76 protein-coding genes and 1 pseudogene (1 of these 77 only partly in view) are annotated in these 51,552 nt (G+C 58.1%); 8 read left to right on the forward strand and 69 right to left on the reverse strand.

Features of this window, described 5'->3' with window-relative positions:
* Positions 1–136: 136 nt before the first annotated feature.
* Positions 137–1,297 carry a tyrosine-type recombinase/integrase gene (locus H8Z83_RS14435; RefSeq protein ID WP_187015689.1) on the reverse strand — a complete coding sequence of 387 codons (1,161 nt, stop codon included), beginning with the start codon at positions 1,295–1,297 and terminating at the stop codon, positions 137–139.
* Positions 1,298–2,032: 735 nt separating this feature from the next.
* Here H8Z83_RS14435 and H8Z83_RS14440 point away from each other — a divergent pair.
* Positions 2,033–2,380, forward strand: coding sequence for an ECF transporter S component (locus tag H8Z83_RS14440; RefSeq protein ID WP_187015690.1), 348 nt, complete (start codon positions 2,033–2,035; stop codon positions 2,378–2,380).
* On the opposite strand, the gene H8Z83_RS14445 is transcribed toward H8Z83_RS14440, so the two are convergent.
* The 3 genes from H8Z83_RS14445 to H8Z83_RS14455 all read right to left on the reverse strand — a co-directional run bounded on the left by H8Z83_RS14445 (position 2,377) and on the right by H8Z83_RS14455 (position 4,092).
* Positions 2,377–3,426 (reverse strand): IS30 family transposase, encoded by a 1,050-nt coding sequence (locus tag H8Z83_RS14445; protein ID WP_187015691.1) that lies wholly within the window; start codon positions 3,424–3,426, stop codon positions 2,377–2,379. The genes H8Z83_RS14440 and H8Z83_RS14445 overlap by 4 nt on opposite strands.
* A 62-nt stretch (positions 3,427–3,488) precedes the next feature.
* Positions 3,489–3,731: a helix-turn-helix domain-containing protein gene (locus H8Z83_RS14450; RefSeq protein ID WP_187015692.1), complete on the reverse strand. Its 243-nt coding sequence runs from the start codon at positions 3,729–3,731 to the stop codon at positions 3,489–3,491.
* A gap of 163 nt (positions 3,732–3,894) precedes the next feature.
* A complete protein-coding gene (locus H8Z83_RS14455) occupies positions 3,895–4,092 on the reverse strand; it encodes an antitoxin (RefSeq protein ID WP_187015693.1) in 198 nt (65 codons plus the stop codon).
* Positions 4,093–4,246: 154 nt separating this feature from the next.
* Between H8Z83_RS14455 and H8Z83_RS19930 the strand changes: the two genes are divergently transcribed.
* Positions 4,247–4,381: a hypothetical protein gene (locus tag H8Z83_RS19930; RefSeq protein ID WP_256435348.1), complete on the forward strand. Its 135-nt coding sequence runs from the start codon at positions 4,247–4,249 to the stop codon at positions 4,379–4,381.
* A 179-nt stretch (positions 4,382–4,560) separates the two neighbouring features.
* Complete coding sequence (locus H8Z83_RS14460) at positions 4,561–4,707, forward strand: hypothetical protein (RefSeq protein ID WP_187015694.1); 147 nt, start codon at positions 4,561–4,563, stop codon at positions 4,705–4,707.
* Between the two features lie 45 nt (positions 4,708–4,752).
* Here H8Z83_RS14460 and H8Z83_RS14465 read toward each other — a convergent pair whose 3' ends face one another.
* From H8Z83_RS14465 to H8Z83_RS14585, 26 genes are all read right to left on the reverse strand, one after another.
* On the reverse strand, positions 4,753–5,163 hold the full coding sequence (locus H8Z83_RS14465; protein WP_187015695.1) for a hypothetical protein: 411 nt from the start codon (positions 5,161–5,163) through the stop codon (positions 4,753–4,755).
* Between the two features lie 9 nt (positions 5,164–5,172).
* A complete protein-coding gene (locus H8Z83_RS14470; protein WP_187015696.1) occupies positions 5,173–5,343 on the reverse strand; it encodes a hypothetical protein in 171 nt (56 codons plus the stop codon).
* A gap of 19 nt (positions 5,344–5,362) precedes the next feature.
* A complete protein-coding gene (locus H8Z83_RS14475) occupies positions 5,363–6,235 on the reverse strand; it encodes a LysM peptidoglycan-binding domain-containing protein (protein WP_187015697.1) in 873 nt (290 codons plus the stop codon).
* A 15-nt stretch (positions 6,236–6,250) separates the two neighbouring features.
* Positions 6,251–6,664, reverse strand: coding sequence for a hypothetical protein (locus H8Z83_RS14480; RefSeq protein ID WP_187015698.1), 414 nt, complete (start codon positions 6,662–6,664; stop codon positions 6,251–6,253).
* A gap of 12 nt (positions 6,665–6,676) precedes the next feature.
* Complete coding sequence (locus tag H8Z83_RS14485; RefSeq protein WP_187015699.1) at positions 6,677–7,129, reverse strand: hypothetical protein; 453 nt, start codon at positions 7,127–7,129, stop codon at positions 6,677–6,679.
* The gene (locus H8Z83_RS14490) at positions 7,117–7,296 is read right to left on the reverse strand and encodes a hypothetical protein (protein WP_187015700.1); all 180 of its coding nucleotides are present in this window, start codon (positions 7,294–7,296) and stop codon (positions 7,117–7,119) included. The genes H8Z83_RS14485 and H8Z83_RS14490 overlap by 13 nt, the downstream gene beginning before the upstream one ends.
* A 7-nt stretch (positions 7,297–7,303) precedes the next feature.
* Positions 7,304–7,666, reverse strand: coding sequence for an isoaspartyl peptidase (locus H8Z83_RS14495; RefSeq protein WP_207732068.1), 363 nt, complete (start codon positions 7,664–7,666; stop codon positions 7,304–7,306).
* 42 nt (positions 7,667–7,708) lie between these two features.
* Positions 7,709–8,320 carry a carbohydrate-binding protein gene (locus tag H8Z83_RS14500; RefSeq protein ID WP_187015702.1) on the reverse strand — a complete coding sequence of 204 codons (612 nt, stop codon included), beginning with the start codon at positions 8,318–8,320 and terminating at the stop codon, positions 7,709–7,711.
* A gap of 3 nt (positions 8,321–8,323) precedes the next feature.
* Positions 8,324–9,448: a reverse transcriptase domain-containing protein gene (locus H8Z83_RS14505; protein ID WP_187015703.1), complete on the reverse strand. Its 1,125-nt coding sequence runs from the start codon at positions 9,446–9,448 to the stop codon at positions 8,324–8,326.
* Between the two features lie 218 nt (positions 9,449–9,666).
* The gene (locus tag H8Z83_RS14510) at positions 9,667–9,840 is read right to left on the reverse strand and encodes a hypothetical protein (RefSeq protein WP_187015704.1); all 174 of its coding nucleotides are present in this window, start codon (positions 9,838–9,840) and stop codon (positions 9,667–9,669) included.
* Between the two features lie 9 nt (positions 9,841–9,849).
* On the reverse strand, positions 9,850–10,308 hold the full coding sequence (locus H8Z83_RS14515; RefSeq protein WP_187015705.1) for a hypothetical protein: 459 nt from the start codon (positions 10,306–10,308) through the stop codon (positions 9,850–9,852).
* 84 nt (positions 10,309–10,392) lie between these two features.
* Positions 10,393–13,101, reverse strand: coding sequence for a bacterial Ig-like domain-containing protein (locus tag H8Z83_RS14520; protein WP_187015706.1), 2,709 nt, complete (start codon positions 13,099–13,101; stop codon positions 10,393–10,395).
* Positions 13,102–13,117: 16 nt separating this feature from the next.
* Positions 13,118–13,687, reverse strand: a complete 570-nt coding sequence (locus H8Z83_RS14525) for a phage tail protein I (protein ID WP_187015707.1) — start codon at positions 13,685–13,687, stop codon at positions 13,118–13,120.
* Positions 13,680–14,834: a baseplate J/gp47 family protein gene (locus H8Z83_RS14530; protein ID WP_303193654.1), complete on the reverse strand. Its 1,155-nt coding sequence runs from the start codon at positions 14,832–14,834 to the stop codon at positions 13,680–13,682. Before H8Z83_RS14530 ends, H8Z83_RS14525 begins: the two co-directional genes overlap by 8 nt.
* Entirely contained in the window at positions 14,827–15,132 is a 306-nt protein-coding gene (locus tag H8Z83_RS14535; RefSeq protein WP_187015708.1) for a hypothetical protein, read from the reverse strand. Before H8Z83_RS14535 ends, H8Z83_RS14530 begins: the two co-directional genes overlap by 8 nt.
* A complete protein-coding gene (locus tag H8Z83_RS14540) occupies positions 15,129–15,521 on the reverse strand; it encodes a phage tail protein (RefSeq protein WP_187015709.1) in 393 nt (130 codons plus the stop codon). The genes H8Z83_RS14535 and H8Z83_RS14540 overlap by 4 nt, the downstream gene beginning before the upstream one ends.
* A gap of 15 nt (positions 15,522–15,536) precedes the next feature.
* Complete coding sequence (locus H8Z83_RS14545) at positions 15,537–15,980, reverse strand: hypothetical protein (RefSeq protein ID WP_187015710.1); 444 nt, start codon at positions 15,978–15,980, stop codon at positions 15,537–15,539.
* A gap of 15 nt (positions 15,981–15,995) precedes the next feature.
* A complete protein-coding gene (locus tag H8Z83_RS14550) occupies positions 15,996–16,994 on the reverse strand; it encodes a phage late control D family protein (RefSeq protein ID WP_187015711.1) in 999 nt (332 codons plus the stop codon).
* Positions 16,991–17,203: a tail protein X gene (locus tag H8Z83_RS14555; protein WP_187015712.1), complete on the reverse strand. Its 213-nt coding sequence runs from the start codon at positions 17,201–17,203 to the stop codon at positions 16,991–16,993. The genes H8Z83_RS14550 and H8Z83_RS14555 overlap by 4 nt, the downstream gene beginning before the upstream one ends.
* Positions 17,204–17,218: 15 nt before the next feature.
* Entirely contained in the window at positions 17,219–19,426 is a 2,208-nt protein-coding gene (locus H8Z83_RS14560) for a phage tail tape measure protein (RefSeq protein ID WP_187015713.1), read from the reverse strand.
* On the reverse strand, positions 19,410–19,535 hold the full coding sequence (locus tag H8Z83_RS19935) for a hypothetical protein (protein WP_256435349.1): 126 nt from the start codon (positions 19,533–19,535) through the stop codon (positions 19,410–19,412). Before H8Z83_RS19935 ends, H8Z83_RS14560 begins: the two co-directional genes overlap by 17 nt.
* Positions 19,536–19,567: 32 nt before the next feature.
* A complete protein-coding gene (locus H8Z83_RS14565) occupies positions 19,568–19,942 on the reverse strand; it encodes a phage tail assembly protein (protein ID WP_187015714.1) in 375 nt (124 codons plus the stop codon).
* A gap of 1 nt (position 19,943) precedes the next feature.
* On the reverse strand, positions 19,944–20,459 hold the full coding sequence (locus H8Z83_RS14570) for a phage major tail tube protein (protein ID WP_187015715.1): 516 nt from the start codon (positions 20,457–20,459) through the stop codon (positions 19,944–19,946).
* Between the two features lie 2 nt (positions 20,460–20,461).
* Positions 20,462–21,922 carry a phage tail sheath family protein gene (locus tag H8Z83_RS14575; RefSeq protein WP_187015716.1) on the reverse strand — a complete coding sequence of 487 codons (1,461 nt, stop codon included), beginning with the start codon at positions 21,920–21,922 and terminating at the stop codon, positions 20,462–20,464.
* Positions 21,923–21,939: 17 nt separating this feature from the next.
* Positions 21,940–22,191 (reverse strand): hypothetical protein, encoded by a 252-nt coding sequence (locus H8Z83_RS14580; protein WP_187015717.1) that lies wholly within the window; start codon positions 22,189–22,191, stop codon positions 21,940–21,942.
* Positions 22,191–22,670, reverse strand: a complete 480-nt coding sequence (locus tag H8Z83_RS14585; protein ID WP_187015718.1) for a hypothetical protein — start codon at positions 22,668–22,670, stop codon at positions 22,191–22,193. Before H8Z83_RS14585 ends, H8Z83_RS14580 begins: the two co-directional genes overlap by 1 nt.
* A gap of 100 nt (positions 22,671–22,770) precedes the next feature.
* On the opposite strand from H8Z83_RS14585, the gene H8Z83_RS14590 reads away from it, so the two are divergent.
* Complete coding sequence (locus tag H8Z83_RS14590; RefSeq protein WP_187015719.1) at positions 22,771–23,289, forward strand: SWIM zinc finger family protein; 519 nt, start codon at positions 22,771–22,773, stop codon at positions 23,287–23,289.
* Between the two features lie 31 nt (positions 23,290–23,320).
* Here H8Z83_RS14590 and H8Z83_RS14595 read toward each other — a convergent pair whose 3' ends face one another.
* The 35 genes from H8Z83_RS14595 to H8Z83_RS14765 form a co-directional block, all read right to left on the reverse strand.
* Positions 23,321–23,908, reverse strand: a complete 588-nt coding sequence (locus H8Z83_RS14595; protein WP_187015720.1) for a hypothetical protein — start codon at positions 23,906–23,908, stop codon at positions 23,321–23,323.
* Positions 23,905–24,243 (reverse strand): hypothetical protein, encoded by a 339-nt coding sequence (locus tag H8Z83_RS14600; protein WP_187015721.1) that lies wholly within the window; start codon positions 24,241–24,243, stop codon positions 23,905–23,907. Before H8Z83_RS14600 ends, H8Z83_RS14595 begins: the two co-directional genes overlap by 4 nt.
* Complete coding sequence (locus tag H8Z83_RS14605) at positions 24,243–24,746, reverse strand: hypothetical protein (RefSeq protein ID WP_187015722.1); 504 nt, start codon at positions 24,744–24,746, stop codon at positions 24,243–24,245. The genes H8Z83_RS14600 and H8Z83_RS14605 overlap by 1 nt, the downstream gene beginning before the upstream one ends.
* Positions 24,747–24,765: 19 nt before the next feature.
* A complete protein-coding gene (locus H8Z83_RS14610) occupies positions 24,766–25,113 on the reverse strand; it encodes a DUF2190 family protein (protein WP_187015723.1) in 348 nt (115 codons plus the stop codon).
* 16 nt (positions 25,114–25,129) lie between these two features.
* Entirely contained in the window at positions 25,130–26,683 is a 1,554-nt protein-coding gene (locus H8Z83_RS14615; protein WP_187015724.1) for a phage major capsid protein, read from the reverse strand.
* Between the two features lie 15 nt (positions 26,684–26,698).
* Positions 26,699–27,334: an HK97 family phage prohead protease gene (locus H8Z83_RS14620; RefSeq protein WP_228300556.1), complete on the reverse strand. Its 636-nt coding sequence runs from the start codon at positions 27,332–27,334 to the stop codon at positions 26,699–26,701.
* Positions 27,294–28,775 (reverse strand): phage portal protein, encoded by a 1,482-nt coding sequence (locus H8Z83_RS14625; protein ID WP_187015725.1) that lies wholly within the window; start codon positions 28,773–28,775, stop codon positions 27,294–27,296. The genes H8Z83_RS14620 and H8Z83_RS14625 overlap by 41 nt, the downstream gene beginning before the upstream one ends.
* A gap of 2 nt (positions 28,776–28,777) precedes the next feature.
* Positions 28,778–29,002: a DUF6148 family protein gene (locus H8Z83_RS14630; protein WP_187015726.1), complete on the reverse strand. Its 225-nt coding sequence runs from the start codon at positions 29,000–29,002 to the stop codon at positions 28,778–28,780.
* A 14-nt stretch (positions 29,003–29,016) separates the two neighbouring features.
* Positions 29,017–30,861, reverse strand: a complete 1,845-nt coding sequence (locus tag H8Z83_RS14635) for a terminase gpA endonuclease subunit (RefSeq protein ID WP_187015727.1) — start codon at positions 30,859–30,861, stop codon at positions 29,017–29,019.
* The gene (locus tag H8Z83_RS14640) at positions 30,858–31,460 is read right to left on the reverse strand and encodes a hypothetical protein (RefSeq protein WP_187015728.1); all 603 of its coding nucleotides are present in this window, start codon (positions 31,458–31,460) and stop codon (positions 30,858–30,860) included. Before H8Z83_RS14640 ends, H8Z83_RS14635 begins: the two co-directional genes overlap by 4 nt.
* Before the next feature lie 516 nt (positions 31,461–31,976).
* Complete coding sequence (locus H8Z83_RS14645) at positions 31,977–32,507, reverse strand: DUF1492 domain-containing protein (RefSeq protein ID WP_187015729.1); 531 nt, start codon at positions 32,505–32,507, stop codon at positions 31,977–31,979.
* 2 nt (positions 32,508–32,509) lie between these two features.
* Positions 32,510–33,040 (reverse strand): DUF1064 domain-containing protein, encoded by a 531-nt coding sequence (locus H8Z83_RS14650; RefSeq protein ID WP_187015730.1) that lies wholly within the window; start codon positions 33,038–33,040, stop codon positions 32,510–32,512.
* A 1-nt stretch (position 33,041) separates the two neighbouring features.
* Positions 33,042–33,227: a hypothetical protein gene (locus H8Z83_RS14655; RefSeq protein WP_187015731.1), complete on the reverse strand. Its 186-nt coding sequence runs from the start codon at positions 33,225–33,227 to the stop codon at positions 33,042–33,044.
* Positions 33,224–33,613: a hypothetical protein gene (locus H8Z83_RS14660; protein WP_187015732.1), complete on the reverse strand. Its 390-nt coding sequence runs from the start codon at positions 33,611–33,613 to the stop codon at positions 33,224–33,226. The genes H8Z83_RS14655 and H8Z83_RS14660 overlap by 4 nt, the downstream gene beginning before the upstream one ends.
* Positions 33,614–33,615: 2 nt before the next feature.
* Positions 33,616–34,005 carry an ASCH domain-containing protein gene (locus H8Z83_RS14665; protein ID WP_187015733.1) on the reverse strand — a complete coding sequence of 130 codons (390 nt, stop codon included), beginning with the start codon at positions 34,003–34,005 and terminating at the stop codon, positions 33,616–33,618.
* Position 34,006: 1 nt separating this feature from the next.
* The gene (locus H8Z83_RS14670; protein WP_187015734.1) at positions 34,007–34,264 is read right to left on the reverse strand and encodes a hypothetical protein; all 258 of its coding nucleotides are present in this window, start codon (positions 34,262–34,264) and stop codon (positions 34,007–34,009) included.
* A 3-nt stretch (positions 34,265–34,267) separates the two neighbouring features.
* The gene (locus tag H8Z83_RS14675; protein WP_187015735.1) at positions 34,268–35,011 is read right to left on the reverse strand and encodes a DUF5131 family protein; all 744 of its coding nucleotides are present in this window, start codon (positions 35,009–35,011) and stop codon (positions 34,268–34,270) included.
* A complete protein-coding gene (locus tag H8Z83_RS14680; protein ID WP_187015736.1) occupies positions 35,008–35,388 on the reverse strand; it encodes a hypothetical protein in 381 nt (126 codons plus the stop codon). The genes H8Z83_RS14675 and H8Z83_RS14680 overlap by 4 nt, the downstream gene beginning before the upstream one ends.
* A gap of 18 nt (positions 35,389–35,406) precedes the next feature.
* A complete protein-coding gene (locus tag H8Z83_RS14685) occupies positions 35,407–37,224 on the reverse strand; it encodes a DNA cytosine methyltransferase (protein WP_187015737.1) in 1,818 nt (605 codons plus the stop codon).
* Positions 37,221–37,523, reverse strand: a complete 303-nt coding sequence (locus tag H8Z83_RS14690; protein ID WP_187015738.1) for a DUF4406 domain-containing protein — start codon at positions 37,521–37,523, stop codon at positions 37,221–37,223. Before H8Z83_RS14690 ends, H8Z83_RS14685 begins: the two co-directional genes overlap by 4 nt.
* Before the next feature lie 11 nt (positions 37,524–37,534).
* Positions 37,535–38,284: a rolling circle replication-associated protein gene (locus H8Z83_RS14695; protein ID WP_187015739.1), complete on the reverse strand. Its 750-nt coding sequence runs from the start codon at positions 38,282–38,284 to the stop codon at positions 37,535–37,537.
* A 197-nt stretch (positions 38,285–38,481) separates the two neighbouring features.
* Complete coding sequence (locus H8Z83_RS14700; protein ID WP_187015740.1) at positions 38,482–38,724, reverse strand: hypothetical protein; 243 nt, start codon at positions 38,722–38,724, stop codon at positions 38,482–38,484.
* Positions 38,725–38,758: 34 nt separating this feature from the next.
* Positions 38,759–39,490, reverse strand: coding sequence for a DNA-methyltransferase (locus H8Z83_RS14705; protein ID WP_187015741.1), 732 nt, complete (start codon positions 39,488–39,490; stop codon positions 38,759–38,761).
* On the reverse strand, positions 39,483–39,851 hold the full coding sequence (locus H8Z83_RS14710; protein WP_187015742.1) for a hypothetical protein: 369 nt from the start codon (positions 39,849–39,851) through the stop codon (positions 39,483–39,485). The genes H8Z83_RS14705 and H8Z83_RS14710 overlap by 8 nt, the downstream gene beginning before the upstream one ends.
* Positions 39,838–40,230 carry a hypothetical protein gene (locus tag H8Z83_RS14715; RefSeq protein WP_187015743.1) on the reverse strand — a complete coding sequence of 131 codons (393 nt, stop codon included), beginning with the start codon at positions 40,228–40,230 and terminating at the stop codon, positions 39,838–39,840. The genes H8Z83_RS14710 and H8Z83_RS14715 overlap by 14 nt, the downstream gene beginning before the upstream one ends.
* The gene (locus tag H8Z83_RS14720) at positions 40,227–40,814 is read right to left on the reverse strand and encodes a hypothetical protein (protein WP_187015744.1); all 588 of its coding nucleotides are present in this window, start codon (positions 40,812–40,814) and stop codon (positions 40,227–40,229) included. Before H8Z83_RS14720 ends, H8Z83_RS14715 begins: the two co-directional genes overlap by 4 nt.
* Before the next feature lie 14 nt (positions 40,815–40,828).
* Positions 40,829–41,116, reverse strand: coding sequence for a hypothetical protein (locus H8Z83_RS14725; protein WP_187015745.1), 288 nt, complete (start codon positions 41,114–41,116; stop codon positions 40,829–40,831).
* Positions 41,080–42,006, reverse strand: a complete 927-nt coding sequence (locus H8Z83_RS14730) for a transglycosylase SLT domain-containing protein (RefSeq protein WP_187015746.1) — start codon at positions 42,004–42,006, stop codon at positions 41,080–41,082. The genes H8Z83_RS14725 and H8Z83_RS14730 overlap by 37 nt, the downstream gene beginning before the upstream one ends.
* Positions 42,003–42,182 (reverse strand): hypothetical protein, encoded by a 180-nt coding sequence (locus tag H8Z83_RS14735; protein ID WP_187015747.1) that lies wholly within the window; start codon positions 42,180–42,182, stop codon positions 42,003–42,005. Before H8Z83_RS14735 ends, H8Z83_RS14730 begins: the two co-directional genes overlap by 4 nt.
* Entirely contained in the window at positions 42,179–42,823 is a 645-nt protein-coding gene (locus H8Z83_RS14740) for an HD domain-containing protein (protein WP_187015748.1), read from the reverse strand. The genes H8Z83_RS14735 and H8Z83_RS14740 overlap by 4 nt, the downstream gene beginning before the upstream one ends.
* A 12-nt stretch (positions 42,824–42,835) precedes the next feature.
* Positions 42,836–43,780 carry a DNA cytosine methyltransferase gene (locus tag H8Z83_RS14745; protein WP_187015749.1) on the reverse strand — a complete coding sequence of 315 codons (945 nt, stop codon included), beginning with the start codon at positions 43,778–43,780 and terminating at the stop codon, positions 42,836–42,838.
* A complete protein-coding gene (locus H8Z83_RS14750; protein WP_187015750.1) occupies positions 43,758–44,096 on the reverse strand; it encodes a hypothetical protein in 339 nt (112 codons plus the stop codon). Before H8Z83_RS14750 ends, H8Z83_RS14745 begins: the two co-directional genes overlap by 23 nt.
* Complete coding sequence (locus H8Z83_RS14755) at positions 44,090–44,440, reverse strand: hypothetical protein (RefSeq protein WP_187015751.1); 351 nt, start codon at positions 44,438–44,440, stop codon at positions 44,090–44,092. The genes H8Z83_RS14750 and H8Z83_RS14755 overlap by 7 nt, the downstream gene beginning before the upstream one ends.
* Complete coding sequence (locus H8Z83_RS14760) at positions 44,433–44,657, reverse strand: hypothetical protein (RefSeq protein WP_187015752.1); 225 nt, start codon at positions 44,655–44,657, stop codon at positions 44,433–44,435. Before H8Z83_RS14760 ends, H8Z83_RS14755 begins: the two co-directional genes overlap by 8 nt.
* 23 nt (positions 44,658–44,680) lie before the next feature.
* The gene (locus H8Z83_RS14765; RefSeq protein WP_187015753.1) at positions 44,681–44,932 is read right to left on the reverse strand and encodes a helix-turn-helix domain-containing protein; all 252 of its coding nucleotides are present in this window, start codon (positions 44,930–44,932) and stop codon (positions 44,681–44,683) included.
* 214 nt (positions 44,933–45,146) lie between these two features.
* On the opposite strand from H8Z83_RS14765, the gene scfA reads away from it, so the two are divergent.
* The 4 genes and pseudogenes from scfA to H8Z83_RS19685 form a co-directional block, all read left to right on the forward strand.
* Positions 45,147–45,293 (forward strand): six-cysteine ranthipeptide SCIFF, encoded by a 147-nt coding sequence (gene scfA, locus H8Z83_RS14770; RefSeq protein ID WP_033120249.1) that lies wholly within the window; start codon positions 45,147–45,149, stop codon positions 45,291–45,293.
* Positions 45,294–45,362: 69 nt separating this feature from the next.
* Positions 45,363–46,751 (forward strand): thioether cross-link-forming SCIFF peptide maturase, encoded by a 1,389-nt coding sequence (gene scfB, locus H8Z83_RS14775; protein WP_187015754.1) that lies wholly within the window; start codon positions 45,363–45,365, stop codon positions 46,749–46,751.
* Complete coding sequence (locus H8Z83_RS14780) at positions 46,751–48,076, forward strand: aminotransferase class I/II-fold pyridoxal phosphate-dependent enzyme (protein WP_187015755.1); 1,326 nt, start codon at positions 46,751–46,753, stop codon at positions 48,074–48,076. The genes scfB and H8Z83_RS14780 overlap by 1 nt, the downstream gene beginning before the upstream one ends.
* Before the next feature lie 354 nt (positions 48,077–48,430).
* Positions 48,431–48,538, forward strand: a pseudogene (locus H8Z83_RS19685) (AbrB/MazE/SpoVT family DNA-binding domain-containing protein); the annotation flags it as partial.
* Between the two features lie 123 nt (positions 48,539–48,661).
* Here the strand turns inward: H8Z83_RS19685 and H8Z83_RS14790 are convergent.
* The 4 genes from H8Z83_RS14790 to H8Z83_RS14805 form a co-directional block, all read right to left on the reverse strand.
* Complete coding sequence (locus tag H8Z83_RS14790; protein WP_187015771.1) at positions 48,662–50,293, reverse strand: hypothetical protein; 1,632 nt, start codon at positions 50,291–50,293, stop codon at positions 48,662–48,664.
* Between the two features lie 173 nt (positions 50,294–50,466).
* Positions 50,467–50,793, reverse strand: a complete 327-nt coding sequence (locus H8Z83_RS14795) for a hypothetical protein (RefSeq protein ID WP_187015757.1) — start codon at positions 50,791–50,793, stop codon at positions 50,467–50,469.
* A gap of 270 nt (positions 50,794–51,063) precedes the next feature.
* Entirely contained in the window at positions 51,064–51,423 is a 360-nt protein-coding gene (locus tag H8Z83_RS14800; protein WP_187015758.1) for a hypothetical protein, read from the reverse strand.
* Between the two features lie 3 nt (positions 51,424–51,426).
* Positions 51,427–51,552, reverse strand: the 3' portion of a protein-coding gene (locus tag H8Z83_RS14805) for a hypothetical protein (protein WP_187015759.1). It continues 54 nt past the right edge of the window; only the last 126 of its 180 coding nucleotides appear in the window; the start codon falls outside the window, past its right edge; the stop codon is at positions 51,427–51,429.

Raw genomic sequence — 51,552 nt, forward strand, 5'->3', positions numbered from 1 at the left:
AACAAGAAATACATGAACATGAAGCACTTGGAGGCGGCTTTGGACGACGCCTCTATTGCCGGCTGACTTCACTCAGCCGGAGCCTGCAAACAATTTTGCGCATAAATCTTGACGGAACCGTATTTTTTTGCCGCACTTACCGCATCTGCTGGCTGATGACCCCACCGATGGTATCGGCGGCATCCTGCTTCATCTGCGCCGTGGCATGGGTGTAGGTGTTCAGGGTGAACCCTGCCGAGTAGTGGCCCAAGGCACCGGACAGTGTTTTCACGTCCACGCCGCTTTTCAGGGACAGCGTGGCGAAGGTGTGCCTGAGATCATGAAACCGAATGTGCTCCGCGCCGATGGCTTTCAAAATTTTGTCATGGGTTCTCCGGAAAGCGTCCGGGTCATACATGGTTCCGGTCTTGGGCGACGGGAACAGATATGGGTTGCGAGGGTGCTTTTTGTGCTCGGCAATTAACAGGTCAACTGCCTGCTGCGGGAGGGCCAGCGTTCGCACGGAGTTGCGAGTTTTCGGCGGACTGACCACCAACTCCCCGTTGATTCGGTTTACCTGCTTTGTGATAGAAAGCGTTTTGCTCTCCGTATCCAAATCCGTCCACTGGAGAGCCAGCAGCTCCCCTCTCCGCAGGCCGGTGGTCAGCTCCAGATAGAAAGCGGCCAGCAATCCTCGTTTTTCCGCTTCGGCGAGGTACAGGCCGATTTTCTCTTGCGGCAAGATCTTCATTTCTTTCTTTTCAAGCTGCGGCAGCTTGCAGCCTTGGGCGGGGTTGGTGAGGATCAGCCGTTCGGCCACCGCCTGCTCCAGGCAGTTGTGCAGCAGCGTGTGAACGCCTCGCACCACTCTGGGGCTGAGGCTTTTGTCCCTGAGTTCAGGAAAATTTTTGCGCTGGACTCGTCCAGTTTTCTGGAGGTTGTTGTAAAACCGCTGGATCTGAATGGTGGTCAGCTTGTCCAGTGGAACGTCCCCAATTCCGGGAACGATGTGATTTTCGATGTAGTTGGTGTAGTACAGTTTGGTATTCGGGCGGATTCTCGGCTCGGCGTAGACCTCGTACCACGTCCGCACCCACGATGCCACTGTGTAAGTCCCGGCTTTGGATACATCCAGCCGCTGACTTTCGCTGATCGCGGCTTTGAGTTTCTCCTTGACCTCGGCCTGCGTCTTGCCCAGCACGTTCTTGATGATGCGCTTTCCAGTCTCTGGGTCATAGCCCGCGGTGTAGCGACCCTCCCATCGGCCGTCCTTTCTTTTTCGGATATTTCCCTCGCCGTTTGCTCGTCTTTTTGGCATGGTATCAGCCCCTTTCGACAACGAACAATACCGTAACTAAGGGAACAAAGCTACCGAAAAACGGAATCGTTATCAGAACGTTATCATTTGAAGGGGATGCCCTATCTTTGTCTATGGCGGCGCAATTTTTGCGCTGCCGGAGGCATTCTTCTTTTGTTACAGCGGTGCGATTTTTGAACGGTCAAGAAGCCCTTTCATTGACTACAGCGGCGCAAAATATACACGTTTTCCTCCGAAAATCGCCGCTATGCAGAAATCACTTTTTTGAGCGGTAAAAAACGGCGATTTCCTCAAACGCCTGCGGAACGGTCACCTTGAAAAGTCCGCCGTCACGGGGGTCTGATGCCCCTCACGTTCACCCAAGACTGCGAAAACGCCCGCCAAGGTGCACCTTAGACTGCGGTTTCAAAACCTCGGAAAGCCCCGCACTGCGGGGCTTTGTGGCTGAGAGGTGCCCAACTACGGGCACCTCTCTTTATCTTGTACTAAAATCGAACGGCCTTCACCGCTCGAAAAACCTTCCTGGAAAGTTCGACTTTTCGCCAATAGACACTCCCGCAAATATCGCCAAAAAGTTACCGCCACAACGCTGCCCCAAACCGCTTCTGATCGCGTTTTTCAACTTCTCGCACAAACGGCCCACGTTCGCTTTCGCGAGTGAAAGTGGGCACACACTCGGCTCTCGGAGAAAGATCGCACACAGCGGATCACACGGCGAAACACGGGGCGTTTCAGATGGGGGCGCTATCTCTATCCGCAATGCTCTCCGGCGTGGCCTTCCTGCTGATGTTCATTGAATTCCCCATCCCGGCTCTGATCCCCTCCTTCGTAAAGCTGGACGTGTCCGATCTGCCGGAGCTGTTGGCCGCCTTCTCTCTCGGCCCTGTCTACGGCATCGTGGTCACCTTCCTGAAGAACCTGCTGTTCTCCGTGCTCCACGGCACCTCCTCCGCCTATGTAGGTGAGCTGTTTAACTTCGTGATGGGCAGTGTCTTTTCCTTCTCCGCCGGTTACATCTATTCCCGGAATAAGTCCCGGCAAATGTCAATAGGAAAGTGTAACAAAACGAAAAAATATTTTTAGACGGTCTGCAAATAGCCCTCAAACAGCTGCCCGGCAGAGGCCCAGCCCAGCAGTTGGCGGGGGTATCTGTTCAGCCAGCTTTCCACCGCCTCCACGTCTTTTTGGGTGACCTTATCAAAGTTTGTTCCCTTGGGGAACTTCCGCCGGATCATCTGGTTTTGTTTTTCGTTGCTTCCTCGCTCACTACTGCAGTATGGGTGACAGTAATATGTCCGGGTGCGCTTGCTCTCACAGCGTTTATATACGGACCGTTCGATCCCGATATAGTCCGCAAACTCGCTTCCGTTGTCCATGGTAATAGATTGGAATACCTGCGGGAAGCGGGTGCCCCATTTCCGTTCCATGGTGTCCAGCGCACGGACGACGCTGGCCGCGGATTTATCGCGGATCAGGCGGATCACCTCCATGCGGGTGACGCGCTCGGTCAGCACCAGGAGGCACTTATGCCCGCCCCTGCAGGAAACCACCAGATCCATTTCCCAGTGGCCGAACTCCTGGCGCCCGTCGATCTCCGGCGGGCGCTTTTCTATGCTCTCACCCTTTGGCTGCTGTTTCGCCCGCTGGACGTGCTTGGTTTTCTTCTTCCGCCGGGAACCCTTGAACGGCAGCGCCTTATTGGTCAGGCGGAGAAAAACGCCCTTGTCAATATAGGCATAAAGGGTTTGGCGGCAGATCCGCGTTTCAAAGCTGCCGTACTTTTCCGGGTTGTTCTCAATCTCATGCAGGGCTGCCTCCGGGCTGTAATTGTCGTCAGCAATCAGCGCCTCCAGGGTTTCGGCGTACCGGCGATCACTTCCAATTTTCAGGGGGCCGCCCTTGGCCGCCATGTTGGCCCGGTAGCGGGCTTGTGACCGCTCCGGTATGTACTCGGTCACTTCGATATAATCCGCGTTCATGTAGGTGTATGTCCCGCGTTTGATCTCGCGGCAGACGGTGGCGGCGCTGACGTGCAGGGCCGCGCCGATCTCGCGCATGGTGGCGCCCTCTTTTCTCATTCTGGCGATCTTGTTCCGGTCAAACTCCGTCAGGTGCTTATATCCTTTCATGCCCGTGCCCTCACTTTCAAAAAAATATGGACGGCGCGGTGCATACAGCACTCCACGCCGTCCTATTCTTTGCCCAGCAGCCAGTCCACGGAAACCTCCAGAACGTCCGCGATCACCACCACCTCAAAGTCAGCCACAAACCTGCCGCCGTTTTCGATCCTGCTTATCACGTCCCGCTCCACAATGACACCAGCCAGTTGCAGACGCCGGCAGAGATCAGACTGTGACAGCCGCGCCCGCAGGCGGGCCTCCCGGATCCGGTCACCGCATATATTTCTTTTCCCGTGGAAATCATACGCTTTCATGGGCAGCCCTCCAGGCGCGTGGTAATGTTCAGCAGTTTTCTTGATATTAACACATAGGTTTCCACGAACCCGTGTTAATAATCAGCACCGAAAAATATTGAACACTCTGGAGGGCAAACGCCGAAACGCCCCCGGCGCTGTGTGCGTCGGGGGCTTATGCTTTTTATTCTCCCAGGATCTCCGCCGCCAGGCTGTCCATAGCCTTTTCCATGAACTCGTTAAGGCTGAACCCAGCAGCTTCCGCCGCTTTCTGGTATCTCTCTTTTTTCCCTTTCTTCACAAACGGGTAAAGACGCTCATAATTCGCGGCGTTATACTTGTTCTTTGCCTTGGTCGCCGCCGTCCCTGTTTTCTTTTCCATGGGATCGCCTCCTTTTTCTGTATTGTATCAGATTATTTTAACTTACGCAAGTATATAATATATACAAACTCACGCAAGTATATTTGTGCAGTATTCCGTCTTGCTTTTTGTCTTACGCAAGTATATAATAATAATCAGAAAGGGGGTGGTTGATATGGCAAAGAAAAAACGCCGACGGCATAAGCCGACGGCGCAGCCCAACAGGTTGCAGGTCTTGGCGGACACAATCCTGGCGGGCACAATCTCCGGTCTGATTACAGCGGCAATCCTCAAATTGCTGAACTGGTAACAGACAGAGGGGCGGGGGGTAACCCCCGCACCCTCAATATAAACGAAACCCACTAAAATGTCAATAGGAGGGCAGCGCATGAAATACCTGCTTTTTGTGGCCATATTCGTGGCGGTTTATATTCCGGTTCGCTACGGGATCCGGCTGCTTCGTAAACTTTTCAATGGGAGGAAATGAGAATGGGGAAAATGGAAAAAGCGGCCCCGGCTGTTACGCTGGAGGTGGTCACGGTCCCGCTGGCTGACGGGCGGCGCGGTGTGGTGTTAGTCCTCACCGATGAATACAGCAGAAAAACAGTCATGCGGGCCATGCCTGCCAGTATGTGACCCGCAGAAGAACCCCGACGCCAGGGCGGCGCCGGGGTTCCTTTTTTATTCTGCTGCGGTGGCCTCCGCCGCGTCCGCCGGTTCCTCCAATGCGGGCGGCGTGGTTCCGCCGGTCTGCTCCGGCGTCCCGCTCGTTTTGCTCAAAACCAGCTTGGACAGCTTGGAAAAAACGTCTTTCGCATACAGCACATAGGCCGTCACCATGGCCAGGTTGGCGGCTGTTGCCACGTTGACCGTTTCGCCGTCAATGTCGATTGCCACAATATCGGGGTTCAGGCGTCCCGCTACATAGAAAGCGACGAAACAGGCGGCAATAATGATCCCCTTAATGACGCCGTTCCGGCATTTGATACGGTCGAAAGTACCGTCAAAAAGGGCGTTCAGGCTGCCCAGCACGACGTTGACAGCCACCAGAAGAACCAGGCCAATGGCCAGGCGGATAATAGTCTGTTCCATTTTTACCTCTCATTCCTGCCCAGTGCTGTCCTGGCCATTTTCGTGGCACCGCGGAAATGGGCAGCTTTCGCATTGGCTCCGATCACAGGGGATCGAACCGTCCCAGCGTACCAGGGCCACCAGCCAGGTGACCACAGCGGCCAGGGAAAGCACCCAGGCCAGCACCTTGAAAATAACCATTTCAGCACCTCCGGCAAAATTATTTGTTGATGGTGATAACCTGGCCCACATGGATCAGGTTCGGATTTTTGATCCCGTTGTCTGTTGCCAGCTTGGCCACGGTGGTGCCGTACTTCGCGGCGATACGGGAAAGGGTGTCCCCGGCCACAACGGTGTACTTGACGGCTCCGCCGGGCAGGCGGAGGACCTGGCCCACACGGATCAGGTTCGGGTTTTTAATGCCGTTGATCTCCACCAGTTTGGCCACGGTTGTGCCGTACTTCGCGGCGATACGGGAAAGGGTGTCGCCGCTCTTTACGGTGTATGTACCCGCCGCCTGGGTCGTCGGTTTCGTTGGCTTGTCCACCGTCCCGCCGGACGTACCGCCCAGTTTCCGGGCGATCATGTCAAAGTCCGGGGTAATGAAACCGCGGATATACCGCCCGTTCACTTTCATGGTGCGCTTGCCCACCTTGCCGCCGTTCATGTTTCCCTCTGTGACCACAAAGGTGCCGCCGCCCACCTTGGTGACAATGCCAATGTGATCCGGTGCGCCGGTGTTGTCGGTGGTGGCGTAGTTGGCCCCGTCCTGCCAGTCGTACACGCAGGCGTCGCCCACCTTGGGGGTGTATGCGTCGTTCTCCGTCCAGATCCCTTTTTTCTTGGCGATCTCGACGTACTTTCCCACGCCGCACTCCGTCCCGGTGTACTCCGCGATCCCTGCCTTGATGTACGCCGCGGAGGTCGTGGTGGCACAATGGGCGTCACCCACCTGTACGCGGTAACCTCTTGCCAGCGGCTTGTGGTTGTTGTAGATGTTCAGGATCTCCAGGTGCTTGGCGCTGCCTCTGGTTGCTCCATTCCATGCGTTGATAATGTCCGCAACCTTTTGGCGCAGTTCGTTTCCGGTCATAATGTTTATACCTCCTCACAGGCCCGCGTCCGGTGGTTCTCCGGTGCCCGCGGGCGGTTCCTCCGGGGCAGGCTGCGGCCCGCTCCCGCTCGTTCTGGCGGCCTCCGCCGCCGTGTCCTTGTTCGTCTTAATCCAGCCCATGACGCCGTTTTCCAGGCCGCACACGCCGAACACGCAGCCGGTCAGTGTGGCAGGCTCTGATCCGGTGTGCCAGAAAACCACCAGATCGGCCACCGTGTACGCCACCAGGAAAACCGCTTCCAGAACCAGGATCCTGTCCATGGTGCCCATTTTCTTTTTAGGCGGCTTCCGTTCCTGCCGCAGCGTCCGCAGACGCTTCCGCAGGTGCTTATACGCCAGCCGGGCCACGAAATAACCCAGGAGGGCACCGGCAGCCCACGCCGCCGCGGCCACAATAAAGATTTTCACGGCTTCCTCCCATTACAAAAAATCGTCCGTTTCCACGCACTCGCGGTAAACGTCCAGGATCCGCTCCGTGGTCACTCTGGTTTTGTTGTTCTTGAAATCCTTGTGATCCTTGCAATAGATTTCGTAGGCGTCAATATCGGCCAGGATCTGCTCAAAATGTTCCTGACTGTGCCGGGTGCCGTGTTTTACTTCGTCCCCGAACCGTAGGATCCGGTAACGGCAGTTTATGGCCTCCTGCTCTCCGTCCGCTTTCCTCATGGCCTGCACCTCGGTTTCCAGCCTGTCCACCTTGGCGATCACTTCGCTGTTGATCTTCCGCCCCAGCCAGGCCAGGAACTTGGAAACGGGGTTGATCTTCACCGGGGTAATTTCGATAAACACGGACACCAGCGCCACCACGGTGACGCCGCCAGCCAGCGCCTGGCCTATGCTCACGGTGGACAGCGTTTCAATTAGTTTTTGCACGGATCCACCTCCCCCATGGCGGTATCGTAGTCCCGCCGAACCGCCGCCATTTCCTCCTCATACCGGAGGGCGTCGCGCTGGCCCAGCTGCTCCGCCATGGCCTTGGTGATTTCGTTCTGGCGGTCAATGATCCCGCAGAGGTCCGCCACCAGCTTCATATAATCCATGGCAGCGTCACCTCCTCGCACCGATCAGCCCGGCGACGTGTTCCAGGTCTGCCATGTCCGCCTCAAAAAAGGCATGGCCCCACAGCCAGAAATCCGCATGATCCGGGTGGCGTAATTTCTGCGCCTCCGGGTCGCTCCACAGGAGATCCCAGCGCATTTGATGGCCGGCGTCTTTCCGCTCCAGCTTGGCCGTGATGGCGCCGATCAGGGCGCCGCGGGCTTTCCCGTTTCCGTCGTCATTTCGTGCAAAATAGCGGTGTGCGCTCTCGCTGGTGACCGCGCACAATGGGCGGCCATTATGTACCAGAAACCCGTCCACAGCGTCCACAGGCGTACCATACCGGAGGTTTACGGGGCCGTTGATACTCACAAACCGCGCTCTTTTTCTTACGATGTAGGCAGCGCCCACGGCTTACACCTCCGTCCACCCGTACACACCAGGCTCCCACACGTTGCTGTCCACAGTGCTGGTCCAATGCTTGCCATTGTGCGACACCTTGGCGTCCTTGCTGTATGCGTCATGTGCGCCAACCGGCTGGGACCATTCCGGCCATTCCTCCGCCGGATCGGAAACCGTCGTCCAAAGGCTTGCGGTTTTGTCCGGCGTCCAGTCCGCTTGTGACGTATGGGCCTGAACGCATTTATACAGCTTCCCGTCCGTATATCTGCGGATCTGGCCCACGGTATAGGCCACCGGCACCGCCCACGGCGCGAAAAGGTCCGCGTGTTCCGCCGCCGTTGTGGCGTCCACGCTTCCGGCCTCCGCCATTGTGACGAACACGATCCCCGTAGCGTCTGCCGCCTTGGCGATCTCCACTCCCGCGTCCGTTTCTTCCAGCATGACCGTGATTTCTGCCCCCGCCATGTCAGGGCGTCCCAGGAGGTGGTAAACGGTGCCGTTGTGCGCGATCCCCGTGGCCTCCGCCTCCGGGCACAGCACGAAACAGCCGTTTTCCGCCTGCTTGATGTAGTTGGGGGCCTCGGTCATGGCCACGGTCGCCCCGTCTTTTGTGATCTTGAACATGGTTTACACCTCCGTTTTGAAAATCGCATAAAATAGCCGCCGCAGTTTCAGCACCCTGCCGTGATCGTTGAAGTTCTCATAGTAGGAAATCGGTGTTTGCAGCCATTGGGCCACCTGCTCCACCGTCATTTCACCGCTGGCCACACGCGCCTGGAAAAGCCGCAGTTTCCGCCGCGCCCGCTTCATGCCGTCCCGGCAGCCGTGGATCTTCACGGCGCCGGTGTTCGTCACCTGAAACTTTGCTTTGCAGAACCGGAACGGTCTGGAGAACGGAACCACCTTTGACTTTCCGGCGTTGACCTGCAGGCCCATGGCCTCCGCGTGGCCGATCACGTCCGCCGCGGTCACCTCCGCCGCCTGTTTCGTCGGCAGAATGGTGTAATAGTCGTCCATGTAATGGGCAGCACCATGGATCGAAAGCTGGGCTTTGATCCGGTTGTCCAGGGAGGACGGCAGCGCCACCATTTCCTGCTGGCTTGGCTCCACGCCCAGCGGCATACCCACGCCGCCCGGCACAGCTGCCACCACCAGATCGGCCAACTGCCGCAGGTCCGGGTTTAGGATCATGCCCCGGTGCCGCTCATACAGCAGCGCGTGGGGCGCGTCCGGGAAAAAGTGGTGAAAATCCATCAGGAACAGGGCGCCCTCCAGGCCATGCTTGCGGTAATGGTCCCGCAGGTGCTTGGCCAGGCGTCTGTAATGGAAATGCAGGCCGCCGCCTTTCTGGCTGGCTTTGTTGTCGTAGATCATACTGGGCACATACAGCGGCACCAGCACCTTTTTGGTCAGAACCTTATAAACCTGCCGATCCTCAATGTGCGGCGCGTCTATTGGCCGAACCTTGCCCCGTTCTTTCAGGGTGAAATGGGCGGTTTTGCCCGGCTTCCATGTTCCATTTAGGATCTTGCGCCGGCGCTTGGCGGTGCCGGAAAACAGGTGCATTTCAAACCGCTGTGTGCTGGCTTTCCACCTCACGCCGTTGCAGCATTTCCGGCCATAGAAAAACATGGCCCGGTAACTGAAAACTTCCTCAATCGGCCCCAGGGCGTCGCTGCGGGCCTTTCGCTTTGCCTGCCGCCTTGTCTGGCGGCGTCTGTAACGCGCCTCGCGGCGCTGTTCGCTTGTCATAGAAAAGTATTCGCCCTCCGTACAGTTGTGGTGTTGGTGTGCGTCTAAACTGCTTCGATCCAGCGCATGAAACGGGGTTAGCACAATACCCCCGCCATGCAAGCAGCGTCCGCGCGGGATCATCAGCGGGCAGTTTCAGGCTTTCGCCAGGGAAGTATCTTTCCTTTTACATGGGTCCGGTTCACGTTCGTTACTGCATTTGACCCAGCTATGCAAAATCAGGGGGCCAGCGCCCAGGAATTGTTGGCGTTGTTATTGTTGGCGCTGCCGTCGGTGTTGACAAGGCAGAAATTGTTGCTGTTGCTCGAATTGACGGAACGGCACCACGCATTGGCCGCCGTCAGAGGGGAAAGCCGCCCTGCCTCCCGGCGCGTTTTCAAAGATACACCCATAAAAATGACTTATTTCCGCTTCCTGTCGCTCTCCAGGATATTCCGCAGCAGGGTGTCCTCCCGGTCTATCAGTTCGCCCAGGCTCTGCGCCATGCGGTCCAGCTTGTCCATGGCCTCCTTGGGTGGGACCGTCTTTCCGCTGGGCGCCGTAAAGCACCCTTGCGGGTTCTGGTACATAACCAGATAGGCGTGGGTCAGGCGCACGTCCAGCGCAGAGAGGGAGGCCAGCGCCTCCAGCAAATGCGCCTTGCGCTGGGCTTTGCGCTGTTCGTCCGACGGGTATATTTTGTTGGCCTTTTCGGTGTGGTCCATGACCTCACCGGCCAGCTGCGCGGTGCCCTCTGCAATCAGCCGGGAATAACGGGCGGAAAGCCGCGTCAAAAAGCCCACCGTTTCCACATAAATCTGGTTTGCGGTGTTCACATACTCCGCTTTGCTCACGGTCCGCTTTTCTTTCAGAACTGACATTCTTTCACCTCACGGGTTTTCTTCCTCTGTCCGGGTTTCCCGCCCACTTCCGTGGGCGGGATTTTGCCGGATATGCTGCGGCGATTAGACAAAAAAGCAGGGGGCCAGCGCCCAGGAACCGTAGGCGTAGTGATTGATGGCGCTGCCGTCGGTGCCGACAAGGCAGAAATCGCTGCTGTTGCTCGAATAGACGGAACGGCACCACGCATAGGCCGCCGTGCCGGTGGCGTTGTGCTTATAATGCACCTTGCTGTTTCCAGCCTTGTAATAGTCATACTGGGCCTGGTAATTCTTCTCCGCGCTGTTGGCGTAGGACCTGGCCCCGTGGTATTCAAACTCCGAAAGCAGCGGTAACAGATCCGTGGTGCTGGTGACATAGCTGGCGGTGTCACTTCCGCCGCCGGTGTTGTCGCTGTACTTGGTGGCCGGCTTCATAACCGCCCGGAGATCCGCCGGCAGGGCTGCCAGCAGGGTATTGGCCGCGGGGCTGGTGGCGCTGGCGCTGTTGCTGCCCAGCACGGTCTTTCTCATGTGGCTGTTATTCCACCCGCCGCTGTTCGTGTATGACGTGTTCATGGTAAAGGCGCCGGTGGTGCTGGTACTGTTTCCGTAATTGCCGTCTACCAGGCCCACCAGGGTGCCGTTGATCTTGCCAATCTGGAAATGGATCCGGTTGCTGCCCTCGCGGCTGGCGTTGTGGTTGAAACCCAGGATAAACACGGAAATGGCCAGATTGGAGAACGTCGTGGCGCCCACCTTGCCGTTGATCGTGATCCCCTTGGCGTCGCCCACGCTCCAGTAATTGGACCCCTTTCCGGCGTCGGACACGGCGCGGATCGTTGCCCAGCTGTTGGAGGCCAGCGTGTTGGAAATGCTGGTGACCGTCACCGGGGTGGTGGTCGTCTTGGTCACGCCGCCCTCGGAATAGCTGACAGTGACCGCCGTGGTGTTGGCTGCCATGGTGGTGGGGCTGCAGGTGTAGCCGGTGACGGTCTTTTTACTGCCGTCTGCCATGGTAGCGGTGACCACCATTCCCGCGCTGTTGAACGTTTCGCCGGTGAAATAGGAGGTTTTCGTGGGTGCGTGGGTCACCGCGATACTGGAAAGGTAGTTGCTCACGGTAATGGCCTGGGTGCAGGTCTTACTCACGCCGCCCTCTGCGTAGGTAATCGTGATCGTGGTATTAGACAGTCCCAGGGCGCCGGTGGGTGAATAGGTCCAGCCGGTCACCACGCGGGTGGCGTTGTCCGAATATTTAGCGGTAATCACCATTCCGGCGCTGCTGAACTTCTCCCCGTACTTGTAGGCGGTTTTCGCGGGTGCCGTCGTCACGGAAATGCTGGACAGGGTGCGGATCGTGATCGCCTGGGTGCAGGTCTTTGTGACGCCGTTTTCCGTGTAGGAGATCGTCACCGCCGTGTCCGTCTTGGAAAGGGCGCCGCTGGGGGTGTACGTCCAGCCCGTCACGGTCTTTTTGGTGCCGTTGGACATGGTGGCCTCAATCACCATTCCGGTGGCGTCGAAACTCTCACCGATGTAATACGCGGTTTTGTTGGGTGCGGTTTTCACGGAAATGCTGGACATTTCCAGGACCGTGACCGCCTGGGTGGTCGTGACTGTCACGCCTGCCCGCTGGTATTTGATCGTCACCGCCGTGGTGCTGGCTGCCATAACGGTGGGGCTGAACGTGCAGCCGTCGGTTACGTCCTCCGTGGTGCCGTCGGCATAGGTGGCTGTGACCACCAGGCCGGTGGGGTCGAATGTTTCCCCCACGTTGTAGGTGGTTTTCGTGGGTGCGTGGGTGACTGCCACGCTGGAGGTAATCACCAGATCCACGTTGTACTGCATGGCGCCGGTGACCTCCACCACGGCGCTGGCCGTGTGGCCGTTCAGGGTGGCGGTTACCTCCCAGGTGCCGGTGTTCTCCGGCAGGGAGAACTTGGTGGAACCCACGCCGTTCAGGGTGGTTTCTCCGTCCGTGCAAACCACCGCCGCGCCGGCGCAGGTCGTCACGTTGATACTGGCAGACTGGACGCCCAGGGCCTCCTTTAGCTTTTTCAGCGTGACCTTACGATTTTGCCCGTCAGCACCGGAGAAAAACGGAACCGTGTCCGTCAGGGCCATGGCGTTGCTTTCCGTCAGCACCTGGGTGGGCTGCTGGTAGTCCACGCCCGGCGTGGCCTTGGTCACGGTGTGGTTTCCCTTTGCGTCCTGGCCGCCTTTCAAAATGCCCTTGGCGGTGATCGTGTCCTGTTTCTTTTCCAGTTCTTTGTTGATCTTCTCAAACAGGGCATTATGGGCGTTCGCGTCCTTGTCGTGCTCCTCCAGGTCCGCCTCCGACACCAGCACCTGCGAACTGGACAGGGTGCAGGACACTGTGGAGGCGTCGCCCACGATAATGGGCACGGTAATGTTTTTTTCCACCGTTTCCACCGACGCCACGGGGATAAAGTCCGCCGTGTCATAGGCGTTTTGGTAGCAGTAAAGAATGTCGTGGCTGCGGTCATTGGGGTAATCGGGATCCGCCGCAAACACGCCGATCTCGCGCCAGTAAAAACCCTCCTCCAGTTCTGCGTTGGAGAAATGGCCGGACACGTCGGCGTACTGCTCCGCGTTGTTTTTCACCGCGGCGTCAATGGTCACCACGGCGCTGACAAGAGCCGTCATAGCGGAGATCGGACCGCTGATTGTGCCGTTGCCCAGTTGAATGGTTGTGAATTTGATCCCCTCACCGGCCATATTCCTGTAATACAGGTTTTTGCCGGCGTCTGTCAGTTTCGGGGCCTGAAACATGGCTGATAACCTCCTGTTACATAGTCGCCCTTTGCAGGGTGATAAAATCGCCCGTGTGGATCCAATGGCCCACGAATACCTCCGCCGGAGGTGTGGACAGATCCAACACGATTTCGTCCAGCCAGGCGGAAAGGCGCTTGACGGTGCCCAGCACCCGCTTGAACTCCTCCACGTCGTCCGACGTAATGGCCGGGTTCGTGGTGTATGCCTTAAAGTGATAGGGTTTCCCGCCGTATTCCCACCACTCGCTGATATGACCGGCCTGGAAAATGGTTTCAATGATCCGGTTCACCGCTGCCGGGGTGCCCATCTGTGCGTAAAACAGCAGGCTTTCCGCGATCAGGGTTCGCTTGACCTTAATGGAAAAGTTTTCGTCATAGGACGGGGTACGCAGTTCCACGGCCAGCAGATCCAGCACCTTTTCCGGCACAGCATAGATCGCCGCATAGGTGCGGGCGCCGTCGGCATAGGCCAGCAGCTTCTCCACCTGCCTGCCCACGGCGTAGGCAAGCGCCTGGATCTCCGGCTGCTCTGCCAGGTTCTCCGGCATAATGTCCGTGAAGCGGCTGCCGGAAAGTTTAATCATCTTCCAGCCCTCCATACGTCACGGTGGCCGATCCGGTCAATGCTGCCACCTTGGTGGCGGCCACCGCCGCGAACGTCGGCGCGGTCACGGTGACACGCTTGGCGCCTGCCTCCATGACCATGGCGGCCAGTTGCGACGGGTTCACGTCGCGGCCTATGGTGCGCTGCCAGGTTTTATATTCCTCCACGGCCTGGGCCACCGCCGCCTGGATTGCCACCGCTCTGGCGCTGTCGCTGCGGTTGATGTAATACGTCAGGTTAATGCTGTATGTGACCTCCTCCGGGGCTTTCACGGTCAGCTTGTCCGTCATGGGGCGGATCGTCTTGCCGGAGAGGTACGCCTGCAGGCCGGAGATCATGGCCGCGCCCGGCTTGGAACCGTCGGCCATGATGAAAACAATATCCACCTGGCCCGCTTCGTGGTCGCTGGTGGCCACCACGTCACCAATGGCGGCGTTGTACTTCTTGGCGTGGTACAGGTATCCGTCCTCCGGGCCTGCCGTAGAATAGGCGCCAGGGGCCAGGTAAACCCGCTCCGCCAGGCTTTCGTCGTTCTCCACGTCTGCGCCGCCCTCCGTGGTGTTCTGGTTCACGGCGCTGGTAATGTAGGGAACGGGATCCACGATGGTGGACACCTCGCCAGGCGCCAGTCCGTTGCCCGCGTTGCCTGTTGCGGTACACTCCGCCAGCACGTCCACCGTCAGGCTGCCCGCCGGGATCTCTGCGTACTCCATCGTGCTGAAATAAATGGAACCGCTGGAGGAAACCCTGGTGCCCGCCGGGATCGGTGTGGCCAGCGTCCTGGTGGCCGACGCGGTAAAGCGGATCGTGGTCGTGGCCGCCTTGGCCGGTTCTCTGGTAACGCCTTTCAGCAGCGCCAGATTGTCCAGGAACTCCGAATAGGAGTATTTCAAAAGGCTTTGCTTGCCCGCTCGGTCAACGTACTGCATGGCTTGGTAAATCTGCGCCGCCGCCGAATACAGGATCATGCGGTGGACAGAGGCGCGGCCCAGGGACACCTTGCTGCCCGTCGCTTGGAGCATGAACGCCTCAAAGTCTGCCACCATATCCCCGCGCACGTCGTCAATGGTCTTGTTGTCGATGAAAGACACGTCCGGGGTGTTCTGAATTGCGGAAATATCAGGCACTTGTTATCACCACCTTGGGAAAAAGTTTTCCGGTGTTGCCGCCGGTCCAGGTCACTTCCTGCACCCGCACCTCCGGTATGAATTTGGACACCTTTTCGGTGACCTCCGCCGTGTAAAGGCTCTTTGCGGCCTCTGGCGGCATATCCACAAAATCCATGTTCAGGCCGAAAGCCCGATCCAACGGCATGGTGCCCTCCCGTGTGGACAGCAGGAGGGCCAGCTGCCGATCCAGTTCTGCCAGCCAGTCCGCCGTGAACGTATATTCCAGTTGGAAATTGAAAAGGTCGTTTTCGTTCATGCGTATTCCTCCAGTGAAATGGTCAGGGTAGCCTTGGCCAATTCTCCGCGGCTGTAAACCTTGTCCCAGGCTTCACTCGATCCTGTAACGCGGAACGGACGGCGGCCCACCAGTCTGCCGCCGATCACCAGGTACTCCGCCGAACCTCTTTCCACCATGCGCTCCACCATGTCCAGGATCCGCCGCGGCTTCACGCCCAGGGCAGCGGACAGGTGAATGGTCAGGCTTATGGTCTGGAGGCCAGGCCCTAAAAACTCCGCTTTCGGCTTCACGCCTAAAACTTCGTGTTCGGTCCAGCGCCCGGAAACCTCGCGGCTCATGCTCTCAAAGGTCAAAACCCTGTTGTCGCTCACCTCAAAAATGATTTTGCGCCCCAGCGTTCCGATCATGTGTAAATCGCCTCCTTACGATGGCCCGGAGGTTCCGCCGCCCATGCTGTCCGTGTGGGTGTGGTTGTCCAGGGAAACCCCGCCGGCGGTCACGTCGCCGCTGACGGTCACGGTTCCGTCAATCACCAGCTTGGCGGCCTTGATGGTCATGGTGCCGTCCTTATAGCGGATCATGGCCTCACCCGGCGAACGGGCCAGGTCTTTGCGGTAAAGCCCTTTGGAACCCTCCGGGGGCTTGTTCTTTTCGCTCCACGGTCGTCCCAGGACCACGCCCGCCTCCGTGCCGTTGGAGAGGTGAAGCACCATAACCATGTCGTCCACCTCCGGCATGAAATACTCCGATGAAATCAGGGGAATGGGGGCGGTCACGGCGTCGTCCTTTTCGTGGTACACCACGCGGACCGTGCCCGCGGCGTAATCAACGGCTGAAATCTTTCCCAGCCGGATATTGTTTTCCATGCGTTCCTCCTCGCGTCATTCCTCCACCAGCGACATTTCCAGGTCCATGGTGTAGCCGCCGGATCCGCTGACGCTGTGGGTAATGGTGTCAATGTAATACTTGCCGGACAGCTTCCCCAGGCCCACCACCTGGACGCATTGGGAGGCCACCAGGGAGGCGTTTCCCACAATGGTGGCGGAAAGTTTGGTCTTTCCGTGGTTGGCCTTGGCCACCGCCGCCTTGATCTTCCGCTCCGCGTCGGCCTTGCTGTCGGCCTTGCCGCTCTGCTTTAGGATCCGGCTGCCCTTGCCCACGGTCACCTTGATTTCCTTTTCCGTGGCCGGGCTGGTGTATGTGAACTCTCCGCCGGTGTAGGTTCCGGCCTGATCCTGCTGCCATGACCAGGATTTCATACTGGACGGGGACAGCACCGCCGCCGCGCCCTTTTTCTTGTATGCCTCCCGGTCATACACCACGATCTTTTGGGCGTAGACTTTCATGGCCAGCCCGTAGGTGTTGCACAGGTTCATGTAAAATTCACAGTCGGTTTGTTCCGATTGCTCCACGCTCTTGATCGTGAACGGGTCGCCCTCCACGTCCCAGGCCAGCGCGATCCCGGCGCGGCCTGCGATCTCGGTTCCGATCTCCTTTATGGTCACGTTTTCCCAGGTCTTTGTCCGCTGGGTGGTGGTGAAACTGCTGTCCAGCGGCGTGGAGATTGCGGAAATGCTCCCGGAAACCGGCCAGCCGGAAAAACTGAAACTGTCCACGATAAAGAAACCGCACGGCAGGATCCGGTTGTCCCCGGAATACTGGCAGTTCAGCGCCCGGATCGTCGCGGCCAGGGTGTCACCGGCGACGGGGATCCATGCCCCCGTCCACCGGCGATCCCGGTCTTGCAGCGTAATGTCCAGGCTGTCCGCCTCTCCGCTTGCCGGATCCGTGTATGAAATATCCGTCACGAAACCGGAAATTTCCGCCGTGGCTGCGGTTCCGTTGTAAATCAGGTCTACATACGCCCGCCGTGTATTCATACCTTGCTCCTCCAGATCGGCAGGTCATTGGCCGCGGTCTGTTCCGGCGGGGCCGGGGTCTGGAGGACCACCCCGGCGTCAAACACGAACGTGTCCAGCAGCGGGAAATTGTTTTCCATCAGCCAGCCGGTGTATTCTTCGTCGCCGTACACCTCATAGGCGATTTTGTCCCATACGTCCCCCTGCTTGGTGGTGTAGGTGCTTTCCATGGTGTGGTCCTCCTCTTATGCCGGGCTGAATTGCTTGCGCTTCTCCTCGGCTTTCATCTGCCTATACAGTTTCTTGAACTCCGCGAAACTGATCCGCCCGGCCTCCTCGGCCTCCTCGCGGCTCGGCGTCCCGCCGTAGAAATTGAATACCGGGGAGAAAACGACGGTTTCACCGCCGCCGCCCGTTCCGCCGCCCGGTGTCGGCTTCGGCTTCGTCCATTCGTCCAGGAGGGCCGCCAGCTTGGACAGCGGCAGCACCGCCTCCGGCTCTCCGCCCTCACCGATCTGCGCCAGCGTGGGCGCCGTGGCAATACCACCGGCAGCCAGGGCGGGGATCGTCGGAATGTTAAAGCCCAGGGTTTTCCCGCCGACGCCCGGAACCCAGTCCGGGATTGTCACGGAAATGCTGTTGATCTTCTCCAGCACCCAGTTGATTGCGGAAATAACCCCGTTTATTGGGGCTTTCGCCAGGTTCACGATCATGCCAAACACGTTTCCGAAAATGGCCACGATATTGTCCCAGGCGGCGCTCCAGTTGCCTGCAAATACGTTCTGCACAAAGTCAATGATATTGGCAAAAATGGCCTTGACGTTTTCCCAGGCCGCCGAAACACTTTCCCACCACCCGCTCAAATAAGCGGACAGCAGGGGGAAATTAGACTGGAACGCAGAAACCAGGTTCGCCACGGCCTCGGAAACGCCGGTCTTGATGTTTCCCCATACCTCGGAGATCTTCGCGCCCAGTTCCGCAGCCTTGGCCTTGATCTTGTCCCAGTTCTTATAAATCAGGATCCCCGCCGCCACAGCCAGGCCGATGGCGGCCACAACTGCCAGCACGGGAAGATTTAGCGCCGTCATGGCGCCCGCCAGGGTAAAGGTGCCCGTGGCGCTTGCTGCGGTGACCACTTTATACACGGCCATAACTGCGTTGTAGGCGGTGATCGCCACTTTATACGCCTTGTAGGCCGCCACAGCGGTGGCAATACCCGCCGCCAGCGCCAGGATCAGGGTGCGGTGTTCCGAAATCCATTTCACCGCGGTTTCCGCCGCCGGAATGATGGTTCCGGTCATGTAGCTGCCGATCTTCTCCAGCGCCTCCGAAACCACCGGCAGGGCCGCCTCCGCGAACTCCCGCACATACGGCAGAATGTTGGTGCCCAGCTGCGTCAAGAAATTGGCGCCCAGGTTTTTAATCATCTGAATGTCATATTTCAGGCTGTTGGTCTGCCGCTCAAAGGCGGTGTTTGCCGCGCCGGTGGCCTCGTACATTTCCGCCGTCTTGCTGGTCAGGTTTTCGGCCTGGTTGCCTGCCATAGCCAGCACCGCGGTTTGTGCCTCCACAGAGGAGAACAGGCCAGCAAACGCCAGTTCGTTGCCTCCCACAGCGTCCTTTAGGGCGTCCAGAGATCCCTGCAGGCCCTTGCTTTCAAGCAGCGCTTGGCCGCTTTCATAGCCCATGTTTTTAAGGGCAGCCTGCATATTCTTGGACGGGGAGAGGAACGCCTGCATTGTGGCTTTCATTTGCGTAACCACTTCCGCCGTGGAACCTGTAACGCCGGTCAGCGTGGCCATGGCGCCCCATAGCTGTTCTTGCTCCAGCCCCAGGGTACTGGCCAGGGGAATGACCTTTCCCATGCCTGCGGCCAGTTCCGGGAAAGAGGTTTGGCCCAGTCTTACGGTGGCAAATGCCAGATCCGCCGCCTGCTGCACCGCCTCCGCGGAGGTATCGCCGTAACCCTTGGTTACGGCAGAAAGTAGGTTGATACTGTCCGTCGTGGTCGCGTTTCCCGCCGCCGCGGATTTTGCCGCGGTTTCCAGAATGGCCGCGGCGTCTGCGCTGTCACCGAAAGCGGAAACCACCTGATACATTCCGTCCGTCAGGTCAGCCGTGGCCACGCCCGTGCGGTTGGAGATTTCCAGAACCTGATCCCCGATTTCCGCCGTTCGTGCGGCCACCTCTGCCTCCGTGCCGGTCAGCAGCGTGGAAACGTTGGCCAGCTGGGCCTCATACTCCGCCGCGGATTTCACCGCAGCGGTTCCCAGGGTCGCCACAGCGGTGGCGGCTGCTACCATGGCACCGGCAGCGATCTTTCCCGCGGTCTTTGCCGTTTTCCCCAGCGCAGCCAGGTTCTTGTCTGCGGTGCTGCAGGCGGTTTTCAGGGAACCGTCCACCTTGCCGCCGATTTTCAGCATTAACTCATACGTTTTATTTTTGCCTGCCATGTTTTGCCACCTCCTCCGCGTACTGCGTCACCGTGTCCGCCAGTTCGTTCAAGTCCGAAACGGACAGGGCCAGAAGATAATCCAGCCCTGTCCGCAGTTGTATGGACAACCCGACGCAGGCCCTGTTTATGACGGCGGGCGTTAGTTGTCCCCAGCCCCGCCGTAAAGAAAACCCACGACAATGCCTTTCAGCTTGATTGCCTCCTTTGCGGGGAGGCGCTCGAAAAACTCCAGCGGCAGGTGGGCGACGCGGGCCGCCATGAACTGGGCGTATTCCAGCGTCATTTCCACGGTTGCGGGGTTCGCCGCCGGGTTCTTCTTCGTCACGAAACGGCCCACGGCCTGCAGGTCTGCCGCCGTGGTGTCCTCCAGGCCGGACAGGTCCACCTCTGTGTACGTCTGCCCCTCAAAGGTGAAAGGCTTGTCCAGCTTCATAACCAGGGCGTTTTCCTCCGCCGCGGTGTTTTCGTCATTCTCCGCCAGCAGGGCGGTGTCCATTCTCTTTTCGTCGCTCATGTCAGCACATCTCCTTGATCTTGGCCAGAACGTCCACGCCGTTGACCTTGTAAACCTCGTTCAACTTGTCCAGTTCCACCACGGTCTTGCCGTCCACCTCAATGAGAATGTAAAGAGTGGTCAGCGTGATCTTAGTGTCCATGGAACTGCCTGCCTTGACCTTGCCGGTGGTCAGCTTTCCGCCGCGGCCACGAACCACCACGCGCATGGGTCTGAACTCAATATCGCCCTCGGTATTGGTGGTCTGCTGGGCGCCGCGGATCTCCAGCTGCACGGCCTTGGTCATGTCCATCATATCGGCGGTTTCCTTGTCCAGCAGGCGGAACGGGATTTCCAGTTCCTGATTGCCGAAATAGCCCACGGTGGGGTCGTCGATCTCACCCAGGATCCCGGCGCCGGTCACGGTTTCGCTGGACGGCTCAAAGTCCGGCAGCGTCATTTCCTCACCGACACCCAGCAGGCGGTTTCCCTTGTTGTAGACGTTGTAACGGTTGATCTTAGTGGGGATCGTGTTCATCTTTATTCACCTCCGATTGCGCTTTCCAGGGCGTCCACGTCATACTCACGGATATTTTCGATATATTCCGCGGGAATGTACGGGGCCAGGTAGGTGTGTACGGTCAGGTGGCCGGCCAGCAGGTTGGTAACGGGGTTTTCGTCGCTGCGGAACTCCACGCGATAACCGGCGCAGTAGTCGCGGGCAACGTAGCCGTTGCCGATAATGTTCTGGCTGTCCACGATAGACTGGATCAGGCGCTTATTGCCCGGCTTGTCAACTTTCTGGAAATAAGTCTGAATGAAATTATTTCCGTCCCAGTCAAAGAAACGGCGCACGGCCCACCAGCGATCTTTCGGATCCGTGGTGGAGGGATAGGCCGCGGTGTTGTTGCCCCAGGACTTGAACCCGTTGGCGTTGATCGCGGTAATGACGCCGTTGGCGTTCAGCACGTCGTTGGCCTGCTGCTGATCCAGCGCCACCGTGGTGCCGTCTTTCAGAACCGTGGCGGTGATCCGCAGGTCCTTATTGGACGGGCTTTCATAGGGCACATCTGCGTTGTTGGCGTCCGTGTAGGCCGTCAGGGCGGCAAACATGGCGGAGAAATAATATTTCTTCTCGCCCACGGCCACCATGGGCCACAGGGCCGCCGCATGGGCGGAACTGGCGCCCAGGGCTTCCTTGGCGCCCTTTACGCTGGTGTAAACCACCGCGCCGTCGCTGTCCGCGGAAATGTCCAAAAGGCAACTGCAATTAAAATTGCCGTTGATGTTCTCGGTCTTGGCCTGGAGGGCTGCCGCTACGGTGGGGGTGTGGCTCCAGCCGGGTGCCAGGATCAGGCCGGGCACCATGCCCAGGGTGGGGTAAATCTGGCGGATCAGTTCCAGTCCGGTTTCCTTTCCCGTGGCAGCGTCCACGCCGCCCACAATGTCGGCAGCGGTCACGCCGGAGGGTTTCAGGCTGGTGCTGCTCACGGTCAGGCTGCTGGCCTCCTTGGCCGCCGTGGAAAGCAGCGTAATGGCCACGCTGCCGTCGTCCTCATGTGCCGCCTCGTAGTCGCTGCCGGCCACCAGGGTGGCGCTGCCGTTCTTCACGGCCAGGGTGTTCAGCAGCACATATTTCTTGTCATACAGCACCACGCCGTCCACAACGTCGCAGCTTTCCGCCTGGTTCTGCGTGACGTGGGCCGCCTTATTGGGATCCAGCACGTTCACCAGGATAATGGGCGCAACGTTGAAAACCTGGAAACAGGCGCTAATGCTCTGGCAAAGGGTGAAGTTCTCGAAATCGTCCGAATAGCCGACAGCCTCCACAGCCTCCTTGTAGCTGTAAACCAGCTTGGGGGTGTTGACCGCCGCCGCGGGGTCTTTCGCCAGGTGAATGGGCGCCGTGCCGAAAATGACCTGCAGGCCAGCGCTGCCCTGAATGGGTACGGTCAGGCTGGTGGCCTGCTCGGTGTTATATACACCGTGTTTGTATGCCATGTTGTTCTACCTCCTGTTTAGTGTTTGACCTGTACCAGACGATACAGGCGGGAAATATGCCCCGTGCCGCTCCGCAGGTTCTTCATGGCCTCCGGTAACTGCTCCAGGGGCACCACCAGGCCCTCCATGGCCGGCTGCTTCACGATAGCCTCCGCCAGCGCGGTGGGGATCCCGTTGGTGTATGCGGTGTACTGCTTCGCCACGCCCGGAATGGACGGGCCGCAGTAAACCACAGTGGTGGCCTGTTCGGCCTTTTTGGGTTTCGCCATTATGTTTCTGGCACCTCCTTGAAAATCGCCGGCGCGTAGAACGGCAGCCCCACGGCGGCGAAATAATACGGGTGTGTGTCCTCCTCCTGGGTCGCCCACCGGATCGGGTGCTGTGCTTCATAGCGGTTTGCCACGATCCCGTCACGTTCGTAATGCCTCACGATCTCGTTGACAATGTGGAGGGCGTCGCGGTAGCCCTGGCGGTTCGGGTCCGGGTCGCACACGCAAATGACCATGACCACGTTTACGGTCTGCCGTGCGTCCTGCGCCGTCACCTCTCCGTCCGAAAGTTTCACGGCCACATAAGGCTCCGGCGGCGCTTCCGCGTCGGTTTCTTCGTCGTCACCCTCACGAATGGGGAGGCCCTGCGGGACGATTTTCACCGCCCGCTCGACGCCCAGGGAATTGGTCAGGGTATAGTGGGAAAAAAGCTGTTTCAGGTCCTCCACAATGGCGTCCTGCAAAAACTCTTGTGTCACGCGGTTGCGCCTCCTTGACTTGTTTCCGTTTGTCACTTATAATTGCGGTGTGGTAATAATCAGCATAATGTGGTAATAATCAGCATTGGAGGAAATAGAAATGGGAAAGCCTAAAACTGTCATAACTGAAAACGGGGCCGTTTATCAGCTATCAGATCCCAGCGCCCTGCGGTTGGTGTATAGAATTGTTGGCGTGGCTTTGATCTTAATGGGGGCTGTGCTGACGTTGATTTCCCCCGCCGGTGTAGCTTTCGCGGCGCTCGGTTTGGCGCTTGTCTTTTGGTTGCCCAAAAAGATCCAGCCGGCAAAGAAATTTCTTCGCTTCACCGGTACGCCATGCGCCGGAAATTGCACGTTTGGGCATTGGGATCCCAAAGTACACACCGGGCAGGCGCAACTTGAACGCTTTGAAAAAGCTGTTCATCAGCCTATGGCCATACTGTCCTATAACGCCCAAAATGGTTTTGCGGAAATAAAGGGATCTGGTTCCGACACCTATATGACAAGCCTTGATGAATGTACTTGCCCCGATTTCGACAAACGGAGTAAACCGTGCAAGCACATATATTTCCTTGCCCTGCAAATGGGATATACAAGCGACGATTTTTATTCCTGCTGATCTCCAGCGGCTCCTATATGGGGCCGCTTTTTCATGCCCTTGCACCTGTCAGCTGCTCGATCCGCTTTCCGATTTCACGCTGCAGGGTTTCGTATGCCAGGGCCTCCGCCTCCGCTCTCACTTCCTCGTTTCCCATCATGTGGGGAACGGCAGGCGAAAGCAGCTTTTTGACGGGGAGGCGTTCCGCGCCGCGCCGCTGCACAATGGCGGTGTGCCCGGATCGGAACGTGGTAATAAACGCTTTCAGGCCGCCCGCCTCCAGCGGTTTCATGGCCCCGCTGTTCAGGACCTTTGCCGCCGCCGCGGCTGTGTCCGTGTTCGGCTGCGTCATAAAGTCCATAATGTCCCGCATGGGGCCTTTGGCCAGCACGGCGGCCTCCAGGGTGGAGGCGCTGGCGGAAAGGATTTTGCTTTCTGATTGCAGCGCCTTTTTCTCTTTCAGCGCATACCGGCCTTTGCTGTCCTTTATGATTTGCCGGCGTACCTTTCTGGCGGTGCTGTTCAGGGCATTTTTCAGCACGTTGGGCGCCCCCAGCTGCTGGGGCAGCGTTTTCAGCTGCCGCATGACCCTGGCCAGTTCTTCGTCGGTGTCGATCCGCAAAATGCTTTGATCGCTCACGATCTCACCGCCTCCAGTTCAATGGCCAGCACTCCGGCCTCCTCGGTGCAGGTTTTCACCTTGTACGCCTTGCCGTCCAGCGTCAACACGACGCCCTGGGCGGGGCGTGGGCCAAAATCAGCCTTTGCCACATAAACCAGGCGCCGGGCCTTGTATGTGCCCTCCGTCTGTGCGGCCATGATCTTGGCCTTGTCCCGCTCCAGCAGTTCGTTGTCGTCCACCACCGCGGCCATTTCCTTACCGTTGACCGTGTGGGTGTCCGCGAACTCCAGGCAGTTCAGGAATGTGGTGGAAATGTCCGCCGCGATCTGTTCCTTGAACGTAGGGGCGCCCATTACTGGGCACCCCCGCCGTTATCCGCAGCAGGCGGCACAATGGCCGCCGCAGGGGTCTGGACGATAGCCGCCGCCAGGCGTTCCACGATCAGCGCCTTTGCAGCGCCGCGTGGGAGATCCACGCCCATGTCCTTGGCCAGCTTTTTCAGGTCGTCCTTGTTCATTTCTTCCAGCTGTGCAGGATCCAGGTGGCCCTCCACCATGTCGGTGCTTTCACCGCTATGGTTGCCGTCGTGGTTCTCCTGGCTCTCCTGGGTGCCCTCTGCGGCGTCTGTTACCTCCTGGGTGTCCTGGGTGGTGTCGGCGTTCTCGGTGCCGTCCTGGCCGCCGTCAGCGTCCTGCGGGGGCATTGTGGCCTCCTCCACCGCGTCGTCGGTCATTTTGGCGCTTTCAGCGGAAAGCCACGCCTGCACCATGCGCTTGTCATAGGCGGGGAGGGTGTCGCCCGCCTGATACATACGCCCGCCGTACAGGATCGGGCGCTGTGCTGTCAGTCGCTTCATGTTCCTTTCCTCCTGGCTCTTAGCCCAGCAGTTTCACCAGCACGTTTTCGTCTGCGCTGGCCGCAGGGGCGGCAGCGTAACCCGCCGGAATGTTGTTCACCTTGCCGGAACTCTCGCCAGTGGAGGCCACGGTGGTGATCTTCTTGGCGGCTTCGTCGTAGTACACCGCCGCGCCCATGGTCATGGCACCGGCGGCCTTTTCCATCTCAAAGACACCCACCACATGGAGGTGGCCGGTTTCGCCGGCGGCAATATCTTCACCGGCCACGCCGATCCTGGTTCCCAGGCTCACCACTTCGCCGTTTTTGACTGCGGCGCTGGCCTTGTAGTCCAGCACCTCGCCTTTCTGCCAGTATTTTGCGGTCATGTTCTCTTACCTCCTGTTAAATAGTCGTGCCGGGGTTCTTGGCGATACCGCGGAAGTCAACCGCAGTAATGCCCCAGTCCAGCCAAATGTCCCACACAAAGCCCAGGCGGCCCGGAACCTCGCTGCGGCGAATGGTGGGGGTTTCCTGGCCGTTCAGGTAATCAACCTGCAGGCTCTTGGCGTAACGCTGATCACCGGCGACAAACCAGGGGATCGCGTTGCCGCTGCCAGCCAGGACGTTCAGGGCGCCCTCCTCGATAACCTGCAGCTTATTGCGGTACTGATACAGGGCGTTCGCGGTGTGGCTGCCGATCCCGGTCACGTCGATCATGGCGGTTTCCAGGATCTGCGACATCTTGAAGCCATAGCCCACGGGGACGATCACATACTTGGGTTCCACCATGATGCTGTCACCGAAAGGATCCGTCTGGTGCAGCAGTTTCAGCATGGCGGCCTGCAGGGTGTCAATGGACGGGGCGGCGCCGCTGGCGATCAGGTTGTTGTGGGCATTGTCGAACAGGGAAACACCGTCGAAAATGGCGGGGTTGTCGATCAGGATCTTGTAAACCTGCTTATTGATCGTGCGCTTTGCGCTTGTGGCGTACAGGCCGGGAACCTCGGTAATGAAACCCACGTCGTCGTTGATAAACGCCTGGCGGGTCATACTGAACTGGCGGCCAAAGGTGTCGATCTGGCGCTGGGGAAGCAGTTCCGACTTGGGTGCGTCGGCTTTCAATTCGCCGTTTTCGCCCACGCGCAGGAACTCACCGGCGCCGCCGGCCAGATAGCTGTGATCCTTTGTGGGCTTAAAGTCGGGCACGCTGCCCTTGGCGGTCCACAGCTGGAACGTGGTGGGGATCTCCTGATACTTCTGGACGATATTCTTTTTGATCGCATTGTCCAGGATCGCGGGAAACGCCGCGGTGGGGTTGAAGAACTGGCGGCAAGCCTCGTTCCACAGGTCGTCCTTACTCATACGCAGCAGGGAGGTGGTGGTGCCCATGCCGTCGCGGGCCATGCACTCAATAACCATATCGCGCAGGGAGTAGCCGCGCATTTCCTCCGCACCGCGGGCGGGGTTCTGGACGTCTACGCCGGCCCGCAGCAGCATGGCGTCCACAGCTGCCTGGCGGAAGTTATCGCCCTCATCGCCGTTCATGCGGCTGGAAACAGGGGCGCCGTGTTTCAGCAGATAGTCCACCGCCGCCTGTCTTACGGTGTCCATGGTGGCGCCGTTGCTGATATACTCCGCGGGATCCATGCCCGCCTGACGGCACAGCGCGGTAATGTCGCTCACGCGCTGGCGCTCCGTTGCGACGGCCTGGCGGGCTGCCTCGGTGGGGTCTGTGCCCTGCTGGCCGTTATCGTTGCCCATACCGCGGGCGCCGCCGGTGGGATCCTCACCGCCCTGGCCCTCGCTGCCCTGGGCGGGGGGATTGTTGCCCGCCGCGTCGATCTGGCGTTGCAGGCCGTCAAACTCTGCTCTTTCCTCTGCCGTCAGGTCACGGCCAGCGGCGCGGGCGCCGCTCACAATAGCCTGCTGACGGGCGATCATTTCCTGAATGGTCATGGTTGTTTTGCCTCCTCAATGATAAAGATTTTTGTTGATCTGGATCTGCTTTTCATAAACAGAAAGGTCCTTGGCCGTCGCCTGCTCCGGGTCGTCGGCTCTGCCCACGCCCACGGTGGCGTCCGCCGGCACGGAAACAATGGACACCTCCAGCGGCGTCCATTTGCGGGCGATCTGGCAGGGGCCTGTAAAACGTCCGTCCGCGGAGGTCTTACCGGCCACCACTTCCTCCCAGCTGTCCACGCTGTAACGCACGGACGTGGTTTTCAGGGTGCCGGATTTGACTTTGCCGAAAATCTTTTCGGCGTCGTCGTCCGTGTCGAACTCCACTTCGGCCATGCCGCGGTGGTTCTCCACCCATGCGCGGATCACTTTTCCCACCACCTTGTCGGTGTCGTGGTTGAAAAGCAAAACGCCCACGTCGTTCAGGCGGGAGAGATCCAGCGCGTTCTCCGCGTGATCCAGGATTTCCATACCAAACCAACGGCGGTATGGCTCCTCGCTGGAAAAGCTGATCGTGCGCCTGCGGCTGTCCTCCTGGCCCTCTGCGCGGCTGTTGGCCTCAATGTGGCCCATGCTTCGCTGCCCGCTGTTTCTGTCCCTCTTGGGGTCATTTGCCTGCGGTGTTCTGCTGTGCTGCTGTCGTTCCATTTCCAAAAATTACACTTCCTAACTCGACGCCGACGGATCGGCCATATTCCAGGACCTCGGCCATTTCATTGACGGCCTCTTTCCAGTCCTTGCCCTGTTCCGCGCAAACGTCCTGAAACGTCTTTTGCCCGGATTGCAGGGCGGTTTTTCCGGCGGTGCTTTCCTTTGCCGGGTCGATCCACTTCTTGGGGGCTTTCGTCCAGGTGTGGGAAAGGTATTCCGCCTTTTTATCCCAAAAGCCGGGCATATCAACCAGCCCGGAGAGATAACAGGAGATAACAAAGGTTTCGTACACCTCCGACATGAAATCTGTTAGCAGTTCCACGTCCTCGGTGTATGTGTTTTCGTCCTCAATAGCATTTTGCCGTGCGGAGGAATAGGTGGCCCCGCTCATGTCGCGGCTGACGGCCTCATAACTCAAGCCCTGGCCTGCGGCAATTAGCCCCTGCTGGGTTTTCAGGAACCCGGCTGCGTCGCTGCCGGAACCTTTCGGATCCACCACCTGGATTTCGTCACCGGCGCCCAGGCTCTGGATCATGCCGGGGGCCAGTTTCTTGCCCTCATAGTCCATTCCGCCGTCCGGCGTTCTGGTGCCGCCGCGGCCAAAACCGCCCGCCGGGATTGCCCGCTTGATGAACACAGCCAGGCAGGCCGCGATCCGCTCCTTGACGGAAACGGCGGTTATAAACTCGTTCGTGTCGCGCACTCTGGTGATCGTGGGGGCCATGTCGGACATTTCGCGCAGCTGGCTGGGCCGCTTCTTGGATTTGTAAAAATATACGTCCTTGGCCTCGACGTAAACGGGGTCGTTTAGGCTCCAGCCCTCAATGTCGTATTGATTGATCCAGTAGCCCACCGGCCTGCGCCATTGGTTGTATTCGATCCCGCCCACAACACGGTTTCCCTGGTGCTTCGGCTTGCTGGCGGTCACGTCCAGTTCGTCCACCTCAATGGCCTGCAGCTGGAACGGGACCAGCCCCTGCTTGGTGTAGCGGTAAAGGAACAGCAGGCCGCCGTCCACCTTTTTGCGGTCTACCGCCATACGCAGCATTTGGTTGAAACTCTGTTCGCCGGTCACGTCGCAGTTTCTGGCCTTGCACCATTGGCGCCATGCCTTTTCCAGCTTTTCGTCCAGTTCGTCGTTGCCGGTTTTAGCCTGGAGGGTGTAGCCCTTGCCCACCACGTTGCGCTTGTATGCGTGGAGGATAGACTGGGCAATATCACTGTTGCGCTCCAGGTCACGGGCGCGGGCGCGTACCACGTCGCGGCTGAAACGGTCCGTAACCTCCGCGCTTTCGTTGTGTACCCGCCACCCGGCATTTAGGCGTCCATACCCTGCGGCGTCATATCCGCGCAGGATCTCCAGCTGCTGCCGCCATGCCTCGCGCTCACAGGCGCGGCGCGGGGAAACAGCGGCCACAATTTTGTCAAAGGCTCCCATGGTTACCTCCCGTCAAAGAACGCCACAAAGGTGCGATCCAGCAGGCAGTTGTCCGTCCCGCTGTCGATCTGCGCCTCCAGGTCGTCACGAATGGCTTTCAGCTGGGCCAGGTCCGCCCGCGTCAGGGATCGGCTGCCGATCTTGTATGACTGGCCGCCGGCCAGAACGGCGGAAATGGCGCTGTTTACCTGCTCCAGCATTTCAGCCGCTTTTGTGTTTGTACTCATTTGGTGGCCTCCTGTCAGATCCATGTGTCATTTTGGTTGATCCAGTTTTCTTCCTGGCTTTGTCGCGGTTCCTGCTTGGCCGGTTTCCGCGGCTCCGGTGCCGCCGCCTGTCCCTCCACGCTTTTCAGGTACAGGGACCGGACGCCCATAACGTCCGCCGCCGCGGCTGCGTACACCTCGCAGTCCAGGTAATGGTTGTCAGCGTGGGAGGATTTCAGCACCCATTTCTGGACCTCTTTCCCGCCGGATCGCTCGGTTACCTTGTGTTCCGCCGTTACCTGTTCGGCGTATTCCATGTCGCAGTCCTTGTAAACCTGCCAGGAACCTGTCCCGTTCGGCTTCCGCATACGGGCCGCGATCTGGTCTTTATACTTGCCGCCGTCCACCAGTACCAGGGTCATGCCGTTGGCCTTGCTGCCGGCCTTATTGACCACGGAAAGGCGGTAATGGGACAGCATGGTGCTGGTGCCCTTGCATGGCAGCACCCAGTCCGAATTGATGGCGCAGAACTCGTAAACTTCGTCGGTCTGGTCGCCGCTGTCCATCAGGGCCAGGTTGACCATGGCCGTGTCGCCGTTCGGCAGGGAAAACTCCACGTTCATGGCCTTTTCCACCTCTGCCATGGAAAGCGCCTGCCCGTGGGCCACGTTCTGGCTGGTCATGTAGTCGCCCCATGCGCGGATTGTCCAGTACAGACAATTTTCCTGTACGTCGATCCCGCCGGTAATTAGCTTCGTCCAGGGCGGCAGCGTCCACTCCGGCGTTTCCGTCTGCCGCTCCATGACCAACTCCGCGTTGGTTTTCAGCTTCGTGTCCTCCCACGGCTCCGCCAGCCAGCTGTTGGTGAAGTTGTGCAGCAGTTCCGGGTCGTCTTTGCTCCGCATGAACTCCCGCGCAATATCGGAAAAACGGGTGAACGGGGAATACAGGGTGTTCAGCCAAAAGGCCACGCTTTTGGGGTTCTTCGTCCGTTGTTTCACAGCCTGCCAGCGGCCAGCCCGTAGCATTTTCCCCTTGTCCTGATCCGTAATCACAGCCCCGCAGGCTTGGCACACATACACGGCCATTTCCGCCCGGTCGGTGTTCTCCGGTACGTCGTCCTTGCTGGGCCATTTCAGGCACCCGAATTTCAGTTCTATGTACTGCCCACAATGCGGGCACGGGACAAAGTAATGCTTTTCAGCCTCCGCCGCCTCTTTGGCTTTCCAGATATGGCCCGTTTTCAGGGTGGGGGTGGAGGCCATAAAGATTTTGCGGTTGAAAAAGGTTTTTGTGCGCTCTCGCGCCAGGGAAACGGGGTCGGCCTCTTTCTTAGACGCGCCCGGAAACTTGTCCACTTCGTCCAGAAACAGGTAACGTATATTCGTACTGGCCAGATCCGCCGGGCTGTTCGCGCCCGTCAGGTACACGGTCATGTCGGAAAACTTTAGCGCCAGTTTCTTGCTGTCGTTCTTCCGCCACTTATCAGCCAGAACCTTGCAGCTTTTCACCATTGGCTCCAGCTTGCTTTCCGTGGTACGCTCCGCCAGGTCGTCCGACGGGTAAACCACCATAGCCGGGGCCGGGTCCTGCGCGATCAGGCTTCCCAGCATATTCTCCATGGCAGACGTGCCGCCCACCTGGGTGGGCTTCACGAACACGATTTCCTCCACCATGTCGTCGGAAAAGGCGTCCATGATCTCCACCAGGTACGGGGTCACGCTGTTGCTCCATGGGCCTGGGATCGCGTTTCCGTCCGGCAATACGCGGTATTTAGCCGCCCACTCCGAAACCGTCAGGCGTTCCACAGGGCGCAGCACTTGAATGGCGTTATAGATCCACGGCGGCACGGTATAGGGTTCCTGCTTGTACTTCCTCATGGCGCCGCGTCCTCCCGATCCTCCATGATCGCACCATCAGAGAACGCGGCCAGCAGGCTTTCCAACTCTTTCCGCATGGCCTTTTCCATGGCGCGGATCGCTACCGCGTCCGCATAGCCGGACATGGTTCCCGCCATGCGCGGGGGTATATTCATGGCGAATTTCTTAAAGCTGGCCATGAACTCGGTTAGTTCCTCGGTGGCGTGATCTGCCGCCAGGTAACGCCCCTCTGCAATCGCCGTTTTCAGGCGGTGCAGCTGGCCTTGACTTTCTTTCAGTTCAACCTCCGCCTCCAGCTTTTTCAGCGTCAACTCCGCCGCCCGGCTGTTTTCGCCGGTTTCCTGGGCTTTCGCCTCGACGTATGCCACATAACGCTGGACCGTGGCGCAGGTTCTATATTTGCGGGCACCGCCGCCGGGCGGGATCTCTGTTTCCAGGACGCCCTCCTGGGTCAGCTGCTGCACACGGCGGACCGTTTTCCCCAGCAGCTGGGAGATCGCCGTGGTGCTGGACCACTCCGGCACCGTGCCGGACAGCACCACCGGCTTTTCACTCTTTGCCCGCTTTCCGGTGCCGCCGGTCTGCTTCTTTTCCGCCACCGGCGCCACCTCCTTTTTGCTCCGGCAGGGTGCCCCGCCGGTTTCGCTTTTCCGGTTTTGGTCGATTTCGTTTTTTTCTCCGCTCCTTTTTCGGCTTATACCCCCGTAGGGGGGTATAACTTTCCCGGCATTTCAAAAAACCGTAACGTAACAGCCGGATTTTTTTCTGTTTTCACAGGGTAAAACGTCGGGCTTTCCTTGCCCCGCACGGCTTTTCCTGCTGGGGAGTACCTACACAGGGGGGTGCGGGGTCCTTAACGGGTGCCCTGGGTGCCCCTCGGCAAAGGCACCCAGGGCGGGAGGGTTAGGCCGGGCCGCCGCACATAGCAGGCACGGCGGACGGGGTGAAAGGAGGAAAGCCCCCGCGGTACTCACGCCCCGGCCATGGTGTGGAAAGCAAAGAACCACCGGCCTTTCGGCTGGTGGTTCTCGGTATTCGTTTCAGGGCTTCACCCCTGCGCTGCTTTCCATGCTATCAGTATAGCACGGTCAATAGTCCAAAAGCGTCCAAACTTTTCAGGGTCGATTATTCCGCCCGTGCGGCCCTGCCCGCTGCTGCTTCCTGGCCATGTATTCCTCCAGCAGTTTCCGGTTGCGCTTGTTCTCCAGGATCTTATCCAGGGCGGCGTTGTAGTAGTTGAACACGTTGGACCGGCTCATGTAAAGGGCCTCCGCGATCTTATCCCAGCCCCGACAATCTATGTGCCGCATTTCCACCACGGTGCGCTCGGTGGAGTTGGCGGGTAATACGTCGATCAAGTCCATAACGTTCAGGACGGCCTTGGCCATTTCCTCCCGCTGCTCCTCGATCCTGTCCTCCACTTCGGAGATCCGAAAGACAACGGACACGGATCCGTCCGTCTTTGTCGGCTTGGTCGGCGGCGTCAACCTGAACGCGGACCCCGTACTGGGCGCCCGCAGTTCGCTGGAAAGGACGCGGTGGCGCTCCTCCAGGATCCGCTTTTTCCCCACAGCCGTGTGGTACTGCTGCAGGTATTCCTTGACAGCCTCACGGCCCAGGGTTTCGTCCGTTGTCTTTTTGCTCATTCTCACACCTCGGTAATGTCGTACCCAAAACGGTCCTTTAGCATTTTCTTTTTCATGGCATACTTGGCCGTTCTGGTGGCCTTGCTCTTTACGTCCTCCACGACGAACTCCCAGGGCACCCCGCTTTGTTCTGCGTAGTATGGCGCATGACTTCCGTATAGCTGCCTGTTTGGCGGCTGGTAGTATGTAAAATCCGCCTTGTAGCGGATCGCCCGCACCCGCTTTCCCTCCGTGTCGGTAAACGCTTCCTGCAGGGTGAAATCCACCTGGAGGCGCAGATCGCGGATCTGCCCCCTTGCCTGGCGGGCAGCCAGAACGTCGAACCTGCGGGCTTCTTTCTGGCTGTCGAAATGCAGGACGGCCCCGGAGGCTGTCACCCGCTCGGTGGGGGTGTTGTGGTATTTCGTGCCCTTTGCTGGATCCTGCGGCGGCGCGGCGGGAGGTGCTGGCCCCCGCCGCTGTTGCTGCTCCATGTACTTTTTCATGGCCTGCGCCTGGTATTTCGGCGGCAGGTCGGAAACGTTTATGGCCATGTTATTTCTTGGCCTCCTTATGCGGGCAAACAATTTTTTCCTCCGCCGTTCTGCGAAAGAACGGGAGTTCTTTTAACATTTCATTCAGCGCATAGCGCAGATTAAAGCGGGCGCAGGACACAGCGCCATATTTCCAGAGTTGGCAGTCCGTACATTGTGGGCTTGCCGGTGGCTTTTCTGCTTTCACTTCTCCGCTCCGTTCTTGATCAGGCGTTCCCGCTTTTCATTTAGGGCTGCCAGGGTCATTTTGACGACGCTTTTTCGCCATGTATTGATCTGGCTTTGATCCTCCGATGCAGTAATATCCCGCAATAGACTGCGTTGGACGTTTATAGCGCTTTCCAGGACTACCGGGACATATTTTGCGGCCCGTTCCTTTCTCCGGCGCTCTCTGGCCGTTCTAAACGCCGCACCGATTAGGGCCGCCGCCAGTATGAACCCGCCCACAGCCCGGTTTGTCAGGCCGATTTCTATTCGTAGCACCGCCAGCGCGAACTCTGCCAGTCCCCAACAGACTACCAATAGCGTCGTTTCAGCGCATATAATCAGTGCGTTTTTGAAATATTCTTTCACGCTTATACCTCCTCCGCGTCCGGGATCTCCACATACTGCCACGACATGGGCGGACGGTCCAGGCCGAACTCTGCCAGAGGGCTGGGCGCGTCGAACTTCTCCGGTGACTGGACGATCCAGCCGGAAAGCCGCCTGCCTTTTGCGTATTTCAGCAGATCCTCCCGCGGAACGCATGACATTTCTTCCAGGTCTTGCATGGTTCGGTATGATACTTCCCCAGGGCAAAGGAATTGACCTTGCACCGCTCCGGTGCCGCTGACGTACACCAGAACGGTCACGGGCCATTCAAGCCTTTCATTTTGCGGGTGTGTCTTTCGGATTTCCAACGTTTTTTCGCCGTCCAGGATCTTCTCCCACCACTCCGGTTTCATGCTCATAAGCACAGCCAGCATATTAACCTCCGTTCTTGCCGGACAGCGGAATGATCCGGCATTTGTCCGTTGCGAACTCCGCCACATGATGGAGCGCCATACAGGCCAGCATAATATCCGCCATAAGTTCGTCCGCGTCCTCTGCGCCCCGCCCGTCCTTGTTGTGCGCCCGGAGGCTGGCGGCCAGCGCGTTGCCCAGGTCCTCCAGGTTCTTGGCGGCTTCCTGCCACCGCTCTTTCGGCAGGGTGTAACCGATCTCCACTTTCTCGGTGTTTTCCACGGCTCACACCTCCCAGGGGAAAGCAGAGGCAGGGAGATCCGGGAAATACTTCCGCAGATTGTCCTTGAAGAACACAGGGATCTCGTTCTCCTCGCAAAATGCCACGATGTTGTCCACCCACTCGCGGGCGGGCGTCACCTTGTCCGGTCGGTTGCCGGTTTCGGCGCCCAGGATCACCCACTCCGGTAAACCCTCCGCCGCGGCCATGTCCACCGGCCCCAGCAGCGGCTCCATGCTCCAAAAGCTGTTGATGCTCACACCCTGCATGACGTACATTCCCACCGCGTCCATGTTCGCCACGGTGCTGCCATACCAGAAATTGCTTTCGTGGGGCAGGAGGGCCAGGTGGTCCAACTCCAGATACCGGGTCGGGTTCTTCGTCAGGAACAAATAGCGGTGCTGGGGTGCCTTGCGGCAGGCGTCCAGCACCTCCACGATCCAGGAGGTGGGCACCCAGCGCCCAAACAGATCCGCCATGCTGCAAACAAACACGGTCTGCGGTTCCTTTGTGTTCTGCGGCTGGCCCAGGCGGTAGCGGTGCAGGGTAGGCTCGAAACCATACGGGTATGGCGTCGCCTTGATCTTCTCCGGCAGCACATGGAGGCCGCCGGCCAGCGGGGCCGGATCCTCCAGCCCTGCGTTGAAGCGTGTGGCCGTTCGCCTGGCGTAGCAGTACGGGCAGCCATGGCGGCAGCCGGTTACGGGGTTCCAGGACATTGTGGCCCAGTCAATTTTCGTCTTGTTCATTCTTCGTCGCTCCTTTCGCTTTTCCACTCGTTCACTATGCACTCGTTACAGTCGAAACTCTGGCAGTACACGCAAATGTCCACGCCGTCGGCCATGGCCGCGCGGACGATTGCCGGGAAGTCCGGCAGGTTCACCTTTCGGCGCGGTTTCAGTTCCGCCAGAATGTCGCCCAGGTATTCCGACGCCTGCCAGTCGCCATAGATACGCGCCGGGGCTTCCTGTTCCTCGGTTTCCGGGTTCATAGTCCAGAGGGCAACACACCCGCCGTTCGGGTCATGCTCCCACCGCGCCGGTGTCTGGCTTATGATCTGCCCATCTGCGCCCCGCGTCGTCAGGCCTATGGTGGCCGTTCCTTTGGCTATGCAAATAATACTCATGCTTTACCGCCCTTTCCATTACACGGCCACCAGCCGCTCCAGCTGTGCCATGGTCGTGATTGTTGTTCCGCACCATTCCGGCAGGTTTGCCCGAACCAGGGCCGTGGCAAACGGTGGCGGTACTGCGTTCCCGCACCTTGCCACTTGCTTGGTTTTCCCGTACTCCTTGCCGGTGTAATCTTTGTCGATTTTATAATCATCAGGAAAGCCGTTCGCCCTGTACAATTCCCGCGGCGTCAGCATACGCAGCCCTATATCAGCCATGAAATACCAGGCGCCGCCGATCAAAAACAGGATCACCTCGTTGTCCGCCAGCGTGTAGCCGCAATACTCATTCAGGGCGGCACGGATTTTTGGCCAGTTTCGGAGATCGGCGCCCGGTGTCGCTTTTACCACTTCGGTGGTAATCACCCCATGATGGCCTCCGCCAGCGGTTATTGTTTGCACCGGCTCCGTTGCAGGCCCGCCCAGGTTTGTACCTTTCAGCTTGACCATGCTGGCCATGGTGATAGCTTCACGATCCCGCGTCGTGACCGTGTGAAGCGGTGCGCCCGCGCTCTGGTTGTGGTCGCCGCTGTAATACTTTGTCAGCGTAGCCGCCGCCAGGCCGTAGCGGTTGGAGGCGTCAATGGTCATAACCGGTTCTTTGACGCTTTGGCCTCGCACTCGCTCCGATTGCTCCGTGTGGTACTGGATCATGGCTGGACACGCCACGCACTCCTCCGCTTTTGACACCTGGGTGTGCGTCGGCTCCATTACGCTGCGCCCGCGGTCCCCGCCGCCGGTCTGCCCGATTGCGGCCAGGGTTGGCGTAATCAGCATTTGGTTTCCTGCGGTTGTCACGGTATGCACTGGGGCGCCCGCGGCTGCCCCCACGCTGTTGGTGGTATTCGTTACCGTCAGCGGCGCCATGACAGGGGAGGCCACGCCGTACCCGTGTTTTGCTGTCACAGTTTGAAGCGGCCCGCGCATTTCTTGCCCGCGGAAATCCCCAGCATGGTTGACAATCACCAGAAACGGATCCGCCGATTTTATCACGAACTTGTCCACGCCTCTGGCCACACGCCGCATAGTATTGGGACGGAGGGGGCGCTGCGCCGAAAGCCCATATTTTTCCTTGATCTCTGCGCGGCTGTCAAAAATGGACGGGCACGGCAGGCTCCAGTCTATGATTTCCGCCGCGCTGCGCCATGGTTTTTTCTTTCCGCTCTTTACCTCCGGGCTGTCTGCCGGCGCGTGTGTTGGTTTCGGCCATACAATAGGCCGCCCGTCATGCCTGGCAATCAGGAAAAACCGCTTTCGCGTTGTGGGCGCTCCATAATCCGCGGCCACAAGTTCGCGCCACTCGACGGCATATCCCAGGTTTTTAAGCTGCTCCAGCCATTTGTGGAAAGTTTGGCCCACCAGTTTTTTGACAGGCTTTCCTTTTCGCACAGGCCCCCACGTTTGGAACTCCTCCACGTTCTCCAGAATAATCACGCGCGGGCGGACCGTTCCGGCCCAGCGCAGGACGATCCATGCAAGCCCGCGTATATTTTTGTCAACAGGTTTCCCACCCTTGGCCTTGCTGAAATGCTTGCAATCCGGGGAAAACCAGGCCAGGCCCACGGGGCGCCCTTGGCAGACTTCCACCGGGTCCACGTCCCACACGCTGGCTTGAAAATGGCGCGTGTGCGGGTGGTTCGTCTTGTGCATTAAAATGGCGTCAGGATCGTGGTTCACCGCTATGTCTACCACGCGGCCCGTGGCTAATTCGATCCCGGTTGACGCGCCACCGCCGCCGGCGAAATTGTCCACTATGATTTCGTCCAGGAAATTGATCTGCGCCCCACTCATGTTTCCGGCCCTCCAAACGTCGCCAGGTCGAAACAGGCCTGTTTCCCAACGTACTGGCACCACGCCCATTCCAGCATGGCGCCGCGGCTGTCCTGGTAGTCCTGCATGAACAGAACCACGTCCGCCGCCTCCATCATGGCGAAACACAGGCGCATATAATCCACGGGGCGCAGCCCCTCCGGCGCCGTGGCGGGGTTCAGTACGATATGGCCCGCCGCCGCCAGCTTCTTTTCCACCTCTCGGAACTTGGCTTTATAACGCCTGTCCCCGGTGATCTTGCCTGATATGTAGATTTTCACAGAAAACCCTCCTATTCGTTGAAAATCTCGAAATACTCCTGGTATGGGTAACCGCTGATCTCATGCCACCCGCTCCGGCAGGTGGATCCGTCGTCGAACTTATACAGCACGGCGCCCTTTCTCGCTTTCGGGTCCTTTCTCCAGCTGGACGCAGGCACGGCGGTGTATGTGATTTCCGGCTTGTCCATGTTCTGCGTTTTGCTGTACCGCTTCCCGCGCTTGCCGATCTCTCTGTACCTCTCCATGGTGGAACGGCTTTCTTTCATCAGGTAGGCGGCCAGCTTGTAGTGGTTGCCGCGCCTGTCCATAGGCTTGAAGCTGATACCTCCGCCACCTCTTGGGACATTCTCCCACGCCTCCGTGATGATCTCCGGATCCATGCGGGAAATGATAACGTGAATATGCGGGTTGGTCATGCGCTTGGTTTCTATGACCACCACGGCCTTGAACGTGATCCCGCGCTTTTTGCAGAGTTTCCGCAGGTTCCGCAGAAAAGCGGCCTTGTTCTCCAGGATCTCCTCGAAAGAACTGTCCTTGACGTAGTAGTGTAGAACGGCGTGGAGATCCCTATGGCCGAAATTGGCGTTTATATCCCAGCGCAGGTGTTCCTCTGCCACCCGCTCGTTGATCCGCTCCTGCTTCTCGGTGGTGTGGCCGGTATTTGGGCCGCGCTTCACTCCTTTGGTGTGAACCCGGAAAGATTGCATTTTCTTGTGTTCGACACACGGACCAGCTTTCACCACCCTATGAACGTAGGCCATGGGTGCCTCCTTTTCTGCTGCTGGTCGCTTTACTAATCACTCTTACCGGCGCTATACGGGGCCGTGGCCCCGTCGCTTTTTCCGGCTTGTATTCCGTCCGGGAACCTGATATAATATAGGTATATCGGACGGTTTTCCGTCGTCTATATTGCCACCTGCGCCGTGTTGACAGCACCGGGCGCAGGTGGCTTTTCTTTTTATGCCAGGTAATCCTTGGCCATTTCCAGCAATTCCGCCGCGTGTTCCTGGTCAATGATTTTGACCTTGCCGGGCTTCTTCGGATCTGCGTCGATGGCCCAGCACGTTTTCTTTGCCAGTATTTCCCGTTTGTTCAGTTCCTTGTCCAGCCTGCTTTTGTAATAGTCCCGTTCTTTACGCCAGGCCACAAACTCCAGAAAGTCGTCCGTCGTCATGGCTACGGTCACGGTCATATCTTCCATGTGTACCTCCCTCTGCTGCTTTTATGGCCGGGCTTCATTGGCTAATCTGCCCAATCCGTTGTGTAGCCACATTCACCCAATGCGGATCGTTGTCAATCCCAATATAATTTCTGCCGGTTTGCTTACAGGCCACCCCAATAGATCCGCTGCCCATGCAGCAGTCCAAAACTGTTTGCCCCTCATTTGTATAGGTTAAAATCATTTGTTCACACAGCCATACAGGTTTTTGTGTTGGGTGCAAATTTATCCGGCGCTTATCTGTTGGGCCGCGCAAAACGTCTCTTGGGTATCTGTCTGTGCTATCATAGGTCACGTTTCCGTATTCCCCATAAACTTCTCCGTGCCTGCTGTTTCGCCGGTGCTGTGCTGTACTCACCTTTCTTTTGTGGCCATGGGTCATTTGTGGGTTATAGGTTGGCAGACGATCATAAAAAATCAGTATGTTTTCATGGGCTTTTAGAGGCATTTTCTTGGCGTTCAGGTGGCCGGTAGCCTCTGTTTTTTCCCATATCCATTCATACCGAAATTCTTTCAAGTTGCTTACTGCAAGAACTTTGTCAAAGGGTGATTGTCCAAACAGCACTTTTGCCCCGCCAGGTTTTACCACCATGTTGGCAGCTTTCCAGAACTCAGAAAGGCAAATTGGTGTGTCCCATTTGCAGTTTGTTGTCCCATACGGTAGATCCGTGAAAAGCATATCCACGCTGCCCGGTTTAATTTGCAACATGGTTTCTATACAATCACCCAGCAGGATCCTTTCAGCCATTTGTGGGCACCTCCAGCAGTTTCGCCCATGGCCTTGCCATAGGGATCTCCGGTGCGCCGATCCAGCCCCATGTCCGTTCGTATTTCTCGGTCATGCTTTTGGCCAGGGTGGCAGCCTCCGCCGCCGTGTAAAACAGCTTCTTTCCAATGTCGTCCAGCCTATAATATCCCGGCTGTGGGAACCCGTCCGGCCCGGTGAAAGCCAGGCACACCTCCGTATAACCGCCGGTGGAAAAACCGCGCACCGTGCCCTTACACACGCAGTATTCCAGGAGAGGCCCAGCGCGGTTTTGCGCGGAATAGAGGTGTTCAAAAACGGCGTACATTTCCGTGCCGATCTCCGGCCTTTCAACTCTCGCCATTGTCTGCCGCCTCCAATTTCTCCGCCAGGTCCTCAATGGTGGCCGCTGCTTCCTCCAGTTCCGTGGCCAGGAGGTTCCGGCCAAAACGGTCCCGCTGGTGCAAGGCCTCCAGGCGGAGGTCTGCGGCCTGCCGCTTATATGGGTTCGTGCTGTCGGTCTTAACCGGTCCGCTGCCGGTGTATGCCCGTTTCAGCCACCAGGTAGGGCTATTCCGTTCAGCTTGGTGGGCGCAGTTTTCAGCGTCGCAGTTCTCCGCGTCGCAGCTGTCACAAAATACCCGGTGGAAATCGTCGTCCCACGGGCCGGACAGGATAGGGAGGGCGCCCAGGAAATCCCCCAGGGCCTCCGGGGAGGCCGTGATCCTTTCAAAGTTATTCACCGCCCGGCCTCCTCTTTGTGGAGGTCCACACCCTCCAGGGCGTTCCACACGGCCCGCTCCCATTCCTTTGCCCAGCCGGAACAGGCTTTCCGTACTGCGTTAATCACCACAGCCTCGCCGTCGGCCTCCCACAGCAGGCGATCCTTGTCGATCACGTCCGCGCCGATATGCTCCGCCGGATCCCGCTCGATCATGTCCACCAGGTACAGGGGAACGCCCCAGCAGGCACCGCCGCCAGGCGGCTGGTAAATCTGGAACCCCTGCATAATCACCGGCACCATCGTGACCTCCTCGCCGCGGTCACCGCCGCGCCAGTGGTCCATATCGTCCGCCGCCGTTTCTCTCAAAACCAGCTGCGGCTCCGTGTCCTTAATGATCGACGTGGGCATATCTCGCTCTGGGATCATGCCCATGTGTTCCACGATGGTGGCCAGCACCTTGCGCGGCAGCAGGGCGCGGTTGGCCATGGCAAACCAGTGATCCGTGTAAATGGCCACGTCGTTGCCGGTGTTCAGGACGGTGTACCCGCCCGCTTTGTAGGCTCTTTTGATGGCGCGGATCAGCCCGCCCTCGTTAATCAGCATTTGAAACCCTCCTTTTATATAAGGTGCGGCATAGGCACCGGCCTTTCCTCCTTGTCGGCCCTCCACACCTCTGCGTCCCGTATTTCTGTCCAGTCACAGCCCCATACCTCCGCCGCGTTCAGCAGGGCGGCAAAGTTGGAACCATGTGGCACCACGACGGTGCCATATTTCCGGCTTACCACTCTGGCGCAGCCGCTGGCCCGCCAGCGTTCCCGCCGTGCCCGCTCCGTCACAGACGTTTCATACTTGCGGGCGGCCTCGCGGGTTACACCCCGCCCCAGGCGTTCACCGTACATTCCCATGTTTCCATGGCCTCCTTGACTGCCTTGGAGTAGTCGGTGGAGGTGATCCCGCTGTCCCATGCGCTTCTCGCGCCGCCCTCGCCCATGTTGTAGGCCATGGCGGCCTTTTCGACGCTGCCATACTTGGCCAGATACAGGCCCAGCTTGTAGCAGCCGCCCGCGATATTCCCGGAGGCGGTGGTGGGATCCAGCCCCGTGGCCGCCTGGATTTCTGCGTGATAGGAACTGCCGGGGCCGGGGTTTAGCTGCATGATCCCCACCTCACCAGAGGCGCCCACGGCGTCCATGTCGAAATTGCTTTCCGTCTGTGCCACCGCCAGGGCCAGAGGATAGGGGCAGCCGTATTCCTCGCAGTACGTCCTCATGTAGTCCTGCCATTCGTAGGGCATAGGAACCGCCAGGGAGAAATAACCCTGCGCCAGCAGCGCCTCCTCGATCTTTTCCGTTTCCTGCGGGTCCTCCATGTATTCTTCCTCTGCCGCGGCGAACAGCAGTTCCGCGGGCAGGATTGCCGCCGGGGCCGCCGACGCTTCCGGCGCGGCAGGTTCCGCCGCCGGTTCCTCGCTGTACGCCTTGGCCACCATGACCACGCAGACGGCAACGAACAGCGCCAGGGCGATAAAGGCCAGAACCTTATTGCGTCGGCGGGCTTTGCGCTCCCGCTCCGCCGCGCGGGCGGTTCTGCGCTCCTTGGCCGCCTTGATCTCCGCCGTGGCCTGTTTCAACTCACGGGCGGACACCGCCGCCCGGTAAACGGCCAGATCGTCCTCCACGGCAGAGATCCGCACCCCCTGGGTGGTCTGCTCGGTGGTGATGGCCGCCACGTCCTGCTCCAGCTTGTCCACGCGCCGCTCCATGCGGCGGGCGTATTTTTCGCCTTTCTGGCTCATTTCTTCGTTACCTCCTTTTTTCTGGTGGCCCGCCCGGTCACCTCATAGGTGATACCGAACCGGCGGCGTCCGCACTCCGAACAGGTGATTTTCTCACACCTCTGCGCGACGGGTTTTACAGTCTTACCCCTGGCCGCCAAATCGACGGCGCAGGGCTTACATAACAGCTTTGTCATTCGTCCGTGCCCCTTTCGTCAATATGGGCGGCGCACATATCAGCCTCATGCAGCCGCCACACCCATGGCGTTGCGTCCATGGCCGCGGACAGGTCCCGCAGGTCTGTGCGGGCCGCCGTGTCATAGGCTCCCATGTGCCAGCGGATTGCCAGGGCTTCGTGATCCTCCAGCCGGATAAACCGGGCGATCTGGTACAGGCTCTTTTCTCCGTGCCCCAGGGGGAGGGGATCCCGGAACGTATAACCCAGGTAGTCCTCCCACACACCCGTTTCCTGGTTCCTGCGGCGTTTTCTTTCAATGTGGTACACGCCTGCCTTGCACACGTCATGCAGCAGCCCCAGGATCGCCACGGTTTCCTCCTCCCGCTCGGAGATGGGGGCAGGCCCCAGCGCGTCCCTGGGCGTCAGGTCGCGGATCGTGATTTCCCGCAGACGACGGTAAACGTTCAGGCTGTGAATAACCAGGCCACCGGGGAAAGCGCCGTGGTGCTTGGCTCCCGCCGGGGCCTCGAAAAAATCCGTTTCATTCTCCAGGCGCTCCAGCAGTTCCTCCGCACCGTCGCGGTGGACGCTGGCCAGAAACAGATCCTTGAAATGTTGGGCCACGGTTTGCAACCCGTTTCTCTCTAAAAAATCAGACATTTGCCGTTCCTCCTACTTTAGTTTTTTGAATATTTCAGCGATAACGGCAGCCGTCCAGCCGTTCCCGATAGCCTTGATCCGTTCGCCCTTTGTAGCGCCGCCCTTTTTGGTGTAGCCGTCCGGCAGGGTCTGCAGGCGTTCCAACTCCGTGACGGTGAAGCGGCGAACAATTCCATTTTTCAACACTTGGGCCTCGCAAGCACAGTCCAGCGTGTTGGATTTTCCTTTTATGACCCTGCCGCGCCGTGTTTTGGAGGTGGGGAAAGCCAGGTTTATCCCGTCGCCGTCCTCCGCCACGATATAACCCTGGCGGGTGGCTTGCTTTATTCGCACCTCTCCGTTTTCAGAGGTCACCAACTGCCTGGCTTTCTGCGATATGGACGGATCGAAAAGCAGGCCGTTTTCAGCGATATATCCGCCGGTGTCAATATTTGGCTCCAGAATGTCACCCAGTTTTATGCGTCGGTCCTCCGGTGGCGTGACCCCCGGAATATTAGTCCAGTAGGTCCGCGGCCTGTTTTGGGCGGACACCAGGCTGCTGTTGATGTGTAGCGGCTGGACCCGCATGGTTTCCGTTATGACGGCCTCCCATTCCTTTTTCATCTTGACGTTTTCAAGCATGAACAGCAGTCCCGGATTTCTCCCGCGCAGTTCTGCAACAATCCGTGAAAACTCAAAAAATAGGGCGCTGCGTGGGTCGTCAAAGTTCAGGTGCCGCCCAGCCCTGGAAAATCCCTGGCACGGGCTTCCGCCTATCACCAGGTCGATTTTGGGGAGGTCTGCCGCCTTTATGTGCTTCACGTCACCCAGTTGGACTATATCCGGCCAGTTCGCTGCAGAGATTTCCATGGGGGCGCGTTCGATTTCGCTTGCCATGTACCTGTCCACTTTTACCCCAGCCATTTCCAGCGCAAGCCGCCCGGTGCTAATACCGTCAAAAAGGCTCAACACGTTCATGTGTTGCCCGCCTCCTCTCCATGGCGGTGGTGGCTTCCTCCACCATGCCGCGCTCCCGCAGGCCCTCAACGGAAAGGCGGTGCGCCTCATGGTACAGCTGCCCGCCCGCCGCGTCGTGCGTCGTGATCGTCAGGATCGGGCACCCCAGGGAGGAGGAAAGAAACGCTTTCGTGTGGCCGTCGTCCGTCGTCCATTCCAGCCAGTAGTCCGGGCGGCCATTCGCTTTCTGGAAATCCACGCGGCGCATACCCGGCAGGGGCTTGTATGTCGCCACCAGATTGTAAAGGCTGGTTTTGTTGGCTTTCAGCCTCAACACGGGGCCACCTCCGTTCTGTACCACTCCAGGATCCGTTTGGCGTACTTCTTGCGGATCCGCTTCTTTTTTGTGTGGCGGTAGCGGTTATAAAGCGGGCGGTTGTCAACCGACGCCCAGCGCAGCGCCGTTTCCATTTCGTGCTGTGCCTCCACCTCCGCCGCCACCTTGCGGATCCATCTGCAGAAAGCGGGTGCCATGGCCTCAATGGTCATAGCGATTTGCGCCCAGGCTTCGCCTATTTTCCGGCAGGCTTCCGTTGCCTGCTCTGCGCTTACGCCCAGTTCCTGCAATTCCGACTTGCTATCGTGCAGAACCTCCGCCGCGGTCACGGTCTGTTCACCCATTTGGAAAGCCCTCCCCATTCTCCCAGCCCAGCAGTATATGGTGGGCCAGGTCGTTCATATCGCGCCGCGCTTCCTCCAGCGCCAGCAATTTGTGGTAGGAGATCCCGACGCCCTCCAGCTTGTCCCGGAAAGCCTTGGCCACTTTGACCGCCGCCGCGATCTCCGCCCTGTCGTCCGCCACCTCCGCCGCGGAAATGGCTGTGCTTCTGTCGTCCATGGCGTTCTCCTCTCGCGTCCGTATCAGGTGCCCGCCTGCTGTGGCTTGCCTCTGCGTCGGAGGTTAGCCTGGAAACGGCGCTGCGCCAGTTCCGGGTCATAGACAGGGCGCTGGTTCCGGTCCAGCTTTTCACCGTCCTGGCCTCTCCGTAATTCTGCGTAGATCGTTTTTCTGGATTTCCCCAGGTGCGTGGCGATCTCCGCCACACTCGCGTAATTGCGCCACGCCTTGGCGATATACTCCCGTTCGGCGGGGCTAATGTATTTTTCGCTCATGGCTTTTTCACCTCCGATTGCGACAAAAAAATAAGAGTAACAAGGGATTTCCCTTTGTTACTCTTATTGATAGCATTTTCGATTCGTGGCAAATTGCTGGAATATCTTGACTTTATGCGGATGATATGCTAAAATTTTTCCGGTTTTTAGGTGACTGTCTGCGGGTAGTCCGCCGGGAAATCCATTAGAATTTAACAGATCGGAGATACATATTATGGAAAGAATCAAGACTCTCGAGACTCGTAGCCTGTGCGACAGCGCCAAGAACGGCGGCTGCGGTGAGTGCCAGACTTCCTGCCAGTCTGCCTGCAAGACCAGCTGCGGCGTGGCAAACCAGAAGTGCGAGAACACCAACAAGTAATCAATCGCAATTTTCAAAAAGCTGCCGCCTGTTCAGGCGGCACTTTTTCTGTACGAGGAGAACGGAAGAATGGTACATCAGTATCAACTGAACGGCTACAACATCGTGCTGGACACCTGCTCCGGTGCCATTCATGTAGTGGATGAGGTAGCCTATGACATCATTGCGCTTTACCCGGATCACACGGCGGATGAGATCGTAACGGCAATGATGGGAAAATACGGCGCACGCGAGGATGTGACGGAGAAGGATCTGCGGGACTGCATTGATGACGTGGAGGCGCTGAAGCAGGCCGGGAAACTCTATACCCCCGACACCTTCGCGGACATGGCCGGCACGTTCAAGGAGCGCTCCGGCGATGTGGTGAAGGCGCTGTGCCTGCATGTGGCGCACACCTGCAACCTGAACTGTTCCTACTGCTTTGCCAGCCAGGGAAAATACCATGGAGACCGTGCGCTGATGAGCTTCGAGGTGGGTAAGCAGGCGCTGGACTTCCTGATGGATCACTCCGGCAGCCGCACCAATCTGGAGGTGGACTTCTTCGGCGGTGAGCCGCTGATGAACTGGGACGTGGTGAAGCAGTTGGTGGAGTATGCCCGCAGTGTGGAAAAGGAGCGGGGCAAAAATTTCCGCTTTACGCTGACCACAAACGGTATGCTCATCGACGATGACGTGATCGACTTCGCCAACCGGGAAATGAGCAATGTGGTGCTGTCGCTAGATGGCCGCAAGGAAATCCATGACCGGCTGCGGGTGGACTATGCAGGCAATGGCAGCTACGAGCGCATCGTGCCCAAGTTCCAGAAGCTGGTAGAGGCCAGAGGCAACAAGAACTATTATATGCGCGGCACCTTTACCCATGCCAATCCGGACTTTACGAAGGACCTGTTCCACATGGCGGATCTGGGCTTCACGGAGTTGAGCATGGAGCCGGTGGTGTGCGCGCCGGAGGACCCCGCCGCACTGACAGCGGAGGATCTGGAGATCGTGAAGGACCAGTACGAGCTGCTGGCCAAGGATATGCTGCGTCGGGAAAAGGAAGGCAAGCCCATCACCTTCTATCACTACATGCTGGATCTGACGGGCGGCCCCTGCATTTACAAGCGGATCTCCGGCTGCGGCTCCGGCACGGAGTATATGGCTGTGACCCCTTGGGGAGACCTGTATCCCTGCCATCAGTTCGTGGGTGAGGAAGCCTACAAGCTGGGCGACATCTGGAACGGCGTGACCAATACGGCCCTGCGGGAGGAATTCCGTTCCTGCAACGCCTACGCCCGGCCTGAGTGCAATGACTGCTGGGCGAGATTCTACTGCTCCGGCGGCTGCGCGGCCAACGCCTTCCACGCCACGGGTTCTATCCGCGGCGTTTACGAGGCAGGCTGCGAATTGTTCCGCAAGCGTATTGAATGTGCAATCATGATGAAGGTGGCGGAAGATTCTGCCAAGGCCAACGGCTGATGGAAACGCCCATTGCTGATTTTGTCCGGCGGTACGCGGATTCCGGGATGATCCGGGCGCACATGCCCGGCCACAAGGGAAAGTCCTTTCTGGGCTGTGAGACACTGGACATCACCGAGATCCAAGGCGCGGACAGCCTGTACGAAGCGGAGGGCATCATCCGGCGCAGTGAGTCCTATGCCGGGGAACTGTTCGGCTCTGGCCGGACGGTGTACTCCACGGAGGGGTCCAGCCAGTGCATCCGGGCGATGCTGTATCTGGCGCTGACCTGCGGAAATGGGTCCCGGACGGTGGTGGCGGCCCGAAACGTACACCGGGCGTTTGTATATGCGGCGGCCCTGCTGGATTTTGAGATCGTCTGGCTGTGGCCGGAGCGCAGCTCGTCTCTCTGCGGCTGCCCGGTATCGCCGGACACATTGGAGCGGACACTGGCGGAGATGCCTGCACCGCCGGCGGCGGTCTATCTCACCAGCCCGGACTATCTGGGCGGCATGGCGGACATTTCCGCTCTGGCAGAGGTGTGCCGGAAACATGGTACGCTGCTGGCGGTGGACAACGCCCACGGCGCCTATCTGCGGTTTCTGGAACCATCCTGTCACTCGCTGGATTTGGGCGCAGACCTGTGCTGCGATTCGGCACACAAGACGCTGCCGGTGCTGACCGGCGGCGCGTACCTGCACATCAGCCGTGCGGCTCCGGCATCTCTCCGGGAGAGTGCGAAAACAGCGATGGCCATGTTTGGCTCCACCAGTCCGTCCTACCTGACGCTGGCGTCGCTGGACCTATGCAACCGCTATCTGGCGGATGGGTACCGGGATCGCCTGCGGGAGATGTGCGGACGTCTGGAGGAAGCGCGGAAGGCGCTGACGGCTGCCGGTTGGCAGATAGAGCCATCGGATCCGCTGCGGCTGACTGTCAAGGCCCCAGCCGGGATGACCGGCGGGCAGTTGGCGAACCGACTGCGTGAGAGCGGTGTGGAATGTGAATACGCTGATCTGGACTTTCTGGTACTGATGCTGACGCCGGAGAATGGCGCTGCGGATATTGAACGGATTGTGTATGCAATGGGAACAAACGACACAACCTATGCGCCGCAGCCGACGCTGCCGTTGGCCTGTGGAGAACGGGTATGTTCCGCGCGGGAGGCACTGTTTGCCCCACGGGAGACCGTACCGGCGGCGCAGTCATTGGGCCGGGTCTGTGGCGCCCCCACCGTGGGGTGTCCGCCTGCGATCCCCATTGCGGTGTCCGGTGAGCGAATTGGCCCGGAAGCGCTGGAACTGTTCCGGCGGTACGGTGTGGAGCAGGTGGAAGTCCTGCGCTGAAAACGGTTTTGAGAAAAGCGAGACCGGCAAATCTGAACACTGACAAACCGCAGACCCGGCAGCATTTGCCGGGTCTGCGGTTTGTTTTCTTGCTGTATGCATCCGGCTTGTGAACTGTGGAGTCTTGCCAACGGCGCGTTTTGGGGATGGCCTTCTGCCGATGAGGGAAAATAAAACGCCCGCTGTTATAGTAGGAATGCGGTCTGGCAACTGCAAGGTGTAAAACGAAGGGAGACCACACAAGAAGGAATACCACAAACAGTTTATCAAAAATCTTCCAGTGTGCCTCTTGGATAAATTACCAGAAAGTCCAAAGACTAAACGTAGTTTCACGAGGATAAGGAGATTTGAAATATGAAAGCAACAGGAATCGTGCGGCGCATCGATGACCTGGGCCGGGTGGTCATTCCCAAGGAGATCCGCCGCACTATGCGCATCCGCGAGGGCGACCCGTCACAGATGACATTGGCACCGTGGCAGCGTTTCAGCTTCGCCATGCTGGATCTGGCAAAACGGCAAGGCTGGAACTAATACATAATGTCGGGACGGCCCGACTCATGTCATTTGCATGAGTCAGGCCGTCTTTTACCACCAATATCCGGAATGCTTTGGCGTTTTTTCATCCTTTGCTTTTGCGTGATCTCGTTTTCCCAGAAGCTCATCCTCTCGGGATATGGTCGGATCGTACCAATCCGCTTTTGCGTTTGCCCACTCCTGCCATTCAGAAATATCTTCATCCAGATGGGCTACTTTATACGCTGATATGTAGCGGCGAATCTTGCAAGCGGTGTCATAGTCATCAGCAATATTAGCCAGCGCAAGAGTGCGGTCGACCTCTGTATTATACCGCTTGCGGCGTTCTTCCTCCCTGCGCGCATCTTCCTGACGTTTGCGTTCAGCCTCTTCCCGCGCAAGTCGCTGCTGTCGCAATCCCTCAGCAGCCGCATAGAGCTCCAACATCATGTCGCCCAAACGGTCTTCCAGTTGATATGCTTTACAATCGCGGAAGCTTTTCTGATTGTTGATCTTGAGACAAAGACGGCCATTGTATTGGTAGTCGTACTTGCTGATCTGGGGCCTTGATGCATAGGAATACTTCCGGCGCTTTTCTTCGTATTCTAAAAGTTGGCGGTTTTCCTCTTTTGTCGGGATGTGATTGATTTTATCCTGTGACTCAGAGAAAGAAACACAAACAGTTTCCCCATTAACAGCAAACTCCAGATTATCCGTAAGCTTGCAGCCCAACGGTTCCATTGCTTTGATCAGGGCGTCTATGATGCGGCAGGCACGTGGAATAGAAGTGTTGGATATCGTGTTTGCTAAAAACGGTGGTGCCGGTGTATTGCGCGGCCGCCATTTGTCATTGGCATTGCGGTTTTCTTGCTTTTTCCATTCCGCAATCACCTTCCGGTGGGCAATGATTTTGGAATGCATACGTTCGTTTTCATCCGGCAAAAGAATTTGTGACGCAACTGCCATCACAACAGCACGATCTTCATCCCCCAGAAACTCAAGAACATTTTGGTTTGTTTCAGATGGTGGAGTGTATCCTGTTTGTGCGCCGATTTTCTTTGCAGTCTTGGTGCTTTGAGGTAACGGTGTCTTTGCAACAGGCTTTCCAGCCCTGAGTTTTGCCCAATACCCCTGTGACGGAGTTGGGATCTCAAGGGATTTGCACACCTTATGGATGGCAACGTCTGACACTTTGTATTTCTTTGCGACCTCTGTCACCGGGGCAGCCCAGACCTCCTTGTAGAGTGTTTCTCGGTCATAGACATTGTAAGTTTGGCCCCATTGTTTGATGGTTTCTGGTTCCTGAAATAGTTCCGCAACCACGTCAACTTTATGCGTCTCGTCGGGTACCTGTTGTTCCTGTACTACGGTTGACGATACAGAGAGTTGCCGCACCTTTTCCTGTTGATCAGAGAGTTTCTTGTTTGGATCAGATCCCGGTTCGGGCTTCTCCCCCTTGGGCAAAGAGACTTCCTTTACGAGCGAAACGACTTTATCAAACGGCTTTTTCAGCGCAGTCTTTTCCACAGGTTTCCCAAAACTTATTTTTGTCCAATATCCGGACGGTGGAATTGGAATATTAGCCTCTTTGATCTGCTTTAGAAACTGCGAATAGGGAATATCATATTTCTTCGCTGTTCCGGCGGCGGAGATTTCCCAGATCTCATCATATAGCTGCTTCCGTGTCAATCGAATGACTGTCATTTGCACAGTTGACACCTCCTTTCTCTTTGAGCCTTGGACTGTCTGGTCTTGCGGGGGAATGACTTTCTCTGTAGCAAGCGTATTGGGTTTCGTACCATCATCGTTTTCCGCCATTATGGAATTCTGTGGTTCTAATGGCTTTCCGATGAGCGCACAAAATTGTTTGATCCCTCCTATTCTTCTTTTTCGCTTAATAGAAAAACCAGATCCCGCTTCAAGTCCTCAAATTGAGAAATGATCCGACTCAGATTCTTTTCGATCCCTTCCACCTGGATCTCGTTGATTTTGCCGTGGTTATAAGCAATCAATCTTTCCGGAATGATGGAGTAGCTCCAGCTTTCACGGTAAGCGTCTTCATTCTTTACGGCAAACCCGATCGGCAACACATTGTTTCTCATGCCGAGTGTCAACAAGTTCGTAGAGATCCCGAGATAATCCGCTGCGATTTTGATCGTGATTTTAGGCATTGCTCTGATTTCATCATCTGTATACTTTTCCATGCATTCACCTCCTTCTAAAAGTTATTTTATGGGCAAATAATTTGCCATTGTTGCTTTCATTGTACAGATTTCGTTTCAGTTTGGCAAGGTTTCTCCGAAAACATGATTGAGTGGAAGACCACGCAACGGCGTAGAACGAGGACCACTTGAAGTTCTGTAAAATACAAATTGAACATTTGCGGTTTACATTAGCGCCGTGGGAGCAGTTTTGTTTCGGAATGATGGATTTAGCCAAGCGGCCGGGGTGGAAACCGCTGTGATCCCAACTACTTATGGAACGAAATGATATTGCACATCCTCATAGGAAAATTCGTAGATCGGTACATCAGGAAATTTTGCACGGATCTCCTCTAAGCTGAAAAAGGACTCGTTGGAAATTCCTTGTTGCCCAAGGGAGTCCGGCCTGCGGAAATCCATATAGCGACTGGCAGAAAACTGACCGTAATGGCTCCGAAATTTTCCACAGAGCCTGCATCTTCCACCCCATGCATACCCAATAAATTCTCGGATGATAACTTTTTCATATTCGTGTTTGTGGTTAGAACGTTGGACACTTTTTGAAGTCTTGGAGGTTTTGGATTTCTTCCTATGACGCGCATCCTCATCGTACTCCTGTAAGAATCGCTTCATCGGTCATACCCCCTTATTGGTATCACGGAGAAGTTCTCGTTTGCTCTTTGCTCGGCAGTAGGTCTTTCCACTCTCGATCCGCTTTGTGACCGGACAAAGGCCGTTCCAGGAACCGCGCTGCTTTGTGTA

Source organism: Dysosmobacter segnis (assembly GCF_014297285.1).
GTDB classification, from domain to species: Bacteria; Bacillota; Clostridia; order Oscillospirales; family Oscillospiraceae; genus Oscillibacter; species Oscillibacter segnis.

What these genes read in the sequence shown, in the direction of transcription:
- H8Z83_RS14580 (WP_187015717.1), bottom strand. Translation starts at nt 22,191, where the DNA reads ATGGCGAAACCCAAAAAGGCCGAACAGGCCACCACTGTGGTTTACTGC.
- H8Z83_RS14695 (WP_187015739.1), bottom strand. Translation starts at nt 38,284, where the DNA reads ATGGCCTACGTTCATAGGGTGGTGAAAGCTGGTCCGTGTGTCGAACAC.
- H8Z83_RS14470 (WP_187015696.1), bottom strand. Translation starts at nt 5,343, where the DNA reads ATGGTTATTTTCAAGGTGCTGGCCTGGGTGCTTTCCCTGGCCGCTGTG.
- H8Z83_RS14440 (WP_187015690.1), top strand. Translation starts at nt 2,033, where the DNA reads ATGGGGGCGCTATCTCTATCCGCAATGCTCTCCGGCGTGGCCTTCCTG.
- H8Z83_RS14800 (WP_187015758.1), bottom strand. Translation starts at nt 51,423, where the DNA reads ATGAAGCGATTCTTACAGGAGTACGATGAGGATGCGCGTCATAGGAAG.
- scfA (WP_033120249.1), top strand. Translation starts at nt 45,147, where the DNA reads ATGGAAAGAATCAAGACTCTCGAGACTCGTAGCCTGTGCGACAGCGCC.
- scfB (WP_187015754.1), top strand. Translation starts at nt 45,363, where the DNA reads ATGGTACATCAGTATCAACTGAACGGCTACAACATCGTGCTGGACACC.
- H8Z83_RS14435 (WP_187015689.1), bottom strand. Translation starts at nt 1,297, where the DNA reads ATGCCAAAAAGACGAGCAAACGGCGAGGGAAATATCCGAAAAAGAAAG.
- H8Z83_RS14540 (WP_187015709.1), bottom strand. Translation starts at nt 15,521, where the DNA reads ATGATCGGAACGCTGGGGCGCAAAATCATTTTTGAGGTGAGCGACAAC.
- H8Z83_RS14755 (WP_187015751.1), bottom strand. Translation starts at nt 44,440, where the DNA reads ATGGGTGAACAGACCGTGACCGCGGCGGAGGTTCTGCACGATAGCAAG.
- H8Z83_RS19930 (WP_256435348.1), top strand. Translation starts at nt 4,247, where the DNA reads ATGGCAAAGAAAAAACGCCGACGGCATAAGCCGACGGCGCAGCCCAAC.
- H8Z83_RS14700 (WP_187015740.1), bottom strand. Translation starts at nt 38,724, where the DNA reads ATGGAAGATATGACCGTGACCGTAGCCATGACGACGGACGACTTTCTG.
- H8Z83_RS14730 (WP_187015746.1), bottom strand. Translation starts at nt 42,006, where the DNA reads ATGAGCCAGAAAGGCGAAAAATACGCCCGCCGCATGGAGCGGCGCGTG.
- H8Z83_RS14740 (WP_187015748.1), bottom strand. Translation starts at nt 42,823, where the DNA reads ATGTCTGATTTTTTAGAGAGAAACGGGTTGCAAACCGTGGCCCAACAT.
- H8Z83_RS14455 (WP_187015693.1), bottom strand. Translation starts at nt 4,092, where the DNA reads ATGGAAAAGAAAACAGGGACGGCGGCGACCAAGGCAAAGAACAAGTAT.
- H8Z83_RS14515 (WP_187015705.1), bottom strand. Translation starts at nt 10,308, where the DNA reads ATGTCAGTTCTGAAAGAAAAGCGGACCGTGAGCAAAGCGGAGTATGTG.
- H8Z83_RS14620 (WP_228300556.1), bottom strand. Translation starts at nt 27,334, where the DNA reads ATGGAACGACAGCAGCACAGCAGAACACCGCAGGCAAATGACCCCAAG.
- H8Z83_RS14460 (WP_187015694.1), top strand. Translation starts at nt 4,561, where the DNA reads ATGGGGAAAATGGAAAAAGCGGCCCCGGCTGTTACGCTGGAGGTGGTC.
- H8Z83_RS14510 (WP_187015704.1), bottom strand. Translation starts at nt 9,840, where the DNA reads ATGGGTGTATCTTTGAAAACGCGCCGGGAGGCAGGGCGGCTTTCCCCT.
- H8Z83_RS14665 (WP_187015733.1), bottom strand. Translation starts at nt 34,005, where the DNA reads ATGCTGGCTGTGCTTATGAGCATGAAACCGGAGTGGTGGGAGAAGATC.
- H8Z83_RS14790 (WP_187015771.1), bottom strand. Translation starts at nt 50,293, where the DNA reads ATGACAGTCATTCGATTGACACGGAAGCAGCTATATGATGAGATCTGG.
- H8Z83_RS14735 (WP_187015747.1), bottom strand. Translation starts at nt 42,182, where the DNA reads ATGACAAAGCTGTTATGTAAGCCCTGCGCCGTCGATTTGGCGGCCAGG.
- H8Z83_RS14610 (WP_187015723.1), bottom strand. Translation starts at nt 25,113, where the DNA reads ATGACCGCAAAATACTGGCAGAAAGGCGAGGTGCTGGACTACAAGGCC.
- H8Z83_RS14500 (WP_187015702.1), bottom strand. Translation starts at nt 8,320, where the DNA reads ATGTTCAAGATCACAAAAGACGGGGCGACCGTGGCCATGACCGAGGCC.
- H8Z83_RS14550 (WP_187015711.1), bottom strand. Translation starts at nt 16,994, where the DNA reads ATGAATACACGGCGGGCGTATGTAGACCTGATTTACAACGGAACCGCA.
- H8Z83_RS14705 (WP_187015741.1), bottom strand. Translation starts at nt 39,490, where the DNA reads ATGGCTGAAAGGATCCTGCTGGGTGATTGTATAGAAACCATGTTGCAA.
- H8Z83_RS14570 (WP_187015715.1), bottom strand. Translation starts at nt 20,459, where the DNA reads ATGAACACGATCCCCACTAAGATCAACCGTTACAACGTCTACAACAAG.
- H8Z83_RS14535 (WP_187015708.1), bottom strand. Translation starts at nt 15,132, where the DNA reads ATGAACGAAAACGACCTTTTCAATTTCCAACTGGAATATACGTTCACG.
- H8Z83_RS14680 (WP_187015736.1), bottom strand. Translation starts at nt 35,388, where the DNA reads ATGAGTATTATTTGCATAGCCAAAGGAACGGCCACCATAGGCCTGACG.
- H8Z83_RS14625 (WP_187015725.1), bottom strand. Translation starts at nt 28,775, where the DNA reads ATGGGAGCCTTTGACAAAATTGTGGCCGCTGTTTCCCCGCGCCGCGCC.
- H8Z83_RS14490 (WP_187015700.1), bottom strand. Translation starts at nt 7,296, where the DNA reads ATGGATTATATGAAGCTGGTGGCGGACCTCTGCGGGATCATTGACCGC.
- H8Z83_RS14600 (WP_187015721.1), bottom strand. Translation starts at nt 24,243, where the DNA reads ATGGGCGCCCCTACGTTCAAGGAACAGATCGCGGCGGACATTTCCACC.
- H8Z83_RS14465 (WP_187015695.1), bottom strand. Translation starts at nt 5,163, where the DNA reads ATGGAACAGACTATTATCCGCCTGGCCATTGGCCTGGTTCTTCTGGTG.
- H8Z83_RS14675 (WP_187015735.1), bottom strand. Translation starts at nt 35,011, where the DNA reads ATGAACAAGACGAAAATTGACTGGGCCACAATGTCCTGGAACCCCGTA.
- H8Z83_RS14710 (WP_187015742.1), bottom strand. Translation starts at nt 39,851, where the DNA reads ATGGCGAGAGTTGAAAGGCCGGAGATCGGCACGGAAATGTACGCCGTT.
- H8Z83_RS14450 (WP_187015692.1), bottom strand. Translation starts at nt 3,731, where the DNA reads ATGAAAGCGTATGATTTCCACGGGAAAAGAAATATATGCGGTGACCGG.
- H8Z83_RS14575 (WP_187015716.1), bottom strand. Translation starts at nt 21,922, where the DNA reads ATGGCATACAAACACGGTGTATATAACACCGAGCAGGCCACCAGCCTG.
- H8Z83_RS14560 (WP_187015713.1), bottom strand. Translation starts at nt 19,426, where the DNA reads ATGGCAGGCAAAAATAAAACGTATGAGTTAATGCTGAAAATCGGCGGC.
- H8Z83_RS14525 (WP_187015707.1), bottom strand. Translation starts at nt 13,687, where the DNA reads ATGATTAAACTTTCCGGCAGCCGCTTCACGGACATTATGCCGGAGAAC.
- H8Z83_RS14720 (WP_187015744.1), bottom strand. Translation starts at nt 40,814, where the DNA reads ATGCTGATTAACGAGGGCGGGCTGATCCGCGCCATCAAAAGAGCCTAC.
- H8Z83_RS14645 (WP_187015729.1), bottom strand. Translation starts at nt 32,507, where the DNA reads ATGAGCAAAAAGACAACGGACGAAACCCTGGGCCGTGAGGCTGTCAAG.
- H8Z83_RS14545 (WP_187015710.1), bottom strand. Translation starts at nt 15,980, where the DNA reads ATGGAAAACAATATCCGGCTGGGAAAGATTTCAGCCGTTGATTACGCC.
- H8Z83_RS14590 (WP_187015719.1), top strand. Translation starts at nt 22,771, where the DNA reads ATGGGAAAGCCTAAAACTGTCATAACTGAAAACGGGGCCGTTTATCAG.
- H8Z83_RS14445 (WP_187015691.1), bottom strand. Translation starts at nt 3,426, where the DNA reads ATGAAAGGATATAAGCACCTGACGGAGTTTGACCGGAACAAGATCGCC.
- H8Z83_RS14565 (WP_187015714.1), bottom strand. Translation starts at nt 19,942, where the DNA reads ATGAGCGACGAAAAGAGAATGGACACCGCCCTGCTGGCGGAGAATGAC.
- H8Z83_RS14520 (WP_187015706.1), bottom strand. Translation starts at nt 13,101, where the DNA reads ATGTTTCAGGCCCCGAAACTGACAGACGCCGGCAAAAACCTGTATTAC.
- H8Z83_RS14745 (WP_187015749.1), bottom strand. Translation starts at nt 43,780, where the DNA reads ATGAACGTGTTGAGCCTTTTTGACGGTATTAGCACCGGGCGGCTTGCG.
- H8Z83_RS14630 (WP_187015726.1), bottom strand. Translation starts at nt 29,002, where the DNA reads ATGAGTACAAACACAAAAGCGGCTGAAATGCTGGAGCAGGTAAACAGC.
- H8Z83_RS14615 (WP_187015724.1), bottom strand. Translation starts at nt 26,683, where the DNA reads ATGACCATTCAGGAAATGATCGCCCGTCAGCAGGCTATTGTGAGCGGC.
- H8Z83_RS14795 (WP_187015757.1), bottom strand. Translation starts at nt 50,793, where the DNA reads ATGGAAAAGTATACAGATGATGAAATCAGAGCAATGCCTAAAATCACG.
- H8Z83_RS14650 (WP_187015730.1), bottom strand. Translation starts at nt 33,040, where the DNA reads ATGGCCATAAACGTTTCCGACCTGCCGCCGAAATACCAGGCGCAGGCC.
- H8Z83_RS14725 (WP_187015745.1), bottom strand. Translation starts at nt 41,116, where the DNA reads ATGGGAATGTACGGTGAACGCCTGGGGCGGGGTGTAACCCGCGAGGCC.
- H8Z83_RS14685 (WP_187015737.1), bottom strand. Translation starts at nt 37,224, where the DNA reads ATGAGTGGGGCGCAGATCAATTTCCTGGACGAAATCATAGTGGACAAT.
- H8Z83_RS14605 (WP_187015722.1), bottom strand. Translation starts at nt 24,746, where the DNA reads ATGAAGCGACTGACAGCACAGCGCCCGATCCTGTACGGCGGGCGTATG.
- H8Z83_RS14760 (WP_187015752.1), bottom strand. Translation starts at nt 44,657, where the DNA reads ATGGACGACAGAAGCACAGCCATTTCCGCGGCGGAGGTGGCGGACGAC.
- H8Z83_RS14635 (WP_187015727.1), bottom strand. Translation starts at nt 30,861, where the DNA reads ATGAGGAAGTACAAGCAGGAACCCTATACCGTGCCGCCGTGGATCTAT.
- H8Z83_RS14765 (WP_187015753.1), bottom strand. Translation starts at nt 44,932, where the DNA reads ATGAGCGAAAAATACATTAGCCCCGCCGAACGGGAGTATATCGCCAAG.
- H8Z83_RS14780 (WP_187015755.1), top strand. Translation starts at nt 46,751, where the DNA reads ATGGAAACGCCCATTGCTGATTTTGTCCGGCGGTACGCGGATTCCGGG.
- H8Z83_RS14475 (WP_187015697.1), bottom strand. Translation starts at nt 6,235, where the DNA reads ATGACCGGAAACGAACTGCGCCAAAAGGTTGCGGACATTATCAACGCA.
- H8Z83_RS14505 (WP_187015703.1), bottom strand. Translation starts at nt 9,448, where the DNA reads ATGACAAGCGAACAGCGCCGCGAGGCGCGTTACAGACGCCGCCAGACA.
- H8Z83_RS14555 (WP_187015712.1), bottom strand. Translation starts at nt 17,203, where the DNA reads ATGGAAAGCACCTACACCACCAAGCAGGGGGACGTATGGGACAAAATC.